The 57,671-nt window shown below is 59.6% G+C and carries 51 protein-coding genes, 2 pseudogenes and 1 other annotated feature (1 of these 54 running past the window's edge); of the genes and pseudogenes, 10 read left to right on the top strand and 43 right to left on the bottom strand.

Features of this window, described 5'->3' with window-relative positions; translation table 11 throughout:
- The 8 genes from MnOB_RS03010 to flgF form a co-directional block, all read right to left on the bottom strand.
- Positions 1-325: the beginning of a flagellin gene (locus tag MnOB_RS03010; protein ID WP_077521875.1), read on the bottom strand. The gene continues 1,193 nt to the left of window position 1, outside the view; only the first 325 of its 1,518 coding nucleotides appear in the window; its start codon is at positions 323-325; its stop codon lies beyond the left edge, outside the window.
- Between the two features lie 545 nt (positions 326-870).
- Positions 871-2,121 carry a flagellar hook-associated protein FlgL gene (flgL, locus tag MnOB_RS03005; RefSeq protein ID WP_077521872.1) on the bottom strand — a complete coding sequence of 417 codons (1,251 nt, stop codon included), beginning with the start codon at positions 2,119-2,121 and terminating at the stop codon, positions 871-873.
- An 11-nt stretch (positions 2,122-2,132) separates the two neighbouring features.
- Positions 2,133-4,184, bottom strand: a complete 2,052-nt coding sequence (flgK, locus tag MnOB_RS03000; RefSeq protein WP_077521870.1) for a flagellar hook-associated protein FlgK — start codon at positions 4,182-4,184, stop codon at positions 2,133-2,135.
- A gap of 10 nt (positions 4,185-4,194) precedes the next feature.
- Complete coding sequence (gene flgJ, locus MnOB_RS02995) at positions 4,195-5,361, bottom strand: flagellar assembly peptidoglycan hydrolase FlgJ (protein WP_077521868.1); 1,167 nt, start codon at positions 5,359-5,361, stop codon at positions 4,195-4,197.
- Between the two features lie 9 nt (positions 5,362-5,370).
- A complete protein-coding gene (locus MnOB_RS02990; protein WP_077521866.1) occupies positions 5,371-6,471 on the bottom strand; it encodes a flagellar basal body P-ring protein FlgI in 1,101 nt (366 codons plus the stop codon).
- An 11-nt stretch (positions 6,472-6,482) separates the two neighbouring features.
- The gene (flgH, locus tag MnOB_RS02985) at positions 6,483-7,196 is read right to left on the bottom strand and encodes a flagellar basal body L-ring protein FlgH (RefSeq protein WP_077521864.1); all 714 of its coding nucleotides are present in this window, start codon (positions 7,194-7,196) and stop codon (positions 6,483-6,485) included.
- 18 nt (positions 7,197-7,214) lie between these two features.
- Positions 7,215-8,000: a flagellar basal-body rod protein FlgG gene (flgG, locus tag MnOB_RS02980; protein ID WP_077521862.1), complete on the bottom strand. Its 786-nt coding sequence runs from the start codon at positions 7,998-8,000 to the stop codon at positions 7,215-7,217.
- Positions 8,001-8,045: 45 nt separating this feature from the next.
- Positions 8,046-8,789: a flagellar basal-body rod protein FlgF gene (flgF, locus tag MnOB_RS02975; protein WP_077522070.1), complete on the bottom strand. Its 744-nt coding sequence runs from the start codon at positions 8,787-8,789 to the stop codon at positions 8,046-8,048.
- Here flgF and MnOB_RS28745 point away from each other — a divergent pair.
- Positions 8,788-8,994: a hypothetical protein gene (locus MnOB_RS28745; RefSeq protein WP_158713764.1), complete on the top strand. Its 207-nt coding sequence runs from the start codon at positions 8,788-8,790 to the stop codon at positions 8,992-8,994. The two genes, flgF and MnOB_RS28745, sit on opposite strands and share 2 nt — an antisense overlap.
- Positions 8,995-9,147: 153 nt before the next feature.
- Here MnOB_RS28745 and flgE read toward each other — a convergent pair whose 3' ends face one another.
- From flgE to MnOB_RS02900, 15 genes are all read right to left on the bottom strand, one after another.
- Positions 9,148-10,485: a flagellar hook protein FlgE gene (gene flgE, locus MnOB_RS02970; protein WP_077521860.1), complete on the bottom strand. Its 1,338-nt coding sequence runs from the start codon at positions 10,483-10,485 to the stop codon at positions 9,148-9,150.
- 45 nt (positions 10,486-10,530) lie between these two features.
- Complete coding sequence (gene flgD, locus MnOB_RS02965; RefSeq protein WP_077521858.1) at positions 10,531-11,211, bottom strand: flagellar hook assembly protein FlgD; 681 nt, start codon at positions 11,209-11,211, stop codon at positions 10,531-10,533.
- Positions 11,212-11,230: 19 nt separating this feature from the next.
- Positions 11,231-11,677 carry a flagellar basal body rod protein FlgC gene (gene flgC, locus MnOB_RS02960; RefSeq protein ID WP_077521856.1) on the bottom strand — a complete coding sequence of 149 codons (447 nt, stop codon included), beginning with the start codon at positions 11,675-11,677 and terminating at the stop codon, positions 11,231-11,233.
- 14 nt (positions 11,678-11,691) lie between these two features.
- Complete coding sequence (flgB, locus tag MnOB_RS02955; protein ID WP_077521854.1) at positions 11,692-12,099, bottom strand: flagellar basal body rod protein FlgB; 408 nt, start codon at positions 12,097-12,099, stop codon at positions 11,692-11,694.
- Between the two features lie 438 nt (positions 12,100-12,537).
- Positions 12,538-13,242, bottom strand: a complete 705-nt coding sequence (locus tag MnOB_RS02950; RefSeq protein WP_077521852.1) for an NAD(P)H-dependent oxidoreductase — start codon at positions 13,240-13,242, stop codon at positions 12,538-12,540.
- An 86-nt stretch (positions 13,243-13,328) separates the two neighbouring features.
- Positions 13,329-14,519: a pyridoxal phosphate-dependent aminotransferase gene (locus MnOB_RS02945; protein WP_077521850.1), complete on the bottom strand. Its 1,191-nt coding sequence runs from the start codon at positions 14,517-14,519 to the stop codon at positions 13,329-13,331.
- 21 nt (positions 14,520-14,540) lie between these two features.
- Entirely contained in the window at positions 14,541-16,151 is a 1,611-nt protein-coding gene (locus MnOB_RS02940; RefSeq protein ID WP_077521848.1) for a 5-guanidino-2-oxopentanoate decarboxylase, read from the bottom strand.
- 102 nt (positions 16,152-16,253) lie between these two features.
- The gene (locus tag MnOB_RS02935) at positions 16,254-18,338 is read right to left on the bottom strand and encodes an acetate--CoA ligase family protein (RefSeq protein ID WP_077521846.1); all 2,085 of its coding nucleotides are present in this window, start codon (positions 18,336-18,338) and stop codon (positions 16,254-16,256) included.
- Between the two features lie 78 nt (positions 18,339-18,416).
- Positions 18,417-19,577 carry an acyl-CoA dehydrogenase family protein gene (locus MnOB_RS02930; protein ID WP_077521844.1) on the bottom strand — a complete coding sequence of 387 codons (1,161 nt, stop codon included), beginning with the start codon at positions 19,575-19,577 and terminating at the stop codon, positions 18,417-18,419.
- A 19-nt stretch (positions 19,578-19,596) separates the two neighbouring features.
- Entirely contained in the window at positions 19,597-20,379 is a 783-nt protein-coding gene (locus MnOB_RS02925) for an enoyl-CoA hydratase/isomerase family protein (protein ID WP_077521842.1), read from the bottom strand.
- Positions 20,380-20,827: 448 nt separating this feature from the next.
- Complete coding sequence (locus MnOB_RS02920) at positions 20,828-22,225, bottom strand: amino acid permease (protein ID WP_077521840.1); 1,398 nt, start codon at positions 22,223-22,225, stop codon at positions 20,828-20,830.
- 179 nt (positions 22,226-22,404) lie between these two features.
- A complete protein-coding gene (locus tag MnOB_RS02915; RefSeq protein WP_077521838.1) occupies positions 22,405-24,651 on the bottom strand; it encodes an ATP-binding protein in 2,247 nt (748 codons plus the stop codon).
- The gene (locus MnOB_RS02910) at positions 24,648-25,421 is read right to left on the bottom strand and encodes a substrate-binding periplasmic protein (RefSeq protein WP_077521836.1); all 774 of its coding nucleotides are present in this window, start codon (positions 25,419-25,421) and stop codon (positions 24,648-24,650) included. Before MnOB_RS02910 ends, MnOB_RS02915 begins: the two co-directional genes overlap by 4 nt.
- Before the next feature lie 4 nt (positions 25,422-25,425).
- Positions 25,426-26,142: a response regulator gene (locus tag MnOB_RS02905; RefSeq protein WP_077521834.1), complete on the bottom strand. Its 717-nt coding sequence runs from the start codon at positions 26,140-26,142 to the stop codon at positions 25,426-25,428.
- 83 nt (positions 26,143-26,225) lie between these two features.
- A complete protein-coding gene (locus tag MnOB_RS02900; RefSeq protein WP_077521832.1) occupies positions 26,226-26,876 on the bottom strand; it encodes a TetR family transcriptional regulator C-terminal domain-containing protein in 651 nt (216 codons plus the stop codon).
- 201 nt (positions 26,877-27,077) lie between these two features.
- Between MnOB_RS02900 and MnOB_RS02895 the strand changes: the two genes are divergently transcribed.
- The 4 genes from MnOB_RS02895 (at position 27,078) to MnOB_RS02880 (ending at position 31,035) form a co-directional block, all read left to right on the top strand.
- Positions 27,078-28,172 carry a polyamine ABC transporter substrate-binding protein gene (locus MnOB_RS02895; RefSeq protein WP_077521830.1) on the top strand — a complete coding sequence of 365 codons (1,095 nt, stop codon included), beginning with the start codon at positions 27,078-27,080 and terminating at the stop codon, positions 28,170-28,172.
- A gap of 39 nt (positions 28,173-28,211) precedes the next feature.
- Entirely contained in the window at positions 28,212-29,630 is a 1,419-nt protein-coding gene (locus MnOB_RS02890) for an aminotransferase (RefSeq protein WP_077521828.1), read from the top strand.
- A 43-nt stretch (positions 29,631-29,673) separates the two neighbouring features.
- The gene (locus tag MnOB_RS02885; protein WP_077522068.1) at positions 29,674-30,522 is read left to right on the top strand and encodes a helix-turn-helix transcriptional regulator; all 849 of its coding nucleotides are present in this window, start codon (positions 29,674-29,676) and stop codon (positions 30,520-30,522) included.
- 87 nt (positions 30,523-30,609) lie between these two features.
- The gene (locus tag MnOB_RS02880; RefSeq protein WP_077521826.1) at positions 30,610-31,035 is read left to right on the top strand and encodes an organic hydroperoxide resistance protein; all 426 of its coding nucleotides are present in this window, start codon (positions 30,610-30,612) and stop codon (positions 31,033-31,035) included.
- 113 nt (positions 31,036-31,148) lie between these two features.
- On the opposite strand, the gene cheR is transcribed toward MnOB_RS02880, so the two are convergent.
- Together cheR and MnOB_RS02870 are read right to left on the bottom strand one after the other, a co-directional pair.
- Entirely contained in the window at positions 31,149-31,976 is an 828-nt protein-coding gene (gene cheR / locus MnOB_RS02875; protein WP_077521824.1) for a protein-glutamate O-methyltransferase CheR, read from the bottom strand.
- 42 nt (positions 31,977-32,018) lie between these two features.
- Entirely contained in the window at positions 32,019-32,951 is a 933-nt protein-coding gene (locus MnOB_RS02870) for a chemotaxis protein CheV (RefSeq protein WP_077521822.1), read from the bottom strand.
- A gap of 109 nt (positions 32,952-33,060) precedes the next feature.
- Between MnOB_RS02870 and flgA the strand changes: the two genes are divergently transcribed.
- From flgA to MnOB_RS02850, 4 genes are all read left to right on the top strand, one after another.
- Complete coding sequence (flgA, locus tag MnOB_RS02865; RefSeq protein ID WP_371578866.1) at positions 33,061-33,789, top strand: flagellar basal body P-ring formation chaperone FlgA; 729 nt, start codon at positions 33,061-33,063, stop codon at positions 33,787-33,789.
- Positions 33,790-33,918: 129 nt separating this feature from the next.
- Positions 33,919-34,257, top strand: coding sequence for a flagellar biosynthesis anti-sigma factor FlgM (flgM, locus tag MnOB_RS02860; RefSeq protein ID WP_077521818.1), 339 nt, complete (start codon positions 33,919-33,921; stop codon positions 34,255-34,257).
- A gap of 48 nt (positions 34,258-34,305) precedes the next feature.
- The gene (locus tag MnOB_RS02855) at positions 34,306-34,773 is read left to right on the top strand and encodes a flagella synthesis protein FlgN (protein WP_077521816.1); all 468 of its coding nucleotides are present in this window, start codon (positions 34,306-34,308) and stop codon (positions 34,771-34,773) included.
- Between the two features lie 88 nt (positions 34,774-34,861).
- Complete coding sequence (locus MnOB_RS02850) at positions 34,862-35,611, top strand: flagellar brake protein (RefSeq protein ID WP_077521814.1); 750 nt, start codon at positions 34,862-34,864, stop codon at positions 35,609-35,611.
- A gap of 59 nt (positions 35,612-35,670) precedes the next feature.
- Here the strand turns inward: MnOB_RS02850 and MnOB_RS02845 are convergent, their stop codons facing one another.
- The 18 genes and pseudogenes from MnOB_RS02845 to MnOB_RS02765 form a co-directional block, all read right to left on the bottom strand.
- Positions 35,671-36,291 (bottom strand): TIGR04282 family arsenosugar biosynthesis glycosyltransferase, encoded by a 621-nt coding sequence (locus MnOB_RS02845; RefSeq protein WP_077521812.1) that lies wholly within the window; start codon positions 36,289-36,291, stop codon positions 35,671-35,673.
- A 98-nt stretch (positions 36,292-36,389) separates the two neighbouring features.
- Complete coding sequence (locus tag MnOB_RS02840; RefSeq protein WP_077521810.1) at positions 36,390-37,715, bottom strand: MFS transporter; 1,326 nt, start codon at positions 37,713-37,715, stop codon at positions 36,390-36,392.
- Between the two features lie 60 nt (positions 37,716-37,775).
- A complete protein-coding gene (locus MnOB_RS02835; RefSeq protein ID WP_077521808.1) occupies positions 37,776-39,119 on the bottom strand; it encodes a glutamine synthetase family protein in 1,344 nt (447 codons plus the stop codon).
- 547 nt (positions 39,120-39,666) lie between these two features.
- Positions 39,667-41,673: a nucleoside-diphosphate sugar epimerase/dehydratase gene (locus tag MnOB_RS02830; protein WP_077521806.1), complete on the bottom strand. Its 2,007-nt coding sequence runs from the start codon at positions 41,671-41,673 to the stop codon at positions 39,667-39,669.
- Between the two features lie 222 nt (positions 41,674-41,895).
- The gene (locus tag MnOB_RS02825) at positions 41,896-42,906 is read right to left on the bottom strand and encodes an MraY family glycosyltransferase (protein ID WP_077521804.1); all 1,011 of its coding nucleotides are present in this window, start codon (positions 42,904-42,906) and stop codon (positions 41,896-41,898) included.
- Positions 42,903-43,868 (bottom strand): UDP-glucose 4-epimerase family protein, encoded by a 966-nt coding sequence (locus MnOB_RS02820; RefSeq protein WP_077521802.1) that lies wholly within the window; start codon positions 43,866-43,868, stop codon positions 42,903-42,905. The genes MnOB_RS02825 and MnOB_RS02820 overlap by 4 nt, the downstream gene beginning before the upstream one ends.
- A gap of 19 nt (positions 43,869-43,887) precedes the next feature.
- The gene (wecB, locus tag MnOB_RS02815; RefSeq protein ID WP_077521800.1) at positions 43,888-45,015 is read right to left on the bottom strand and encodes a non-hydrolyzing UDP-N-acetylglucosamine 2-epimerase; all 1,128 of its coding nucleotides are present in this window, start codon (positions 45,013-45,015) and stop codon (positions 43,888-43,890) included.
- Complete coding sequence (locus MnOB_RS02810; RefSeq protein WP_077521798.1) at positions 45,008-46,018, bottom strand: polysaccharide biosynthesis protein; 1,011 nt, start codon at positions 46,016-46,018, stop codon at positions 45,008-45,010. Before MnOB_RS02810 ends, wecB begins: the two co-directional genes overlap by 8 nt.
- Positions 46,019-46,047: 29 nt before the next feature.
- Positions 46,048-46,905 (bottom strand): dTDP-4-dehydrorhamnose reductase family protein, encoded by an 858-nt coding sequence (locus tag MnOB_RS02805; protein WP_077521796.1) that lies wholly within the window; start codon positions 46,903-46,905, stop codon positions 46,048-46,050.
- The gene (locus MnOB_RS02800) at positions 46,902-48,155 is read right to left on the bottom strand and encodes a glycosyltransferase family 4 protein (RefSeq protein WP_077521794.1); all 1,254 of its coding nucleotides are present in this window, start codon (positions 48,153-48,155) and stop codon (positions 46,902-46,904) included. Before MnOB_RS02800 ends, MnOB_RS02805 begins: the two co-directional genes overlap by 4 nt.
- A 5-nt stretch (positions 48,156-48,160) precedes the next feature.
- On the bottom strand, positions 48,161-49,378 hold the full coding sequence (locus MnOB_RS02795) for a glycosyltransferase (protein ID WP_077521792.1): 1,218 nt from the start codon (positions 49,376-49,378) through the stop codon (positions 48,161-48,163).
- A gap of 18 nt (positions 49,379-49,396) precedes the next feature.
- The gene (locus MnOB_RS02790) at positions 49,397-50,503 is read right to left on the bottom strand and encodes an EpsG family protein (RefSeq protein WP_077521790.1); all 1,107 of its coding nucleotides are present in this window, start codon (positions 50,501-50,503) and stop codon (positions 49,397-49,399) included.
- Between the two features lie 38 nt (positions 50,504-50,541).
- Complete coding sequence (locus MnOB_RS02785) at positions 50,542-51,789, bottom strand: O-antigen translocase (RefSeq protein WP_077521788.1); 1,248 nt, start codon at positions 51,787-51,789, stop codon at positions 50,542-50,544.
- A gap of 12 nt (positions 51,790-51,801) precedes the next feature.
- The gene (rffA, locus tag MnOB_RS02780) at positions 51,802-52,926 is read right to left on the bottom strand and encodes a dTDP-4-amino-4,6-dideoxygalactose transaminase (protein WP_077521786.1); all 1,125 of its coding nucleotides are present in this window, start codon (positions 52,924-52,926) and stop codon (positions 51,802-51,804) included.
- A complete protein-coding gene (locus tag MnOB_RS02775; protein WP_077521784.1) occupies positions 52,923-53,486 on the bottom strand; it encodes an acyltransferase in 564 nt (187 codons plus the stop codon). The genes rffA and MnOB_RS02775 overlap by 4 nt, the downstream gene beginning before the upstream one ends.
- Before the next feature lie 33 nt (positions 53,487-53,519).
- Positions 53,520-54,562, bottom strand: a pseudogene (locus tag MnOB_RS29135) (sugar phosphate nucleotidyltransferase); the annotation flags it as partial.
- Positions 54,563-55,111: 549 nt separating this feature from the next.
- Positions 55,112-55,270, bottom strand: a complete 159-nt coding sequence (locus MnOB_RS28740) for a hypothetical protein (protein WP_158713763.1) — start codon at positions 55,268-55,270, stop codon at positions 55,112-55,114.
- Positions 55,271-55,363: 93 nt separating this feature from the next.
- Complete coding sequence (locus MnOB_RS02765) at positions 55,364-56,416, bottom strand: LPS O-antigen chain length determinant protein WzzB (protein ID WP_234358192.1); 1,053 nt, start codon at positions 56,414-56,416, stop codon at positions 55,364-55,366.
- 247 nt (positions 56,417-56,663) lie between these two features.
- Here MnOB_RS02765 and MnOB_RS29130 point away from each other — a divergent pair.
- A pseudogene (locus MnOB_RS29130) lies at positions 56,664-57,183 on the top strand (transposase family protein); the annotation flags it as partial.
- Positions 56,941-57,057, top strand: a sequence feature (AL1L pseudoknot). (Overlaps the previous pseudogene by 117 nt.)
- Positions 57,184-57,671: the final 488 nt, after the last annotated feature.

Below are 57,671 nucleotides of genomic sequence, written 5' to 3'. Positions count from 1 at the left end.
GCTCACTGGTCGAGTTGGAACCGTTGGCGGATTGCAGCGACAGGTCACGCATGCGCTGCAGGATATTAGTGGACTGCTGCAGGGCGCCTTCAGCCGTCTGCGCCAAAGAGATACCGTCGTTGGCGTTGCGCACAGCCACACCCAGGCCATTGATCTGGCTGCTGAGACGATTCGAAATCTGCAGGCCGGCAGCGTCGTCCTTGGCACTATTGATACGCAGACCGGTGGACAGACGCTGCATGGAGTTACTCAGCGCGTTGGACGAATTGTTCAAGTTGCGCTGGGTATTGAGGGACGCAATGTTGGTATTGACGGTCAAAGCCATGGTGGTGTCCTCCGAGGACTGCGTGTTTGCCTGAGCGTGCGACCTTGGGTGGGCAGTGCCCAGGCACCCTTAAAGTTCGCATTCGTAATTCGTATCGGCGGTGTCGGAGGAAGCTTTAGGGGTCGCGCTAAAAAAATCTTGACCCAGAGCCCACTTTGCCAACATCCACCTCCCAACAAGGCTTTCGGCGCGGTACTGGGAAACTTGAGTGTCGCTCTCCCCTGCCGTCAAAAGCAGCAAGGCCTAACACTGGGCGGAGCCTTGTCTGATGCATCGGCAGGATGTTTCAGCGACCGTCGGCGAGCCAGGAGGGTGGGAATGCGCCCGAGGTCGAGCGCACGGAAACATGTAGGCAGCGCGAATCATGCACTTGCCCCCGCTCGGCCGACAGCGAGATGAACTCCTCGTAGTCGCGGATGTAATCGTCCGCATCGTACTCATGAGAACGACGCGGCAGAATACCAGCCAACAACCGCTGAAAATGAGAAAAGCCCCGGTGTACGGGGCTATTCAGGATGGCGAAGCGGACCGACGGCGTGGTCGCCCTACCCCAGCTTGTTGAACAGACTGAGGCCTGCGATTTTCACGTAGCTCTGCTGAGAGGCCTCCAGGATGACCGACTGGAACGATAGCCGCGACAGCGCCTCGGCGTAATCCAGTTCCCGCAGGTCGGCCTGTATGGACTGGTTCACCAGGGTCACGTCTTCGTTGTCGGTCAGGGTGGATTCGACCACGTTCAGGCGAGCGCCGATGTCGCCACGCACCGAGTCGACCACGGTCATACCGTTGTCCAGGTTGGTCAGGGCTTCGGCAATAGAATCGCGGACAACATTGTTGCCAGCCGGTGTATCGGGAGCGTTCTCAAGCGCCATGCGCAGGTTCGCGATGGTGTCGAGGATGCCCTGCTTTTGCTGGTTCGGCTGGGCGGTCACCTCGACGGTCTCGCCGCCTACGGGAACGCCGTCGAACTTGATGCTGACGCCACGGAACACCACCTTATCGTCGGTGGTGCCATCCGTGTCGATGGCGCCGCTACCAAGCACCGGCGTGGTGGTGCCCTGCTCGAAGATCTCGTAGCTGTTGGCGTCGGGGTTGCCGAAGACGATCTGTACGCCGGCATCGGGGAAAGGCGGGTTGCCGGTAAAGGCCACTTCGTCCTGCACCAACGGCGCCGAGGGGCTCAGCGTGGAGCCGGCGGGGCTGTTGGTCACGGCGCTGTCCAGCCGCCCAGCATTGATGACGTTCTCGAAAATGCGCTTGCCGTTGTCGCTGATGGGAACCTGCAGGGAGCTCGCCACTTGCAACTTGCGCTGGCCTTCATCGCCCTCGTAGCTGTAGCTGCCGTCAGCGTTGCGCACGAAGGGCTGGGTCTTGCCTTGGAAGCCCGAGAAAATGTACTCGCCTCGCGCGTTGCGGGTGTTCATCAGGCCAAGCAGTTCGTCTTCGCGCTCACGCAGCTCGGCGGCGATGGACTTGCGATCTTCCGCGCTGAGGGCGCCGTTGCCCGCCTCTCCCGCCAGCTCGCGCACGCGCTGGAGCACGGTGTTGACCGAATTCAGCGTCACCTCTTCCTGGGTCAGGCTGTTCTTGGCCGCCGTCAGGTTGGAGGCGTACTGATCCAGTACACCCTGCTGCTGGTCCAGTTGCAGGAGTCGCACCGAGGCCACGGGGTCGTCCGCCGGCGTGAGGATGCGGTTGCCGGTACTGATCTGTTCCTGGGTGCGGGTGACGTTCGCGTAGTTCCGCTGCAGGCCCGACACGCCATTGTTGTATTGCTGGATGGTGGAAATGCGCATGGCGGGCTCCGTTAGCGGAAGGTGCTCATCAAGGTATCGAACAGGCTTCGGGCAACTTGAATGACTTGCGACGAGGCGTTGTAGTACTGCTCGAACTTGATCAGGTTGGCCGCCTCTTCATCCAGGCTCACTGCCGAGAGGGAGTCGCGGTTGTCCGTGGCCTGCTTGAGGATCGCCGTGCTGGCTTCGCTGTCCACCCGCGCCTGGGCGGTCAGGGTGCCTACCCGCTCCACGAGGTCACCGTAGCTGTCGGAGAAGCTGGAGCCGCTGCCACCCGCCAGGGCGTCCACGCCGACGGCAGCCTTGGTCTGCAAATCCACCAGTTTGAGCGCGTTACGGTTGTCGGAGACACCGTTGGTGCTCAGAGCGAGACTGAAAGTGTCGCCGGTTTCCGCGCGTCCACTGAAGCTCTGGGTGATCTGGTACTCCTGAGTCGTGGCCGGAGTACCGGTGGTGACCGACACGGTGTAGCTCAGCTGATTGGTCTGCCCCGGGGTCACGCTCAAGGTTCCCGACGGCGGCTGGCTGATGGTCACGCCAGGCGGCAGGCCGGAGAAGCTCAGACTTCCCGGCGTGCCAGCGGTGTAGTTCATGGTGATGGACGAGATCGCCGCCAGGTGCGCCTGGCTCATGGGGTTCAGCGTATTGGTGATGTTGGGCTGGCCGATGGCGCCGGTGCCCTTGTTCTGCACATTCGCTTCCGAATGCAGAGGGGCAGCGAAGGCCAACTGGTCGGCCTGGTCCAGCACCGCGCTGATGTCCTTGGCGCCGGTGCGCGTCGGCTGGAGCACGAACTTGTCACCCGTGGTAGGCGGCGGCACGCCGAGGGCGATCTGGAAGCCCTGGTTGCGGCCCGCGCTGTCCGTGATGGTCAGGGTGCCCGACGGGGTGCTGTCGCTGACCACCATCTGCTGGTTGTCGCTCAGGCGGCGCACCGTATAAGGCGGCGTCGCCGTGGCGTCGTACTCCATCTGGTAGTCGCTGGTGTTGAGCAGGCTGGTATTGGTGATGTTCAGCGCGGGCTGGGCATTGCTGTTGCCGGCGAACGCCTTGACCCGCAGTGCCGCCAGGGCCGGGTCGTTGTAGTTGCCGAACAGCGCCGCGCCGACTTTCCCCTTCAGGTCCAGGCCCTGGCCGAGCTGGGTGTTGACCTGGTCGCTGATGGACATGGCCAGGCGTCCCAGGGTGTTCAGGCTGGCGTCCAGGGTCTCGCTGCGGTAGCGGATCAGGCCGCCCAGTTCGCCACCGCTGAGCAGCGTGGTGACGCCCTGGCGGGAATCGCCGCTGACGAACTCCAGTTCGAATCGGCTGGGGTCGCCCTTGCCAGGCACCGCTTCCAGGCGGTTGGCGGAGCTACCCACCACCAGCGGCTGGCCGGTGCCGACGAAGATGCTCTGGGTGCCGTCGCTCTGCGGCACCACGCTGACGCCCACATAGGTGGAAAGCTGACGGATCGCTTCCTCGCGGGAGTCCAGCAGGTCGTTGGGCACCTGGCCGTTGGAAGAGGCGACGGCGATGGCGTCATTGAGGCTGGCGATGGAGCCGGCCAGGCGGTTCACCTGGTCCGCCACCGACGACATCTGCTTGTTCAGCGAGTCGTTCTGCGCGCTCAGCCGGTCGTATACGGTATTGAAGCGGCGCGCCAGCCCTTCGGCCTCGGACAGCACCAGCTGCCGCGCCGGCATATTGGCAGGGTCCTCGGCGGCAGTCTGCATGGCCGCGAAGAAGCTCTTCAGCGACGGCGTGATGCCGGTGGTGGTGCCGGACAACAGCGAGTCGAGCTGGTCGATCTGGCTCTTGTAGGCATCCACATCGCTGCTCAGCGAAGTGGTGTTGCGCAGCTGCGCAGTGAGGAATTCGCTGTAGCTGCGGCGGATATCCGTCAGGGTCACGCCGCTGCCGATATAACCCGAGCCGGAGAACTGCGGCAGGGTCGTGGACTGCGTCGCGCTCTGCCGGGTGAAGCCGGGCGTATTGACGTTGGAGATGTTGTGGCCGGTGACGGTGAGCTGTGTCTGGCTCACGCGCAGTCCCGACAGGCCAATGTTCAGTAAGTCAGCCATGACTCAAGCCTCATATCCTGGTGGTCGTGCTGTCGACTGCAGCAACGGCCTGGTAAACCTGCATACCGCGGGCGATCTGGGAAATCTTGCGGGCGTATTGGGGGTCGGTGGCGTAACCGGCCTTCTGCAGCTCGCGAACGAACTGCTCGGAGTTCTCGGAGGAATTCAGCGCCTTGTCGTAGCGGTCGTTGTTCTCCAGGAAGCTCACGTAGTCGTGGAAGCTCTGCTCGAAGGAGTTGTAGGAACGGAACGATGCCGCTTCCTTGACCGCCTTGCCGCCCTTGTACTCGGTGGTCATGACCCGCGCGGAATCGCCGTCCCAGCTCTTGTGGGCCTTGATGCCGAACAGGTTGTGACTGCTGGTGCCATCGCCTTCGCGGATGATCGACTTGCCCCAGCCGGTTTCCAGCGCTGCCTGGGCCACCAGGTAACGGGGGTCGACGCCGATTCGCTCGGCGGCCTTCTCGGCCATCGGCAGCAGGGTGTCGATGAACTCGTTGCGCGAAGCGAAGGCGCGCTTGCCCGTACCCTTGGCGCTTTCCGCTGCCTCGGCACCGACCACTTCGCGCTCAGGCGCGGCGTAGGCCTGCGCCGGGGACCAGTCCTTGCCGGCCAGCGAGGTGCCGGCCAGCTGTTCGGGCGACGGCACGATGCCCGCCGCCTGGCGATCGCTCAGCTTGCCGGGGAGTGCCAGGCGGCGCTGATTGAGCAGCTTGGAGTCGTCACGTTCCGCAAAGCCCGAGGATTCGGCCTTCGCCACCTGCTCGCTGCCCTGCGCCGGCCAGTTGGCCTGGACGCCGGATTGCACCTGGGCAAAGGGATTCGGCCCCGTCGACTTGTTGGTCTTGGACAACTGCCGGGTCAGCACATCGGCCAGGCCGACGCCGCCCTGCTTGGACAGGGTCACGGCCAGCTGCTGGTCGTGCATTTCCTGGTAGGTCTTGGTCTCGTTGCTGTTCAGGTAGTTGCCTTCGGCGAAGGCTTCACCCGCCTGGCGCATGGATTTCATCATCTCGTTGAGGAACAGAGACTCGAACTCCTGGGCCACCTTGCGGATATTGGCCTCGCTGTCGCGATCCTTGCCGGCCTTGAACTGGCTGAGCCGGTTCAGGTCGGTGTAGGCGCCGCTGTCCACCTTGGAACCGCTGGCGAGACCTGCGGAGAATTTCGCGTTCATCGCTTTCCCTTAAATCACGATCAGGTCGGCTTGCAGGGCGCCGGCCTGCTTCAGCGCTTCGAGGATGGCCATCAGGTCGGACGGCGCAGCGCCCACCTGGTTAACAGCACGCACGATTTCGTCGAGGGTGGTACCGGGACCGAACTTGAACATCGGCTTGGCTTCTTCGTCGGCATTGACCTTGGAGCGCGGTACTACCGCAGTCTGGCCACCGGAGAAGGCTTCCGGCTGGCTGACGATAGGGTCTTCGGTGATGGTCACGGTCAGGCTGCCGTGTGTTACGGCGGCTGGCTGCACCTTCACGTTCTGGCCAATGACGATGGTCCCGGTACGCGAGTTGATGATGACCTTGGCCACAGCCTGGCCCGCTTCGATCTCCAGGTTCTCGATCACCGACAGGTAATCCACGCGCTGGCCCGGGTCCAGCGGCGCACTGACCCGTACCGAACCACCATCGACCGCCTGGGCGACGCCCGGGCCGAGCAATTCATTGAGCTTGTCGACGATGTTCTTCGCCGTGGTGAAGTCCGGGCGGTTGAGGTTCAGGGTGAGGAAGCTGCCCTGCTCGAAGCCGCTCGGCACCGGGCGTTCCACGGTGGCGCCGGACGGAATGCGCCCGGAGGACGGAACGTTGACAGTGATCTTGGAACCGTCGCTGCCCTCGGCGTCGAATCCGCCCACCACCAGGTTGCCCTGGGCGATGGCGTAGACGTTGCCGTCGATACCTTTGAGCGGCGACATCAGCAGGCTGCCGCCGCGCAGGCTCTTGGCGTTGCCGATGGAGGAAACGGTCACGTCGATGGTCTGGCCCGGCTTGGCGAAGGGCGGCAGGTCGGCGTGGATGGACACGGCCGCGACGTTCTTCAGCTGCACGTTACCGACGTTGGCCGGCACCTTGATGCCGAACTGCGCCAGCATGTTGTTGAAGGTCTGCAGGGTGAACGGCGTCTGGGTGGTCTGGTCACCCGAGCCGTTCAGGCCGACTACCAGGCCGTAGCCGATCAGTTGGTTGGTCCGCACGCCCTGGATGCTCGCCAGGTCCTTCAGGCGCTCGGCCTGGGCCAGGCCGGCAACGAGCAGCAGGCAGAGGGCAGTGATCAGTCGCTTCATGGTCGGCCTCATCAGAACGGGAACAGCGGGCTCATGAAGAACCGGTCGAACCAGCCCGGCTGGCTGGCGTCGGCGAAGGCGCCGGTGCCGGAATAGGTGATGCGTGCATCGGCTACGCGAGTGGACGGCACGGTGTTATCGGTGCCGATGTCATCGGCGCGGACCATGCCGGCAATGCGCACCAGCTCATCGCCGGTGTTCAGGGTCAGCCACTTCTCGCCGCGGACCGCGAGGATGCCGTTGGGCAGCACTTCGGACACGGTGACGGTGACGGAACCGGACAGACTGTTGCTCTGCCCCGCCTTGGAATCACCCTTGGTATCGCGGGTCGCGTTGTATTCGGCGTCCAGGGACAGGCGCGCGGCATCCAGCGGATTGAGGCCGCCGTTCGGGTTGTTCACCGACACGCCGCCACCGAAGAGCGAGGTCAGGCCGATGTTGGCGTTGCTGTCCTTCTGGATCTGCGAGTTGGCGTTCTTGCTGGCCTGGGTACGCTCGTTGAGGGTGATGGTGATGATGTCACCCACGCGATAGGCCTTGCGGTCGTCGTAGAGGTTGGTCTCGAAACCGGCCTGGTAGATGGCGCCGTTGCTCTGTGCGGCAGGCAGCGGAGTGCGCGGCAGCACGGGCGCGTAGTAGGGATCGTTCGGTCGCGGCGCAGGTTGCACACAGCCCTGGATCAGGGTGATGCCGAGCAGCGGGAGGAGAATGATCAGCCGGTTCATGACAACTACCTCAGGGCGTTACAGGTTCTGCGTGACGAAAGCGAGCATCTGGTCAGCGGTGGAGATGACCTTGGAGTTCATCTCGTAGGCGCGCTGGGTGGTGATCATGTTCACCAGCTCCTCGACCACGCTGACGTTGGAGTTTTCCAGGGTGTTCTGCTGCACCACGCCCAGACCGGTCAGGCCCGGAGTACCGACCTGCGGCGCGCCACTGGCGGCGGTCTCCAGGTACAGGTTGTTGCCGATGGATTGCAGGCCGCCGTAGTTGACGAAGTCGGCGGTCTGGATATTGCCGATGATCTGGGCAGCGGGGTTGCCGGTGGTGGTCACGGAGACAGTGCCGTCTTCGCCCACGGTGAAGGTCTGCACTTCGGCGGGCAGGACGATGGCCGGCTCCAGGGCGAAGCCCTGAGAGGTGACGATCTGGCCGTCGGAGTTCAAGTGGAAGCTGCCGTCACGGGTGTAGGCGACGGTGCCATCGGGCATCAGCACCTGGAAGAAGCCGCGACCGTTGATGGCCATGTCCAGCGGCTGCTCGGTGGTTTGCAGGCTGCCCTGGGTGAAAATCTTCTGGGTGCCGGCGATGCGCACACCGGTACCCAGCTGCAGGCCGGTGGGCAGTTCGCTGTCCTGGCTGGTCTGGCCACCCGGCTGACGACGGATCTGGTACAGCAGGTCCTCGAACTCGGCGCGGTCGCGCTTGAAGCCCGTGGTCGAAACGTTCGCCAGGTTGTTGGAAATGGTGGTCAGGTTCATGTCCTGGGCGGACAGGCCGGTTTTGCTGACCCAGAGTGCCGGAAGCATTTTCTTCTCCTCGGGCGCCGGAAACATGGCGCCGCGTACTGGTGATTAGCTGAGCTGCAAGACCCGCGCCATTGCCGAAGAATTGTCTTCGGCGGTACGCATCATCTTCACGGAAAGCTCGAACTGGCGGGACAGCGACAGGATCGCGGTCATCTCTTCCACGGCGTTGACGTTGCTGGCTTCAATGAAGCCGGAAGTCACGCGGACATTGGCGTCGGCCTGCACCGGCTGCAGCGGGTCCTTGACGCGGATCAGGCCGTCGGCGCCCTTCTCCAGCTGCTTGGGATCTGGGTTGACCAGCTTGATGCGGTCCACCTCGGCCACCACGTTGGGCGCCTCGCCCAGGGCACGGATGCTGATGGTGCCGTCCTGGCCGATCTCGACTTTCTGCTCCGGCGGAATGGCAATGGGACCGGCATTGCCCATGACCGGCAAACCATTGCCGGTGCGGAGCTGGCCAAGGGCATCGATCTGCAGGCTGGCGGTGCGCACATAGGCTTCGCTGCCGTCGGGGGCCTGAACCGCAACCCAACCCTCCCCTTCCACGGCGACATCCAGGTCACGGCCGGTTTCCTGCAGGGCGCCGGGAGTGAAGTCAGTGCCGGGGCGCTCGGTCATGGCATAGACCCGCGACGGGAAGCTGTCGCCGAACACCGGCATGGAACGCGCTTGCTCGAAATCGCGGCGGAAACCGGAAGTCGAAATGTTCGCCAGGTTGTTGGCATGAGCACGCTGAGCCAGGCTGTTCTGGCTGGCTCCGCTCATTGCGACATAAAGCATCTTGTCCATGAATTTCTCCGAGTGGGCGTTGCCGCCCTTGGCGCTGTGCAAGCTATCCAGCAAGCCGCATGCCAACCTCGAAATTCACAAGCAAGCAATTGAAATAAAAGGATTTTTCAGAAAAGAAAAAGGCCCTTTGCAGGGCCTTGTCAAAGCGCTGGCGGCGAGGGGATGCCGCCAGCGGCAAGGGGATTTGCCGCATGGAGTCCGGTAATCGGGCTCCGCTGGCGGGGCGAGACCCACCCCACCGAGCTACCAGGCTACGCGGACTGTAGGGTGCGCCATGCGCACCGGGGCGAAGCAATGCCTTGGCAAAGACATTACCCCCAACGCCGGTATCGGTGCGCGCGGCGCACCCTACGAACTATCAGCGGAGATTGATGATGGTCTGGGTTACGGCGTCTTCTGTCTGGATGGTCTTGGCGTTCGCCTGGTAGTTGCGCTGGGCGACGATCAGGTTCACCAGTTGGTCCGACAGCTCGACGTTGGAGTCTTCGAGGGCGCCCGCCTGGAGAGCACCCAGGGTGCCGGAACGTGGCGTACCGACTATGGGCTCACCGGACTCGAACGATTGCACCCAGCCGGTCTTGCCGACCGGGGTCAGGCCCTGGACGTTCGCGAAACTGGCGAGGATCACCTGGCCCTGCACCTTGGACTGGCCGTTGGTGTAGCGCGCAAAGATCACACCGGTATCGTCGATTTCCAGGCCCGCCAACTGCCCGGTGGTGTAGCCGTCCTGGCTGATGCTGTTCACCGCGAAGGCGCTGGAGTACTGGGTGGAGCCGCGGATATCGACGCTGATGCCGCCGGCGTCGGCGGTGGCGCCGTTGGCCGACCAGTTGGCCGGCGTGCCGCCATCGGATACGGCGGGCACCCAGTCATCCAGATTCATCAGCCCGGTGGCCGGGTCGTAGTTCAGCTCGCCACCCGCCGCCATGCCGGCGGTGTTCAGGCTGCCGTCGGCATTGAACAACAGGTTGGTGGTGTGCGGGTCGGTGCTGGTCGGGTTGGACGGATTGCGGCCATCCACCAGCACGGCCATGGTCCAGTTGTTGGTCACCGGCGGTGTCGCGGCCGGGTCCGAGTTATTGATGAAGTACTGGGTCATGACGTGGGCATTGCCCTGGGAGTCATAGATGTTGACCGAGGTGGACGAGGTGTAGGTCGTCGGATCGCTCGGGTCGAACGGGGTGTTGGTCGGCGCCTTGGTGGTGGAGTTCAGGTTGAACTTCTGGGCGACCTCGGTGGTGGCCTTGGGTGCCTGGTTGGACGTCTGGACCTGCAGGTCGCTGACCACGCCATTCTGCACATTGCCGTTACCGTCGATGCCGTAGCCCTGCAGGCGGTAACCGAAGTTGTTGACGATGTAGCCGCTGCGGTCGGTCCCGAAGTAGCCGGCGCGGGTGTAGCTGACCTCGCCGTTGTTGCTGGTCTGGAAGAAACCGTTGCCGTTGATGGCCAGGTCCAGGGCGTTCTGCGTGTAGTTGATGTTGCCCTGGTTGAACAGCTGGGACACGTCGCCCAGCAGCACGCCGCTACCCTGCGGGTTCTTGCCGGTACCCAGCACCGAAGCGGCATAGACGTCGGCGAATTCCGCACGGGACTGCTTGAAGCCGGCGGTACCGGCGTTGGCAATGTTATTACCGGTGACGTTGAGGTCGCTGGTCGCTGCACGCAGGCCGCTGAGACCGATGTTGAACGCCATTTCTATCTCCTTTGCCGGTGCTTCCCGGCGCTCTGAACCGGGAAGTTACTGACCGATGACCTGGACCTTGGAGAGACCGACGCTGCCGATGCCCGCGAGGTTGAGCATCAGTTCGCCGCCGTTCTGGCCGAGGGTGACGCTGTCAACGTTGGCCGGCAGCATGGTGTAGAGGGCCTTGGTCTCACCGCCGTACTGGGCCTGAGCTTCGAACTTGTAGGTGCCGGGCGGCATGACCTTGCCGCTGGAGTCCTTGCCGTCCCACATGAAGCTCACGCTGCCCGCAGGCTGCTCGCCAAGGTTGACGCGGTTCACCAGGGTGCCGGCGCTGTCGTAGACGTTGACCCAGACGTTGCTGCTGGAAATGGGCAGGTTGGCGCTGGCCTTGAAGGTTTCACTGGTGTCCACCACCGCCTTCTCGCTCGGCACGATCACCTTGCGGCCCACCAAGGACGAGGCTTGCAGTGCCTGGGAAGATTGGTAGCCGGACAGCAGCGAACCCATGCTGGAGTTGAGCTTCTCAATGCCTTCCACCTGGCTGAACTGTGCCAGCTGGGCGATGAACTCGCCGTTCTCCTGGGGAGACAGCGGGTCCTGGTTGTTCAACTGGGCGACCAGCAGTTCCAGGAACTCGTTCTTGCCGAGGTCCTTGCTCTTGGCTTCGTTCTTGATGGCGTACTGGTCGAGAAACGACTGGCCATCGGTGGACGCTACGTTGCTGACACTCATGCTGTTCCCTCGCGCGCTATCACTGACCCAGGGTCAGCACTTTCTGCATCATCTGTTTGGCGGTGTTCATCATTTCCACGTTGGTCTGGAAGGACCGGCTGGCGGAAATCATGTCGGCCATCTCTTCGACCACGTTCACATTGGGGTAGTACACGTAGCCATCCGCGTTGGCCGCCGGGTGGTTCGGCTCGTAGCGCGGGGTCAGGGTGCTCTGGTCCTCGATCACGCCGAGTACCTGGACGCCGGCGCCGGACTGATCCTGGTCGGCGAACAGCGAGCCGCGGTCGCCATTGCCCAGGCTGTCCTGGAACATGGTGGCGAACACCGGGTGGCGGGCGCGGTAGGTCTGGTCGAGGCTGGAGGAAACGGTTTCGGCGTTGGCGATGTTGCTGGAGATGGTGTTGAGCCGAGTGTTCTGGGCACTCATGCCGGTGCCGGCGATATTGAAGATGCTGGACAGTGACATGGCTTGGCTCTCCGTTATTCGCCGCGCAGGGCGTTGATCAGCCCTTTGAACTTGCTGTTGAGGAAGGTGAAGCTGGCCTGGAACTGCATGGCGTTCTCGGTGTAGTTCGACTGTTCGAGCTGGGCGTCGACGGTGTTCTGGTCGACCGCCGCCTGGAACGGAATGCGGTACTTCAGCGAGGCATCAGCCATGTCGAAACCTTCGGCGACCATGTGGCGCTCATTGGTACGGGCGGCCTGGAAGCTGCCGTGGGCGGCTTTCTCCGACTGCTGAGCCAGCACGCTGGCGAAGTCCAGGTCACGAGCCTTGTAGTTCGGGGTATCGGCGTTGGCGATGTTGTTGGCCAGCACCTCGCCACGCTGAGCGCGGAAGCTGAGGGCTTGCTGATGGATGCCGAGGGCCTTTTCGAAGCTGATGCTCATGTCCGGAACCTTTGCCAGTGGCAATCTGGTTTGCTTGCCTGACATTCAGCAAAGGCCGTGCCAAAACTATTTTCCCTTTAGTTTCAGTAGCTTGGAGAAATTAAGGGCGGCAAAAAGCGGCAATGGCCGCTGGCCGGGCGGCAAAGCGGCAAGGGCTGGTTGCCGCTGGTTGCCGCTTTGGCGGGGGGGTACGAATTGAGGTACCCCTCGTGCACGAGGCCTTCCCCTTCCGCCGAGTTAGGCCCGTAGGGTGCGCTGCGCGCACCGATTCCGGGATCGGCTTCGGCACCACGTCCAACCGCCGGTGCGCACGGCGCACCCTACGGGATCGGCTTCATCCTGCTAGCCCGGTGATTCACAGGAGGTGGTTTCCCAAGTTCAAATGCATCGGCTCTCACCGGAAAACAAGAAGGCCGCCCTTGGGCGGCCTTGGTGCACTCATCGAGCCAGTGGATACAACCTGTCGTCGAACTGGTCCAGCCGTGGAAACGCTAGCGGTACGTCCTGAGCCAGCCCCTGCAATCGATCCTGATAGGCACGCAGGAAATCCTGGCGAGCGTCGTTGCTGATGTAGGGCACGTGCCACGCCACGAAGGGCGGCAGCACGTCCAGGCCGACATAGGCCAAAGTGCCACGCAGCAGCGGCCGCAGCATGTCTTCCAGCGGGCCATGAATGGCGCCTTCACCGAACATGTGCTCGCGGCCGCCCAGGGTCAGGGTGACCAGCGCCTTCTTGCCGGCCAGGCCGCCCTGGTCGTAGAAGCGCTTGCCGCCGTAGCAGACGCCGGATACCAGTACCCGGTCGATCCAGCCCTTGAGAATGGCCGGCACCGAGAACCAGTAGAGCGGGAAGTTGAGGATCAGCAGGTCGGCCCAGAGCAACTTGTCGAGTTCGCGCTGGATGTCCGGTGCAATCTTGCCGCCCTTCACGCCTTCGCGCTGCTCCAGGGCGTAGACCAGGTAATCCGGGTTCTGCCGCTCGCTGAAATCAGCGGCGCTGGCGACCGGGTTCCACTCCAATGCGTGGAGGTCGGACTGGCGGACTTCATGCCCCTGCCCTTGCAGGGTTTCCACTGCGAGATCGCGCAAGGCGCTGCAGAACGACTGCGACTCAGGATGGGCATGGACGATCAGAATCTTCATGGGTGTTCCTTATGGCACGGTCCGTAGGTCGCAGATGGCGGCGAGGCCCGATAGTCAGGGATTCGCCGCCTAACGCAAACCTTCATTCACGCAATTTCTGGTTGATCAATCAGTTCAGCTGCACAACGGGCGATGCGCCGACAGGCCTCTTGCAGCGGCTCACTGCCCAGCACCAGCCCCAGACGGATATGGCCGGCCGCGCTGGGGCCGAACGCTTCACCCGCCAGTACCGACACGCCATGGTTGTCCAGCAGCCGGTCGGCGAAGTCCTGGGCGGACAGGCCCGTCGGACGGATATCCACCATCACGAACATGCCGCCGTCCGGTTTCAGCGCACGCAAGCCGGGGCAGCCTTCCAGGCTCGCGCAGACCAGGTCGCGCCGCTGCCGATAGGCCTCGCGCATGGCTTCCAGCTCGGGCAGGCGAGCATCCAGTGCGACGCAGGCGGCGTCCTGTACGAAGTCAGGCGAGCCGTAGAGCATGCACAGGGCGAGGTTTTCCAGGTGCCCGGACAGCTCCTTCGAGCCTACGACCCAACCCACCCGCCAACCGGTCATGGCGTGGGACTTGGACAGGCTGTTGATGGTGGCGGTGCGCTCTGCCATCCCCGGCAGGCTCGCCGGACTGATGTGCTCGCCCTCGAAAAGCAGTTCGCTGTAGACCTCGTCGGAGATCATCCAGAGATCGTGGGCAATGCAGAGCTCAGCCAGCGCTTCCCAGGTGCGGCGCGGCAGGCTGGCACCGGATGGGTTGTGCGGGCTGTTCAAGGCCAGGGCACGGGTGCGCGGAGTGATCGCGGCAGCCACGTCCTCCGCCTGGATGCGGAAACCGTTCTCCGAACGTACCGGCACCGGGATCACTTTCGCGCCGCACGCGCCGAACACGGCTTCGTAGGTGACGTACATGGGCTCGGCGACGATGACCTCGTCACCCGGATTGAGCAGGCACTGCACAACGCAGAACAACGCGCACTGCGCCCCGGCCAATACCACCACTTCGTCCGTGCCGACGTTCTGCCCACTGCGTCGGTTGTGCCAGGCGGCGATGCGCTGGCGCAGGGTGGCCTTGCCGCGCACGTCGGAGTAGTGCGTGTTGCCGTTGAGCAGGCTGTCGATGGCGGCCTGCACGATGGGCTGCGGCGTGTCGAAGTCGGGATCGCCCACTGACAGCAGGAGAATGTCGTCACCGCGGGCCTGGCGGTCCAACGCACGGTAGTGAATGTTCCAGGCTGCCGCGCCGTCGCCGGCGATACGTTGGGTGAGGTCGGAAAAGCGCATGGTTATCTCCTCGGCCTGCGCTCAATGAGCGCAGGCGTGTTTCAGTTCGATCAGGGTGACGCCGGGGTGGTTGAAGCCTGCGCGCAGGTCGCCTTCCAGTTCGTCGAGGCTGCGGGGCTGCTTCACCGTGCAGCCGAAGGCTCGGGCCAGGCCGGCAAAATCCGGGTTGCGCGGCAGCACGCCCACCGGCTCGATATCCAGGGCCAGCATGTCGTCACGGATCTGGCCCAGGGCGTCGTTGTTCCACAGCAGCACCACCAGCGGGCTGTCGAGCTCCTCCGTGGCGGTCGCCAGCTCCTGCGCGGTGTAGAGGAAACCGCCATCCCCAACCAGCACCAGGCCGGGCCGCGACGGTGCGCCGAACTTGGCGCCGATGCCGGCCGGCAGGCCATAGCCGAGGGTGCCGTAGCCCGTCGGGTGCAGCCAGCTGCGTGGCGCCCGGCTGGCGAAGGCGTAGTTGCCGGTGTAGGCCAGCTGGGTCATGTCGGTGCTGATGAACGCATCGGCCGGCAGCGTGGCGGCAATGCGGTCGAGAATCGCTTGGTGAATGGTCTGCAGCGGCGCATGGCCGTTGCGGATGTCCCCACGCAGCCGGGCGACACGGGCGGCGGATGCCTCCCCTGCCCTGCTCGTTTCCGGCAGGTGCTGCAGCAGCACCTCAAGGGTCTGGCGGGCATCGCCCTTGAGCGCCACAGAGCAGGGGTAGAAATCGTTGAACTTGCGCGGGTCGACATCGATTCGGATCAGCTCGCCGGTCAGCGGCAGTCGTTCACGCCAGAAGTCCGTATCAGCCATTTCGGTACCCACGGCCAGCACCAGGTCGGCCTCGGCGATCATCTCCCAACCCGGCGCCACGCAGAGACTGGCTCCGGCGTTGAGCGGAGCGTCCGGCGGCAACAGCCCCTTGCCGGCCACGCTGGTGAACACGGGAGCAGCCAGCCGCTCACTGAGTGCCTGCAGGACATCCGCAGCCCCCAAGGCGCCACCGCCCGCGAGGATCATCGGCCGCTTGGCCGTGGCCAGACGTTTGGCGGCTGCATCCAGTGACCCGACATCCGGCAGGCCACGGCTTGGGCGGCGTACCACCTCGGCGGTCCAGTCCCGCGCGACCGGGGCGGCCAGCACATCGAGCGGAACCGAGATATGCACCGGACGCGGACGCTCGCCATCGAACACGGCATAGGCGCGCGCCACCAGCTCAGGCAGATCTTCCGGGGTCAGGGCCACGGCGGAGAACGCGGTGATGGGGGCGGTAATGGCGCGCTGGTCCTGAGTTTCGTGCAGGCAGCCCCAGCCTTTGCCGAGGCTCGCCGTGTGGTTGACGCTGGAGATGACCAGCATCGGGATCGAATCGGCGTAGGCCTGGCCGATGGGGGTAGCCGCGTTGGTCACGCCCGGGCCGGTGATGATGAAACAGACGCCGGGCTTGCCGCTGACCCGTGCATAGCCATCAGCCATGAAGCCGGCGCCCTGCTCGTGGCGGGTCAGCACATGCCGGATTCCGCTGCCGGGGAGGCCGCGATACAACTCCAGGGTGTGCACGCCGGGAATGCCGAACACGGTGTCCACGCCGTAATTGGCCAGAAGGCGAACCAGGGCCTGGCCGCCGGTGAGAGTGTTCTGGTGTTGCATGAGGTGTCTCCTCGAATCGATGCCAAGACCTGTAGGAGCGAGCTCTGCTCGCGAACGGTCGTGTGCCGGACTTTCGCCAGCAAGCTGGCTCCTACAAGAGCGTCATTTACCCAACCGAATCAGCGCATCCACCGCCACGGCACCGTCGGCACCGACCAGCAGTGGGTTCACGTCCAGCTCCAACAAGCGTCCGGCGTTCTCGCAGGCGTAATCCGCCACAGCGCGAATGGCTACCACCAGCGCGTCCAGGTCGGCCGTCGGTCGGCCGCGGAAACCGGTGAGCAGCGGCGCGCTGCGCAGGCTTAGCAGGGCGTCGCGAATCGCCGCATCGTTGGTGGGCAGCAGCAGGCTGCGGCTGTCCTTGAGCAGCTCGACGAGAATGCCGCCGGCGCCAATCACCAGGGCCAGACCAAAACCTTCCTCACGCTTTACTCCCACGATCAGCTCCGCAAGTGGCGGTGTGGCCATGCGTTCGAGCAGTACCTGGTCGAACGCCACGCCGGGCGCATAGGCGGCAATGCGTTGCCGCATTTCGCCCAGGGCCCGTTGCAGCGCTTCGGCATCACGCAGGTTGAGGGCCACAGCGCCGGCCTCGGTCTTGTGTGGCAACTGGGCGCTGACGGCCTTGAGCACCAGCGGGTAGCCAAGCTGGCCGGCATCCTCCACGGCACGCTCCGGCGTACTGAGCAGTGCTTGCGGAACCGGCAGACCAAAGGTGCGCAGGGCCTGTTTGGATTGCCACTCGTCGAGCAGTTCTCCCTCTTGCACCGGAGCTGGGCTCAGGGGCACCAGGGCCGATTCGCCGCGGGCCAGCAATTGTTCGCGGCGCTGCCGGTAACTGGCGATGCGGCCCCAGGCTGCCAGACCATCTTCCACCCCTTGCAGGGCGGCTACGCCACGGGCATGCAGGTATTCACGGGCATGGGGCGGGAGCAGTTCGGGCAAGGCCGAAGCGATGAAACCAGTCTTGCCGTGGCGTGCCAGTGCGTCGCAGTAAAGCTCCAGCAGCAGGTCGCACTGCGGGCGCTCACCGGTGGCTTCACCTGGGTAGTCGAGCACCAGCAGCGCGGCGTCGGCGGGGCTGCCCATGGCGCTATCGAGCATGCGCGCGAGGGCGTCAGAATCACCCCAGATGGCGGTGGTGAAATCCAGCGGGTTGGCGATATTGGCGTAGCCCGGCAGGACCTGCGCCAGCTCGTGGCGTTGGCCGTCGTCGAGCTTCGGCAGTTGCAGGCGGTTGGCTTCGGCGTAGTCGGCGATCAGACCCGCATCGCCGCCGGAGCAGGCCAGGGCGATCAGGCCGGGGCCGGTTGGCAATTTGCCGCAGGCAGCGGCCTTGAGGGTCTCCATGAAGCTCACCGGGCCGCTGACACGGATCACCCCAAGGCGCTCGAAGAGGCTGTCGTACAGGGCATCGGAGCCGGCCAGGGAGCTGGTATGGCTGAGGGCGAGTTCTGCGCCGATCTGCGATACGCCGGTCTTCAGGGCGATGATCGGGATGCCCTTCTCCAACGCCTTGTGCGCCGCACGGGCGAAGCCCGGTACGTTTTTCAATCCTTCAAGGTGCAGGCCGATGGCGGTGACACGGGGTTCGTCCAGCAGCACATCCATCAGCTCGGCCACGCCCAGTTGAGCCTGGTTGCCTACCGAGGCCATGTAGGCCACCGGCAGGGAGCGGTCGCTCATGGACAGGTTGTAGGCGAAGTTGCCGCTCTGGGTCAGCACCGCCACGCCCCTCTCCACCAGCTGGCCGCCGTGGGCCACCGGCCAGAGGGCGGCGCCGTGGAGGTAGTCCAGCAGGCCGTAGCAGTTGGGTCCGAGCAGCGCCATGTCACCAGCCGCCGCCAGCAACTGCGCCTGCAGGGTCTGGCCCTCGGCGCCGGTTTCAGCGAAGCCGGAGGCGTAGCAAATGGCGCCGCCAGCGCCCTTGGCGGCCAGGGCAGCGACGCTGTCCAGCGTCTGTTCACGGTTGGTGGCAATGAACACCGCGTCCGGCCCACACGGCAGGTCGGCGACGCTGGCCACACAGGGCACGCCTTCCAGTTCAGCGTGCTGTGGATTGACCAGCCACATCTGGCCGGCGAAGCCGCCTTCGGCGCAGCGCTTGAGCGCACGGGCCATGCTGCGACCACCGATGAAGGCGAGGTGCTTGGGCGCCAGCAGGCGCTTGAGGTTATCTCGATTCATGTTGGATCTCGGAATAGGATTTGCCGGGATTTCCCTCACCCCTAGCCCCTCTCCCCGAGGGAGAGGGGAACGAAAGCGTCAGCGCAGCAGCGGCCGCAGCAGTTCGCGGGAAATGATGTGACGCTGGATTTCCGAAGTGCCTTCCCAGATGCGCTCGATCCGCGCGTTGCGCCAAATGCGCTCCACCGGGCCTTCGTCCATCAACCCCATGCCGCCGAAGATCTGCACCGTCTCATCGGCCACCTTGCCCAGCACTTCGCTGGCGAAGAGCTTGGCCATGCCGGCTTCGCCGTCGGTCATGCTGCCCTGGTCCATCTTCCAGGCGGTGTGCAGGGTCATCAGCTCGGCCGCGCGAATCTGCGTGGCCATGTCAGCGAGCTTGAAAGAGATGCCCTGGTAGGTGCCGATGGGTTGGCCGAACTGCTTGCGGTCGGCGGCCCATTGCAGCGACAGATCGAGTGCGCGCTGCGCCTGTCCGACGCAGTTGGCCGCGACCATCACGCGGCCGGCGGTGAGCCAGGCGTTGGCCACTTCCCAGCCCTTGTCCACCTCCCCAAGGACCTTGGAGGCAGGCACGCGGCAGTCATCGAAGAAGATTTCGTAGGTGTGGTAGCCCTTGTTGCTGACACAGCGGGGGCCACGGCGCACGGTCATGCCGGCGGTGCCTTTGTCCACCAGGAAAGCGGTGACGGCATTGCGCTTCTTGCCGTTGTGTTCGTAGGTGTCGGTGACGGCGAAGACGATGGCGAAGTCGGCGTGGCCGGCATGGCTGATGAAGTGCTTGGCACCGTTCAGGACGAAATCATCGCCATCGCGCACCGCGCGGGTCTTGATGGAGTTGGCGTCGGAGCCGGCGCCCGGTTCGGTCAGGGCGAAACAATCGATCTTCTCGCCCTGGATGCTGGGCAGCAGGTACCGCTCGATCTGCTCACCCTTGCAGGCCATGAGGATTTTCGAGGGACGCGCAACGAACACGTGCAGCGCCCAGGACACCTTGGACAGCTCGCGCTCGACCAGCGCCTGGGACAGGTAGTCGAGCCCGCCGCCACCGACTTCTTCCGGCATGTTGAAGGCATAGAAACCAGCAGCCAGCGCCTTGCCGCGAATTTGCGCGGCCAGCTCCGGGGACACGGCGTCGGCGCGGTCCACTTCCTCTTCATAGGGCAGCAGTTCCTTCTCGACGAAGCTCTTTACCGCCTCGACGAGCATTTCCTGTTCCTGGGTCAGTTTGAAATCCATGGGAGTCACCTGCCCGCGCTTAGCGGCCTTTGAATTGAGGGGAACGTTTCTCGGCCACGGCGCGCAGCGCTTCGGCGGCGTCTTCGCTGCGGCCACAGAGCAACCCGGCGGCCTGTTCGGCTTCCAGTTGCTGGGCGAGGCTGCGGCTGGCGCCATCGCGAATCAGCGCCTTGGCCTGGGCAAAGGCGAAGGTGGGACCAACAGCCAGGCGCGCAGCCAACTCACCTGCGGCGGCCTGCAGTTGCTCGTCAGCGCAGACTTCACCCACCAGTCCTGCGGAGAGGGCCCGTTCGGCATTCCAGAGTTCGTCGAGGAACAGCAAACGCTTGGCCTGCTCGCCACCGATCAGGCGTGGCAGATGCCAACTGGCCCCCGCGTCCGGCGAGTAGGCCATGCCGGTGTAACCGGCCTTGAAGCGCGCCGAGGCGCCGGCAATGCGGAAATCGCAGCACAGCGCCAGGTCCATTCCCGCACCGACAGCAGTGCCATTGATGACGGCGATGGTGGGTTTGGCCAAGCCATGCAGCCGCGACATCAGGGCGTGGGCGGCTTCGGTCCAGCCATAGGTTTCCAGTTCGCCCCGGGCTTCGGCTTCGGCCCATTCGGCGAGGTCCGCACCGGCACAGAAACTGCGACCTTCGCCGGTCAGCAGCACAACACGCACGGCCGAATCGGCCTCATGGGCCGCTAGTAGTTCGAGCAGGGCGTTCAGGGTGGGAATATCCAGCGCATTGCGCTGTTGGGGGCGGTTCAGGGTGATCCGGGCGACACCGGCTTCGACCTGGCTGAGCAAGGTGGTCATCGCAACCCTCGTCTTGTTGTGATTGGTGATGAGGAATTCGGAATGATCCTAAACGAGTGTTCAGGAAGGCGGCAATCCTGCCCAAATGGGGTATGTAACGCCGCGACACATACTTAAGTGTTTGTTTTTAATGCAATTTATTCGAATGAAAGCGGAGTTGAAACGCCGCTTGTTACATCTTTGAACAACTCGGAACCGACGCAAGCCGGGCAAGAATCTCGAGCGGAGGATTGGCCGCCCTCACCCCAACCCCGCTCTGCGCCCCGGCCAGATCGCTTCGCGATCTGGCGCTCATCGGCACCGAAAGCAGTGCTTCCGAAGGCGTGCCTCTTCGCCCCAAAGGGAGAGGGGGCAGTCAGTGTGGAGTTGAAGACTTGCACGCTTTCTGTAGGGGCGAATTCATTCGCCAATCAGGCCGCAGGCCTGACCCCGGACGTTCGCGCTGGTGTTACACCGCAGGTGCGACCATCGCCTGGCGTTGACGCTTGAACTGCAGGAAGAAGTAGACGGCGTAGCAGACACCGACGAAGCCGAAGCCCCAGTAGAGCGACGGGCGCTGCGTCGGGTCCAGTGCCAGGAAGACGAACAGCGAGCTGCACAGCAGGATGCAGGCCAGCGGCAGGATGGGATACAGCGGCGCCGCGTACTTGAGGTCCTGGACGGTACCGCCCGCCTTGTAGTGCTCGCGACGGAAGCGGTACTGGGCCAGGGCGATGACGATCCAGGTCACGGTGCCAGCCATGCCGCTGATGGCCATCAGCACCATGAACAGCGTGTCGGCAGCCACCACGCTGGTCAGCAGCGACAGCAGCGCGAAGCACAAGGTGATGCTCAGGGCACGCAGCGGTACACCGCGCTTGCTGAGTGTTGTCAGGCTGCGCGGTGCCATCCCGGTCTTGGACATGGCCCAGAGAATGCGGGTGGAAGCGTAGAGACCCGAGTTGCCCACCGAGAGGATGGCGGTGAGGATGACGAAGTTCATCAGGTCGGCGGCAAAGGGAATGCCGACCATGTCGAACACCTGAACGAAGGGGCTTTCCATCAGGCCTGCTTCCTGCCACGGCACGATGGCCGAAAGCACGACGATGGCCAGCACGTAGAAGATCAGTACGCGAAACACCACGTTGCGCACCGCGCGCGGGATGCTCTTTTCCGGCTGATCCGTCTCACCGGCGGCCACGCCCATGATTTCGCAACCCTGGAAGGCATAGACCACCGCCATCATCACGGCGAACACCGCGGAAAGGCCGTTGGGGAACAGGCTGTCGCCGACCAGGTTGGAGAACATCGGGGCCGGTTCGCCGCTCGCCAGCGGCAGGCCGCCGAAGATTGCCAGGAGGCCAACGATGATGAAGCCGAGGATGGCCGCCACCTTGATTCCGGAGAACCAGTACTCCGCCTCGCCGAAGGCGCGAGTAGCCAGGGCGTTGAGGGAGAACAGCACCACCACGAACAGCGCCGACCAGTACCAGATGGGCACCTCGGGGAACCAGCGCGTCATGAGCATGCCGGCGGCGGTGAATTCCAGGCCGACGGTGGTGGCCCAGCTCATCCAGTAGACCCAGCCGATCATGAAGCCGGTACCGGGACCGATGTAACGGGTGGCATGAGCCTGGAAGGAGCCGGATACCGGCATCTGCACCGAGAGTTCGCCCAGGCAGACCATCACCAGGTACATCAGCACGCCGGCCACCAGATAGGCCAGCACGGCGCCGGCCGGGCCACCCTGGTTGATGGTGACGCCCGAGCCCATGAACAGGCCGGTGCCGATCACGCCACCCAGGGACAGCATGAAGATGTGGCGGCTTTTCAGCGCGCGGGTGAGCTGGATGCGCTCTTCAGACATGACGCACCTCCAGATGGAGGTGACGGGACAGGTGGGCTTTGCGGGTCATTATTCTTGTCTCCAATAGGCCACGAGGACCGCGTTGGACGCGGTTCGGACCGATTATTGGAAGGACTTGTAAGACCCCGTTGTACGTGGGGATCGAAGTTGTAAAAAGTCGTAAGGAATTTGTTCGATTCTTACGAAGCGCCTTGCAGCTGCGCGTCCAGCACCGCCGTCGAACGCACCAGCAGCTCTTCGAGGCGCGGCTTCAGCGCCTGCAAAGCGTTGGCATCCCCGGCCAGCGCCACGCTTTCCAGCTCCCTCAAACACGCGGCCAGGGCCCGCAGGCCAAGGGATTCGCTGCTGCCCGCGAGCCGGTGGGAAAGGTGCCCGACTTCGGCGCAGTCCTGGGCGGCCAGGGCTTCCAGCAGGCCCGCGCGATGTTCATCGAGCATGCGCCGCAACATGACCAGCAGCCCCTGGACCTTCTGCTCGCCGAGCAAGCCACGATGGGTATCCAGCAGTTGCCGGTCCAACAATTCGGCCGCGCCATCGCCTTCCTGCGTCGCCCCCTGCCCGGCCAGTGCCCGGCGCAGGTCATCGAGCTTCAGCGGTTTGGCCAGCGCGCCTTGCATGCCAGCGTCCAGGCAACTGCGCACCAGTGCCGGCTGCAGGCTGGCGGTGAAGGCAAGGATGCGGCTACTGCGGTTGGCGCCTTGCTCGTCGGCACGGATCAGCCGGCACAGGTCGGTGCCGGACATGCCGGGAAGGTGCAGGTCGAGCAGGATCAGGTCGAAGCGCCGCTGCCGGCACAGCTGCAGTGCCGGTTCGGCGTCTTCGGCCAGGGTGACCCGATGGCCGTCGCGCTCCAGTAACCCGGACACCACCTCGCGGTTGAGTGCTACGTCCTCCACCACCAGCACATCCAGCGGCTCTTCCAGAGGAACGACATTCGGGACGGAAGGCTCGTTTCGCGCAGCCCCCAGTTCGAGTTCGAACCAGAAGCAACTGCCCTCGCCTTCCACGCTCTCGACGCCGATCCGCCCGCCCATCAACTCCACCAGACGCTTGCTGATGGCCAGTCCCAGGCCGGTTCCACCGTAGCGTTGAGCCACGGCTTCGCTGGCCTGGGTGAAGCGTTCGAAGATCTTCGCCTGCAGTTCCGGGGCGATGCCGATCCCATCGTCGGTGACGCTGATGCGCAGGCGCTGCCCCGCCTCCCGAGCCTCCAGCAATTGCACCTCGACGAGAATCTCCCCTTCTTCGGTGAACTTCACCGCGTTGGCCAGCAGGTTGCTCAGCACCTGACGCAGGAATTGCTCGGCACCGTGGCAGCGGCCCTGTACCCGCGAGTCGATACGCGTACGCAGGATGGTGCCGTTGGCACTGGCCCGCGGTTCCAGCAGGGTCAGTACCTGATCCACCAGCGCCGGCAGGGAGAAGTCGACCAGTTCCGGCCGACCCTCCCCTTCTTCCAGACGGGCGAAATAGAGCACCTCGTTAAGGATCGCCAGCAAGCCTTCAGCGGCCTTGTGCAGGGCTTCCAGGCGCTTGCCGTCGCGCTCGTCCAGCGAAGCACCCCGCAACAGTTCAGCCATGCCGAGGATGCCGTTGAGCGGCGTGCGGATTTCATGGCTCATGGTGGCGAGGAAACGCGACTTGGCCAGGTTGGCGGATTCGGCGTCTTCCTTGGCCCGCTGCAGGCTGGCGGTGCGTCGCTCCACCATGCCTTGCAGGGCAGCGCGGTCTTCCTCGCGGCGCTGGATGTCGTCGAGGATCGCCTGGCGCATGTCATCCAGGGCCTGCGCGACCGTGTCGATTTCATCGGCGCCACGGCCGGGCCGCCGATCGAGGCGCAACGCCTCGTACCAGTCGCCGGCGCCGACTCGGCGGGCGAAGTCGGCCATCACCTGCAGGTGACGGGTGACCAAGCGGTGGAACAACCAGGAAAGCGCCACGGCGAGGCCGCAGAGGAAGATCCCCATCCACAGAAGGCTGGTAAGACCGGTGGCATAGAGGCGCTGGTAGACAGCACCGAGGTCGACTACGACTTCCAGTTCGCCGAGTTGGCGCCGCTCACCGCTGGGCGGCTGGTAGGACAGTGGAAAGCTCGCGCGACGCTGCGGGCCGGCGGGCTCACTGACACCTTCCTGCAGGTCGAAATCGGCACTGGTCAGGCGCACCCGGGAGATGTCGGGGAAGTCCGCCAGGCCGCGGAGCTGCATCTTCAGCTGCTCCTGGTTGAGGTCCCAGAGGCTGCGCTCGAAGCTAGCCAGGTAGCCGACACGGATCAGCTCCAGGCGCGCTTCGATGTCGCGCATTTCGCGGCGGTATTCCAGGTGCAGCTGCACCGCGCTGGCGACGAGGGTGAAGCACAGGCTGAACAGCAGGATGAACAGCAACAGCCGGCGCAGCAGGCCGCTGGCAGGTTTCGATGCGGTCATGGCCTGGACTCCGGCTGGACGATCATGTCGCGGTAGGCGGCTTCGCTCTCGGCCAGCCAGCGCTCGATCTCGCCGCCGTCCGCCAGGCGCTGCAACTCGGCGTCGATCTCCGCCATGCGCGCGGCGAGGGGCGAATGCCGGGACACCGCCAGGCGCAGGTGGTCGACGGCCAGGGTCAGGGGCAGCGCACGGAGGTCGTCACCGCCGGGCAGGTGTTCGATGTACAGCAGGCCAGTGCGCCGCTCGTAGGGGATGAAATCGATGCGCCCGCGGATCAGCTTGCCGAAGTTCTGGCTGCTGTCGGAAACCCACTCGATATTGCCGGCGCGGGCGACGATCTGGTCGAAGGCGTCGCCGTAGCTTTCACCGAACAACAGGCCGCCGCGATAACCCTTGAGGTCCTCCAGCCTGTCCACCTGGAGCGGGTGCTGGCGGTTGTAGAACACCGCCACCTCCTCGCGCAGCACCGGCACTTCGGCGAAAGCCAGCGTGGCCTCGCGTTCGGGCGTGCGATAGGCCAGCACCACGTCTACCCGCCCTTGCGCGGCATCCATCAGGCAGCGTTTCCAGTTGCCAAGCACCACCACTTCCACGTCCAGGCCGAGCCTGGCGAACACTGCCTTGACCACGGTCGGCGCCAGGCCGCGTACCTGCTTGCCGTCACTCCAGGAAATCGGCGGATAGACCGGGTAATCGCAGTAGCGCACCGCAGGTGAGGCCTGGACGGTGCTGCAGAGGATGATCAGCGCCAGCAGAACGACACGTACCATGGATTCAAGCGGTGCTGGCCGTGGCGGTGAACAGGTAGCCCGCGCCGTGGATGGTGATGATCAGCTGAGGCTCGGCAGGATCATCGCGCAGCTTTCGCCGCAGCCGCCCTACCAGCACATCGATGGAACGGTCGTTGGGCAGCCATTCGCGGTTGCGGATCTGGTCCATCAACTGGTCGCGGCTGAGGGTGTGCCCGGCATTGCGCAGGAAGACGCTGAGCAACTGGAATTCGCCATGGGTGAGCAGGGTTTCGCTGCCGTCCTGGTCGATCAGGCGGCGGCGGTCATTGTCCAGCATCCAGCCGGCGAAACGTTTGAGCTGAGCGGCAGGGGCGACGGCGGCCGGTTGCTGGGCATGACGTACCCGGCGCACCAGGTTCTTGGCGCGGGACACGAGCTCACGGGGATTCAGGGGTTTGACCACATAGTCGTCGGCGCCGCACTCAAGGCCAACGATGCGATCGACTTCGTCGTTGCGGCCGGTGATGAGGATGATGCCGACCTCGGAGCGCACGCGCAGCTCGCGGGTGAGGGTCAGGCCATCCTTGCCGGGCAGGCGGATGTCGAGCATCACCAGATCGACCGGGCTTTCCGCCAGCGAGGCTTCGGCCTGTTCGGCGGTGCTGGCGCAACGCACCTGGTAGCCCTCCTGGGCGAGGTAGGACTGGAGCAGTTCACGGATCAGCGGATCGTCGTCGACGATCAGCACACTGGGAGCCATTGCAAATGCCCTCCGCCGCCGCTGCTTGGCGGGGCGCTTTTATTGTTGGAGTGGCTGGAGGTTATCGCCCGCTGAACGATCGATCAACAGGCGCCGACGGGACGCAGGAAACGCTGCATGCCGCCAGCCTGGAGACCGTCTACCCAGGCTTCGCAGATCTGCGCACCTTGTGCGGGCGTGAAGGTCTGCGGGTTCAATCCGGATTCCAGCCAAAGCCCATCGAGCAAGGCGCTGAGGCTGATCGCGGCGAGCTCGGCGTCGAAACCCTGCCAGCCTTCCTCAAGCGCCAGTTCGGTGAGCACCTTGGCCAGGATGGCCCGGTACTCGCCGTAGGACTGATCGTGCGCCAGGTTGATGGCCTGGGCGGTCTTCACCGCTCCCCAGAAGGCGAGCCAGGCTTCCAGCAGTTGGGGGTCCAGCAGTTCTGCGCTGAAGGACGCCTGGAAGAATGCCGACAGTCGCGGCCGTGGGCTGGACGGAGCATCGTCGATGGCGTCGCGCAGGAGCTTCATCACCCGCCCGGTGACGGCCAGGTACGCCTCGGCGACCAGTTCATCCTTGCTTGCGTAGTGATGGTTGATCAGCCCCACCGACACGCCAGCCTCGGCGCAGATCTTGCGAATGGATGCGCCTTGGAAACCATGGCGTTTGAGGCAAATGAGGGTCGCTTCGATCAGGTGCGCCTTGCGCAACTCGGGGTCCAGGCGGGAGTAGCGCACATCCTGGGTTGTCATGCCGAAAACTCCTTTGATGGTCCGGCGATTAGTAGAGCCTGTTCATGCTCTCGCGATGCGCAGCAGATCATGGACAGGTTCTGAACGACTGTACAGGAGGGCGCCGCCCCCACCTACCCGTTCGGGTTATGGCCGCTATCGCCCAAGGGGCACACAGTAGGTAGCGAGGCGATTCGATAACAACAATAGAGGTGAACCGATATGCGCAAGACCCTGGTCGCAGCACTCGGCACGACGCTCATCCTGTTACCGGCCCTGAGCCCGGCGGACGACAGCAACACCCTGCGCCTGTACAACTGGTCGGACTACATGGGCGAGCACACCCTCGCCGAGTTCGAAAAGGCCACCGGGATCAAGGTCGTCTACGACACCTTCGACTCCTACGAGACCGTGCAAGGCAAGTTGCTGCCCGGCCGCTCCGGCTACGACCTGGTGGTGCTCAACGCCGCCCTGGTGCCGCCACTGCTCAAGGCGGGTGTTTTCCAGCCGCTGGACAAGAGCCGCCTGCCCAGCTGGGGCAACCTCGACCCGCAGGTCCTGGCCAGCCTGGAACACTTCGATCCGGGCGTGACCTACTCGGCGCCCTACACCTGGGGCAGCAACGGGATCACCTACAACGTCGACATGATCAAGGCGCGCATGCCCGATGCCCCGATCGGCTCCCTGGCGATGGTCTTCGACCCCGAAATCGTGTCGCGCTTCGCCGACTGCGGCGTGACCCTGATCGACTCCCCCACTGATGTGCTCCCGCTGGCGCTGGCATACCTGGGTCGTGACCCGAATAGCGCGGAGCCCGAGGACCTCAAGGCCGCCCAGGACCTGCTGATGAAGGTGCGTCCCTACATTCGCAAGTTCGACTCCATGAGCTACCTCAACGGTCTGGCCAACGGCGATCAGTGCATCGCCATGACCTGGTCCGGCGATTACGCCACGGCCCAGACTCGTGCCACGGAAGCCGGCGCCAAGGTGAAGCTGGACTACTTCATTCCCAAGGAGGGCTCGCTGATCTGGTTCGATGACTTCTACATCCCCAAGGACGCGCCCCATGTGGAGAACGCGCACAAGTTCATCGAATACATGCTGCAGCCGAAGGTGATCGCCCAGGTCACCGACTACATCCGCTACGCCAATAGCAACAAGGCTGCCACACCGCTGGTAGCGGCCGAGGTGCGCAACGACCCGGCGATCTACCCCGACGACGCGACCCGCGCCCGGCTCTTCACCCAGAAAACCCAGCCGCAGAAGGCCATGCGCCTGATCACCCGCACCTGGAATGCGGTCAAGACCGGCAAATGAATTGAACTGCCCAGTAGAGATGGACCCGAGGTAAAGACCATGAACACCCCAAACACCGACTTCTTCGCCCAGTTCGACGATGAGCGCCTGGTGGCCGCCGACAAGGCGCATTACATGCACGGTTACCACGTCTTCGACGACCACCGGGAAAATGGCGCGTTGAACATCGCGGCCGGCAGTGGTGCCTATATCTACGACACCGCTGGCAACCGCTACCTGGACGCTGTGGGCGGCATGTGGTGCACCAACATCGGCCTCGGCCGTGAAGAAATGGCCGAAGCCATCGCCGAGCAGGTGCGCCAACTGGCCTACTCCAACCCCTTCTGCGACATGGCTAACGTCAAGGCCATCGAGCTGTGCGAAAAGCTGGCCGAACTGGCGCCGGGCGACCTCAATCATGTGTTCCTCACCACCGGCGGCTCCACGGCCGTGGATACCGCTTACCGCCTGGTGCAGTACTACCAGAACTGCCGCGGCAAGCCGGAAAAGAAACACGTCATCACCCGCATCAACGCCTACCACGGCTCCACCTTCCTCACCATGTCCCTGGGCGGCAAGGCGGCGGATCGTCCGGCGGAGTTCGACTTCCTCAAGGACCGCATCCACCACATCTCCTGCCCCAACCCCTACCGGGCGCCAGCGGGCATGGATGAGGCGCAGTTCCTGGAGTTCCTGGTCAACGAGTTCGAGGACAAGATCCTCACCCTGGGCGCGGACCGGGTGGGTGCATTCTTCGCCGAGCCGATCATGGGTTCGGGTGGCGTGATCATCCCGCCGGCCGGCTACCACAAGCGCATGTGGGAGGTCTGCCAGCGCCATGACGTGCTCTACATCTCCGACGAGGTGGTGACCTCCTTCGGCCGCCTGGGCGCTTTCTTCGCCTCGGAAGAGGTGTTCGGCGTGGTGCCGGACATCATCACCACCGCCAAGGGCCTGACGTCCGGCTACCTGCCGCTGGGCGCCTGCATCTTCTCCGAGCGCATCTGGCAAGTAATCGGCGAGCCGGGCAAGGGTCGCTGTTTCAGCCATGGTTTCACCTACAGCGGGCACCCGGTGAGCTGCGTCAGCGCGCTGAAGAACATCGAGATCATCCAGCGGGAAAACCTGCTGGCGCATGTGGACGAGGTGGGTGCTTACCTGGAGGAACGCCTGCATACGCTCGCGGACCTGCCGCTGGTGGGCAGCGTGCGCTGCAAGAAGTTGATGGCCTGCGTCGAGTTCGTCGCCGACAAGGCCAGCAAGACCCTGTTCCCCGATGAGCTGAACATCGGCGAACAGATCCACCTGCGGGCGCAGAAGCGCGGATTGCTGGTACGGCCCATCGTGCACCTGAACGTGATGTCGCCGCCGCTGACCATCACCCGCGCCCAGGTGGACGAGATCGTCGACACGCTGCGCGAGGCCATCCTCGAAACCGCCGCTGACCTCAAACGAAGTGGCGACTATGCGGGCAGTTGAGGGAGTCTGTTCGCTATTGGACGGCACCAGTAGACTGCTGGACATGACCAACGCGACTCCCGACAGCACCACCCCGGCCACCCTGCATGCCTGGCATGCGGGGCTGGCTCGCGCCATGGCCAGCGTCGCGGAGCCTTCGTTCTGCGAGCACCTGATCGATGCACTGCGAAGCCTGGTGCCCATCGAATCGGTGCTGCTGGGCCTGGAGTGCAAGGGGTTGGCGCCGCGACCGCTCTACCAGTGCGGTATTCCCACCGAATATCGCGAGGCGCTGATCGAGCGCTACTACGCTCGCGGCTACCTGCTGGACCCCTTCTGTCTCGCCATGGAGAACGGCTTGGCCGAAGGCTTCTACCACCTCTCGGAAATCGCTCCGGACGACTTCTTCAGCAGCGAGTACTACCGCACCAACTACCTCAAATGCGGCTCGGTGGAAGACGCCCATTTCATCGTCGACTTAGGTGGCCAACGCAAGGTGTCCCTCTGCGTGTACCAGGGCCGCAGTGGGGCACGCTTCAGCCAGGAAGAACTTGCGCTGTTACGGACGGCGCACCCGCTGGTGCGCGAACTGATGCGTCAGTTCGACGAGCGCGGCGGACTGGTGCGCTGCCTCGATGGCCATGGACCTGCCCCCATGCACACGGCACCGGCTGCGGCGCTGAACCAGCAGATACGCGAGGCCTTCATGAACTTCGGCAGCGATCGCCTGACCGAACGCGAACGGGAAATCGCCCACCTGCTGCTGCGCGGACACTCGGCCAAATCCAGCGCCAAGGTGCTGGAAATCTCCCCGGAAACCGTGCGCATGCACCGCAAGAATCTCTATACCAAGCTGGAAATCAGCTCCCAGGCCGAACTGTTCGCCCTGTTCATCGACTGGCTGACAACCTGACGCACGACCTTTTCGGTCAAACGGCAGTGGGCAGGTCGCATCCTTTGACTAGGCTTGCTTGTCTCTTCCCCCAACCGGAGACGCGCCATGCCCATCGAGAAAGCCCTGTATACCGCCCACGCCGAAGCCTACGGTGGTCGTGAAGGCCGTGCCGTGTCCTCGGATGGCGTGCTGGATGTGAAGCTGACGACTCCCAAGGAACTGGGCGGCCCTGGCGGCGACGGCACCAACCCCGAGCAGCTTTTCGCGGCGGGTTATTCGGCGTGCTTCCTTGGCGCCATCAAGTTCGTCGCCGGCAAGGAAAAGATCACGCTGAGCGAGGACACCTCCATAGAAGGCGCCGTGGGCATCGGCACCCTGCCGACAGGTTTCGGCATCGAAGTCGAACTGAAGATTTCCCTGCCCGGGCTGGACAAGCAGGTCGCCAAGGAGCTGGTGGACGAGGCGCATATCGTCTGCCCTTACTCCAACGCCACGCGCGGCAATATCAACGTGAAACTGACCCTGGTGTAGGAGCGAGGGGGACGCCTAGTTCTTGCTCGCGAATGCCGTATGCAAGGACTGTTCGCCAGCAAGCTGGCTCCTACATGAGTGACTGAAGAAGGGAGGCCATTGGCCTCCCTTCTTCATTTCACCTTGTAGATGATCCCCGGACTGCATTGGACCATCTGGTAGAGGTCAGGCAGGCCGTTCAGCGCCTCGGACGCGCCGAGGAACAGGTAGCCGCCCGGTTTCAGGGTGGCGTGGATGCGGGTGAGGATGTCCTTCTTCACTTCGGCGGAGAAGTAGATCAGCACGTTGCGGCAGAAGACGATGTCGAACTTGCCGAGCGCGGCATAGCTGTCCAGCAGGTTCAGCGGACGAAACTCCACGCGGCTGCGGATGGCCGGCTTGACCGCCCAACGCCCCGGCCCTTTCGGGTCGAAGTAACGTACCAGGCGGTCCTGCGAGAGGCCTCGCCCCATGGCCAGGCTGTCGTACTCGCCGGAACGGCAGGCCGTGAGCATCGAGCTGGACAGGTCCGTGGCGACGATTCGCGCGCCGGCCTTGAGCTGGCCGAGGTTGACCTTCTCGTACTCGTCGAGCGTCATGGAAATGGAGAAAGGCTCCTGTCCCGACGAGCTGGCCGCCGACCAGATGCGCAGCGGCTGGTTCGGATTGGCCTTGATCAGCTCGGGCAGGACCCGGTTTTTCAGCACTTCGAAGGGATAGGTATCCCGAAACCACAGGGTTTCGTTGGTGGTCATGGCATCGATGACCTGCTCGCGCAGGCCGCCACGGGAAAAACCCTGGATGCGCTGGGTGAGCTCACCCAACGTCTTGATGCCGTTCTGCTCCATCAGCTTGTTCAGCCGACTGGAGACCAGATACTGCTTGTTGCTGCCCAGCAGGATGCCGCAGGTCTTTTCCAGGAACACCCGGAACTGCTCGAACTCCACATTGCCTGAAGACACTAAGGGCGCCTCACCGATCTGTTTCCGTGTCAGGGGGCCGAATCAGCCCCCGTCCGTTACCTTGATGCGTTCCACGACTCGCGCGGCCAGGTCATCCGGCTTGAACTTGGCGAGGAAGTCATCCGCCCCGACCTTCTTCACCATCGCCTGGTTGAACACACCCGAAAGCGAAGTATGCAGGAGGATATGTAATTTCTGCATGCGCGGATCGTTGCGGATCTCAGCCGTCAGGGTATAGCCGTCCATCTCCGGCATCTCGATGTCGGAAACGATCATCAGCAGTTCCTGTTCCGGCGCCTTGCCCTCCTCCACCAACTCGCGCAGGTAGTTGTAGGCCTCGCGTCCGTCGTTCAACGCCTTGACCTCGACGCCAACGGTTTCCAGGCAGCGGATCACCTGTTTGCGCGCGACGGAAGAGTCGTCGACGATCAGGACCCGCTTGCTGACGGCTTTGCTCTGGGTGTCGATGTCGATCACGCCTTCGGACACCACTTCGGAGGTTGGCGCCACTTCAGCGAGGATCTTCTCGACGTCGATGATCTCCACCAACTGCTTGTCGACCCGAGTGACCGCCGTCAGGTAATGGTCACGACCGGTGCCCTTGGGTGGCGGATGGATCTCCTCCCAGTTCATGTTGACGATGCGTTCCACCGAGCGCACCAGGAAACCCTGCACCTTGGTGTTGTATTCCGTGATGATGACGAAGCTGTTCTTCAGGTCATCGAGGCCTCTGCGCCCGGTCGCCATGGACAGGTCGAGAATTGGAATGGTACCCCCACGGATATTGGCGACCCCGCGTACGACCGGACTGGACTTGGGCATCAGGGTGAGGCGGGGGCACTGCAGCACCTCCTTCACCTTGAACACGTTGATCCCGTACAGCTGCGGCCCGTCGAGACGGAACAACAGCAGCTCCAGGCGGTTCTGCCCGACCAGTTGAGTACGCTGGTTAACCGAATCCAAAACACCGGCCATGACCAGACTCCTATTACAAGTCGATGAGCGCCCGCTTCAGCCTAGCAGGCGGCACGAGCCTTGCTTCTAAGTTTGCATGAACACCATGATGACGCTTTTCCGACGCCTGATGGCAAAACGCCGCATTACACTTGCGGCTGTTTTACCCGCTTTGTGTTGTCTCGGCTACAGTCCGGCGTCGAGTGCGACTGTGACGTCGCCTGAGATACTTATCGGCACGGCCGAAGGCTTTCTTGAGTTCACCGTCGAAGAATATCTGCAGCGCGGCAATATCCAGGGTCGCAGTGAAATCCAGGTCAACCGGCTCGATCCCCGCCTGCGACTGGCTGAATGCGACAGGGATTTGACGGCCAAGCTGGAAAGCCCTGCCCAGCCGTTGGGACGTGTCACGGTGCGCGTCAGTTGTGAAGGCAGCTCGCCCTGGACGGTGTTCGTTCCCGCCCAGGTGAAGCTCTATCGCGAAGTGGTGGTGGTTACGCGGGCACTGCGTCGCGGCGTCCCTATCACTCATCAGGATGTGGCCCTGGCCGAACGTGATGTCGGCACATTGAATCAGGGTTTTCTGAGCGATCCGGGGCAGATCATCGGCCAGAAGACCACACGTTCGCTGGTTTCCGATCAGGTGCTGGCGCCCTTGCACCTGGAACAGGCCGAGGTGGTGAGCAAGGGCGACCAGGTCGTGATCAGCGCCGTCGGCTCGACCATCAATGTACGAATGCCCGGCGAAGCCATGAGCAAGGGCGCGCCGGGTGAGCAGATACGGGTACGCAACCTGAGTTCCGGCCGCGTGATCAAGGCCCGTGTAAAGGGACCAGGCCAGGTTCAGGTCGATATGTAGGCATGATTCCGCTGGCGCCGGACAGGGCTGATTTCCTAAACTCAGCCGGTACGAAAGAATTTTCTAAAGTTATCCCGGACAGGGCCGATAAAACGGTAAGCGTCCAAATAGCGTCCGAGGTTCAGCATCATGGTTATCGACTTCAACCGGCTCAATAACGGTCCCACGCCCGCCAGTTCAGGGCGTACCGGCAGCACCCAGGCCGGCAAGAGCGAAACCGTCACCTGCGGCCAGACTGCTTCGACCCAGAACACCGGCGAGCAGGCTCCAGCTGCCAAAAGCGGCGAATCCGTGCAACTGAGCAGCGAAGCTCAAGTGCTGCAGAAAGCCGGCGAACAACTGCGCGACCTGCCCGTTGTGGACAAGGAGCGCGTGGAAAAGCTCAAGCAGGCCATTGCCGACGGCTCTTATCAAGTCGACAGCAAGCGCGTGGCCAGCAAGCTGCTGAACTTCGAATCCCAGCGCTAGTCCACGGGCGGCGCTGGGGAACTTGGACGCTAAAGCCCCAGAGCGCGTATGCACGACACCAACCTGCTTCAGCTGTTCTCCGACGATATCGGCCACGCCAAGCGTTTGCTTGAGCTGATGGACGAAGAATTCCAGGTTCTGGGTGAGCGCGACCTCGTCCGCCTCGAGAAACTGCTCGCCGACAAGCAGCCCCTCCTTGCCCAACTCGACCAGCATGGCCGCCAGCGCAGCCAGTTGCTGGCCAGCCTGCAACTGAGCGCCGATCGCGCCGGCTTGCAGCAACTCGCCGAGCGCTCCCCTCTGGGCCAGGAACTGCTTGATCGCAGTGACGAACTGGGTGAGCTGCTGGAGCGCTGCAGGACGACCAACGAGCGCAATGGCCGACTGATCCGCGCCAATCGGGCGACGATCGGCAGTATGCTCGGCATCCTCCGTGGCGGCGACACGCCCAGCCTCTATGACAGCCGCGGTGCGGCCGCTAGAATCGGCCAGCAGCGCCCGCTCAGCCAGGCCTGACAAGCCATTACAAGAAAGGCACAAAGATAGAGGCATGATGCCACTACTCTTTGTGTAACCCGCGTTTGTGTTCGGAGAGACCTGGACTGTGTCCAACCCATTCCACGAAGTCAACGGCCCTCAACCCCCCAAGGTGCTCAAGGCACCGGTAGAGATCCTGGCCAACCTTCGTCTGTTGCAGCAGCATCACGATCCGCTGATCGTCACCTTCCACGACCGGAACCAGCGCTTCCAGAGTTACCTGATTGAAGTGGACCGCGACCGTGGCCTGATCGCCCTCGACGAATTGATCCCGAATGACGGCGAACGCTTCCTGAAGAATGGCGAAACCTTCCGTGTCGAAGGCTTCCACGAGGGCGTGCGAATCGCCTGGGATGCCCAGCAAGCAGCCACGATCGGCGAGTTCGAGGGAGGTCGCTGCTACTGGTGCCCGCTGCCTGATGAGGTGACCTACCACCAGCGCCGCAATGCCTTTCGCGCCCCCCTTAAGCAGAGTCAGTTAGTCCCCATCGAACTGGACGGTGACAAGCTGTCGTCAGCGATCAAGGGCGTGATGCTGGATATCTCGGCCACCGGCTGCAAACTGCGCTTCGAAGGAGACCTCAGCGGTCGCCTGCAAGCCGGACAGGTCTATGAGCGCTTCAGCGCCAGGATGCCCATCGGCCCCATTACCACTCCCGTGGAGCTGCGCCATCTGCATTTCGACGAGAAGCTCGGCATGAGCTTCGCCGGCATTCGCTTCCACAACATGAGTGGGATGGTGCAGCGCAACGTCGAACGCTTCGTCTACCAACTGCAGCGTGAAGCGCGTCGCTTCGAGAAGGACGAACTCTTCTAGCATTCGGTTCGGAACGCACAATCGCCGGTCGCTGTTTTCCACGTCCGGCCTTTTCTGTCTCAGACGACCCCGAGCTTGAATCCCAGCCGCCCCAGGCGCGGCAAATGCTCGGGACTGTCCATCACCCAGAGCGACGGCAGCAGCCCATGCTGCCAATCCAGTTGTTGCAGTCGCTCACAGGTCAAGGCCAGCACCTGGTCACTGCCCCAAGGCATGGCTTCGAATAGGCGCGGATCGACACGTCGCAGACCGAGCAGGCCATAGCGGCCATCTTCAGTCGGCCCCAGAACTGCCTGATGCTCATGCAGTGCCTCGCAGGCCGCGGACAGGTAATCGGCATCCAGCATCGGACAATGCTGACCGATGAGTACCACTGCATCGTTTTCGGAAAGTCCCAAGGCAGCGATACGCCGCATTCGCTCCCCCAGGTCACCCACTGGCTGGCCGACGACCATCCAGTCGTTGTCCTCGGCCAGAGCTTCAAGGGCCTCGTCCGGCCCATCCTCGATCCAGAAGATCCGCTCACTGAAGCCCAGTGGCGGTAGGTTGAGTACGCGTGCCACCAATTGCCGATGCAACTGGCTGACCCCCTCCTCGCCCAACTCCGGAACCAGGCGGGGGTGGTGCTTGCCGGCCTGCGGAGCGCTGGCCAGCAGATGCAGGGATATGCTCAACGACATCACCAGATCCTCCTTGAAGTCCCAAGGCAGGCTTGGGCTTGAAGCTCGGGTAGGCGCACTCGTCGATAATTGGGCAAAAGGTGTGTGGCGTTGGGCCACTACTTATCGGGCTGCGGTTGCTCCGGCATCTCCTCGGGCGACGGCTCGGGCGGCGGAACTTCGCCGTTCTGCATCTGGTCGTGCACCGCTTTTTCATCGACGCGGGGGTCGAGGGCCGCCACCAAGGGAGAACTGATCATGTTGTCTGGCGTCGGCACATGGTGCAGCGGCGCCTCGTCGACCCGGTGCAACCCGGTGACCGCATCCGGTCGAACCCGAAGGACCAACACCGTGGCGCAGAAGCACACGAACGCGTAGAGCATGTTCGGCCCCAACAGCTTCATCAGGGCGCCGGTCAACAGCGGACCGATGCTCGCCCCTACACCGAAGGTGATCAGCAGCATGGCGGTCAGAGACACCCTTCGCTCGGCTTCTATATGGTCATTGGAGAAAGCCACTGCGAGTGGGTAGAGGCTGAACTGCAGCAGGCAGACCAGGAAGCCGACCGGGAACAGCACCTCCAGCGGTGCTGCGGGCATGATCGCCAGGGGCAGGGCCGACACCGCGAGCAAGCCCGCCGTGCTGCGAATCAGCACCGCGCGATCATGGCGGTCCGACAACCAGCCCAACGGCCACTGCACGAGAAGCCCGGCCAGGATGCAGCTCCCCATGAACAGGCCCACCTGGTTGATCGGCAGCCCCTGGGCCGTGGCATAGAGCGGCGCCAGACCGTAGAAGGAACCGATCACCAGGCCGGAAACCAGCACAGTGGTCATGGACTGCGGCACACGATTGATGAAGAAACGCGGTTCCAGCGGTGCCGGATGCAGCGGCGCCGGGTGCAACTTGCGGGTCAACGCCACCGGCACCAGGCACAGCGCGAAACACATGGCCACGAGCATCAGCAGCTCCGGTCCGAGGCCCGGGTGCAGCACCAGCACCAGTTGCCCAAGCACCAGGCCCAGGTAGGAGGCGACCATGTAACCGGCGAACACCTGCCCGCGCTGGCTCGCGTCGGCCTGCTCGGTGAGCCAGCTCTCGATCACCATGTACTGGCACATCATCCCCAGCCCCACCAGCATCCGCATGAACAGCCAGGCCGGCAGGAAGTCGATCAGACCATGCCCGAGCACGGCCGCCGTCACCACGCCGGCGCAGGCCACGTAGGCGCGGATATGCCCGACCCGGGCAATCAGCCGGTGCCCCAGCTTGCCGCCAAGGATCAGGCCGAAATAGTTGGCCGCCATCAGGGCGCCGACCCAGAGCCCATCGACCTTGTCCGCAGCCAGGCGAAGGCCGAGGTAGGTACTGAGTAGGCCGGAGCCGATCAGCATGAGCAGGGTGGCGAAATACAGTGCGCGAAACGACTTCCAGATCCGATGCATCGACGCTCCAGGCGGCTTCTTGTACAGGGAGGGCCACCCGGAAAGGCGGCCCTGGGGCGATCAGACCTGGGCCGCGAGGACGCGCCGTTCCCAAGGGGTGATCTCATCGAAGAAGCTGCAGAGCTCCATCGTCTTCGTAGCAATGTAGCCTTCGATGAACTCGTTGCCGAACAGTTCACGTGCCAGATCGCTGCGTTTCAGACGCTCGATAGCGGCATGCAGGGTACAGGGCAACAACAACTCGTCGGGAGCTTCGAACTCGCCCTGAATGGGAGCGCTCGGTTGCAGCTGTCGTTCCACTCCGTAAAGCCCGGCCGCCAGGCTGGCAGCGATGGCCAGATAGGGATTCGCATCGGCGCCGGGCAAACGGTTCTCCACCCTCCTCGCCACTGGCGCGCTGGCCGGAATGCGCAGGCCCGCTGCACGGTTGTCATGGGACCAGCAGGCGTTGTTGGGCGAGGCATAGGGGTGACAGAGGCGCTGATAGGAGTTCACGTTGGGCGCGAACAGCGCGGTGAAATCTCCCACGGCCGCCTGCTGCCCGCCGATGAAGTGAGTAAAGGCCGGGGTCGCCTCGCCATTGGCGTCAGTGAAGATGTTCTGTTCGCCGTCGAGCGTCACCACGCTCTGATGGATATGCATCGAACTACCCGGCGTGCGCGCCAACGGCTTGGCCATGCACACCACCTGGATACCGTGCTTGAGCGCGACTTCCTTGAGCAGATGCTTGAACAGGAATGTCTGGTCTGCCAGGAGCAGCGGATCGCCATGCAGGAAATTGATCTCGAATTGGCTGACGCCCATTTCGTGCATGAAGGTGTCGCGAGGCATGCCGAAGGCTTCCATGCCGCGATAAACCTCTTCGAAGAACGGCCGCAATCCGTTGTTGGACGACACACTGAAAGCCGAGCAGCCATCCTCGCGACGACCATCCAGGCCTATCGGCGGCAGGAAGGCCTGGGTCGGATCGGGGTTGGGAGCAAAGACGAAGAACTCCAGCTCGGTCGCCACCACGGGCTTCCAGCCGTAGCTCGCATAACGCTCCACCACCTTTCGCAGCAGCCCCCGGGTCGACAGCCCGGACGGGCGGCCATCCAACTCCTGGGCGTCGCAGATCGCCAAGGCGCGCGAACGCTCGCTCCAGGGCAGGCAATGCACCTGGCTCGGCTCCGCGACCAGGGCCAGGTCACCATCGTCGCTGCCATAGAAGCGGGCAGGCGGATAGCCGCCCATGATGCATTGCAGCAACACGCCTCGCGCCAGTTGCAGACGCCGCCCCGAGAGGAAGCCCTCCCCCGTCATCACCTTGCCGCGCATCACACCGTTCAGGTCGGGGGTGACGCACTCGATTTCTTCAACCCCGGCCAGGCGCTCGGCGAGCGGACTGCGGACTTTGGTAGTCATGATTGTTGTCCTTGTGCACTACGGCCGCTCTGGATGGCGGCTTGTACAAAATACGCACCGGCTGTTTGAAATATCAAGCGCCGCAACAACCCACCTGGGGTCGAAGGATTCTCCGGGTTTTTATCGCAGTAGGGCTAGGCAGGAGGGGTGGGAGGGGGGGAGGAAGATGATGCATCTCTGTATATAGGCAGAATTCTTGCCATCCAAGCAAGCTCCGAAAACAACGGCAACGGGATAAAGCCTATTCAGGGCGGGGCATCCATTTCGGAGTATCAGGCGCAAGTTCAAATACGTAAAGGCACGGTTCCACAGCGTGGTCAAGCAAACTGCGCAACTGATCACCTTGCTCGATTTTTTGAATCGATGAATTTCGCATTGAAAACTGCTGGCTGATTCGAGTCCGGTACATATACAAAAAACCAGGGCAAGAGCCCTGGCTTTCGGTAAACCTGTCGCAAAAGACTGGGCTAACCAAGCGATTTGGTTAGCAGTCGCCGCTGATTCATGATCTGTTCGGAGTTACATCAACCTTCTAAACGTCCAAAAATCATGGCTCAGTCCGACGCTGTTGATGTATCCAGTCGACAATTTCCCCTTCCGGGGTATAACCACTAACGGTCTCCCGTAGCAGTTGACGCACTTTAGCGTAATCGTCCTGCTGAACAGCTTCGAGCAATGCTGTCAGCACTGCCTTAAGTGAGTCCCAGCTTAAATGCTCCTCGTTGGCCCGCATAATCATTGGGTGATTGGTTGGGCTAACGTTATCGCCGATCAACAACTCTTCATACAGTTTCTCGCCAGGGCGCAGGCCACTGAACTCGATTGCAATATCACCGTGCGGACTCTTCTCCGTTCTCACACTGAGGCCCGAAAGATGAATCATTTTCTCCGCCAACTCGAGAATTTTCACCGGCTCACCCATATCGAGCACGAACACATCCCCTCCCTGCCCCATCGAGCCGGCTTGAATCACCAACTGTGCGGCCTCGGGAATGGTCATGAAGTAGCGTGTGATATTGGGATGCGTAACCGTAACCGGACCGCCGCGACGAATTTGTGCATAGAACCTTGGAATCACCGATCCAGAAGAGCCCAGCACGTTTCCAAATCGCACCATGGTGAAGCGAGTCTTGTTAACGTGATGGACTGCATCCTTGTCTGCAAACAATACCGGTCCCGACTCTCGGCTCAACGCCTGCAAAATCATCTCTGCCAGACGTTTGGTACTGCCCATCACGTTGGTCGGCCGCACCGCTTTGTCGGTAGAAATCAACACGAAGTGCTGGACGCCGGCCCTTACTGCAGACTGAGCAGTGTGGAGAGTGCCCATGACGTTATTAAGCACGCCTTCGGCAATGTTGTGCTCCACCATTGGCACATGCTTGTACGCAGCAGCATGGTAGACCGTGTCTACCTGCCATGTCTTCATGATGTCCTGCAGTCGATCTGGATTGCGGATGGAGCCGAGAATCGGAACCAGCCGTAGCGGCAAAGACTCGCGCTCGATTCTTTGCTCAAGTTCGGCATGAATGCTGTACAAATTGAATTCGCTGTGCTCGAACAACAGCAGAGTTGTGGGCTCACTCGCCATGATCTGCCGACACAACTCAGACCCGATCGAGCCTCCAGCGCCGGTCACCATAACAGTCTGACCACGAATACAACGCTCGAACAACTCCTGTTGCGGAGGAACCGAATCACGTCCGAGCAAGTCAGTGATATCCACTTCCTGGATGTCATCGACCTTCACTCGCCCGCTAGCCAAATCCATAAAGCCCGGCACACTGCGTACATGCAGTGGGAACTGCTCAAGATGCACTAACACCTCACGTCGGCGTCCGCGAGAAGCGGAGGGGATTGCCAACAATATTTCCTGTGCCCCTGTTTCTTCGATCATCTGCTGAATATGCTTAGGCTTGAACACCCGTAGCCCGGCAATAACCCGATTAGCAATGTTGCTGTCATCGTCTATGAAAGCCACCGGACGCATCGCACGCCCCATACGCAGGGCTCCCACTAACTGATTTCCAGCAGCCCCAGCACCATAGATGGCCACCTTAGGTAAACCGTCGTCGCGGCCCATAAACGGTATCGCGTGGCTGGCTGAAAACCAATCACCCATAAAGTACTGGCGCATTCCCAAACGTAAACCGCCGATTATCACCAAGCTCAGCCACCAGTAATTGAATACCAGCGAGCGAGGCACAACGACTGTTGCATCGCGGTACCAATATACCGCCAGGGAGAGAAACAAGGCTGACAGCGTGACAGCCTTGGCAATAGCGAGCAACGCATCATTGCCAAAGTAGCGCATTACCGCCCGGTACATACCGAATCGCACGAATAGTGGGATAGCAATCAGCGGGGCGGCCACGAACAGCCAGAGGTGCCCTCCCCAAGGATGAATCAGATTGTCAGTGCCCAGGCGCACGACAAACGCCAGCCACAAAGCGCCCCACACCAGCACCACATCAGTGATCACCTGCAACAAGCGCTTGTAGCGACGCGGTAGCCGTAACAAACCTTTGCGTAACCTATCAGCAGCCCTTAACACTAGTGCGTCCTCGAAGTCTTCAACAACCCAATAAGCGGACCTGCCGCAACGCAGTTAATACTCAGCGCCAAACACCCGGCCAACCCGACCTGGAATCAACGCAGAGTAAAATTGTGCCCCTTTAACGAAGCCATCCTACTCACTATTGACATTCGTAGTGCGCGGCAACGAACGCCACCTTTCACTGCTAGTCTGAAGAGGAGCGCAAGGTGAGGGGTGACTCTACTCCCGTTCACCAGCCTTGAACTTTACCGCCAACCACACCAATGGTAGGTAAGCCAATAGCAATCCCAGCGCGCCATCCACTCCACCTAACCCGACCCAAAGCGCAATCGGCAGCAGCCAGAAAAGATTCAGCACAGCCACCGCCAGCGTCACCGGCAAGTGTTTGCCAAATTGACGCGATGCGTACTGGTAAGCATGGCTGCGGTGTGCCTCGTACACCTTTTCGCCCCGCTGCAAGCGGCGAAGCAGTGTCCACGTGGCATCGACGATAAACACCCCCAGAAGAATCAACCAACCCCATAGCAACTGGGGCGCTACCCAGGCCGCTTGCAGCGAGAGCACACCTAGTGCAATACCGAGAAAGCCACTACCGGCATCACCCATGAAGATGCGCGCCGGCGGGAAGTTCCAGAACAGGAAGCCCACCACCGCCACTGCCAGCGACAAAGGCGCCAGTGCCATGACTCCCTTGCCTAGCAGCAGATAAAGCAGCGCGCCACCCAGGCATACGCAAATTGCCTCCACACTGGCGATACCATCAATGCCATCCATGAAGTTGTACAAATTGAGCAGCCAAACAAGGTAAAACGCCGCGAGGCCATAGCCTAGCCATCCCAACTCCAGACCGAAGCCGAAAATCACCAGCGGTGGAAAACCTTCCAGCCATCCCAAAGCCCAACCAGCTCCGATGAAATGCGCTAATAAGCGCCAGCGTGCCGCGATATGCCCGTGGTCATCGAGAAACCCCACCAAAGCGATCCAGGCACCCGCCCCTATCAGCGCCCACATCACTGACCAGTCCAACACACCGCCTAACGCTAACAGCGGAAGCACCGCCAGAAAGCTGACCACAATGGCCACCCCTCCGCCGCGTGGCGTGGGCACCGAGTGCGAACTGCGTCCGTTGGGGATATCCATCAAACTGCGCGCCAAGGCATAACGGCGCAGGGCACCCGTCAGGAAAAGAGAAACGCCGGCCATGGCCGGTAGTAGCCACCAGATACTCATTGAGCTTGATGTTCCAGAAAGTTCTCCGCCGTTTTACGCAGCGCTACATCGACACTGATTGGCGGCACCCAACCCAACAACTCTCGTGTCTTGCTGATATCAACTTGTAGCGAGCCACACAACCGCTGGGATAGAGCCCGCTTGCCCAGCATCGCCGCTCCCACTTCCAGCACCCAACTTGGCACTGGCAACAAACGGGCCGGTTTGCCAAGAGCGGCACCCATTCTACGCAACAACTCGGTAGTCGAGATATCCTCGCCATCGCTAACCAGAAAGGTTTGGTTCACTGCGGCGGGGTGATCGATGCAGGTCATGATCAGATCGACCAAATTGTCCAAGGCAACCAAGCTGCGCCGGTTATGAATAGCCCCCAAAGGCAAAGGCACGCCCTTGTGCAACCAGCGCATCATGCTCAAGAAATTGGCTTTCACACCCGGCCCATACACCAGCGTGGGACGGATAATCACGATCTCCAGCTCGGTTTCGGCTGCAATAGCACGTAAACCCTGCTCAGCTTCCATCTTGGAAATGCCGTAATGGTCCACCGGCGCCGGTTGAGCATCTGCGATATAGGGCATGCCAACTGGCGTGCCTTCGCCGTTGACCTTGATCGAGCTAATGAAAATGAAGCGACGTACGCCCGCCTTTTCGGCTTGGCGAGCAAGGCTCAATGTGCCTTCTACGTTGACGTTGCGAAACGCGGCAAGTGGATCAGACGCCGCATCATGCATAACGTGAACACGAGCGGCACTGTGAATGACCACTTCGACTCCATCCAATGCCTTTCGCCAGTCGGTATCAGCGTCAAGCCCTGCAATTTGCAGGGTCTCAACATGCTCGGGAAGCCCTGGTACTGGCCTACCACGCACCGCCGCGACCAGCTCCAGATTGACCTGAGCCGACATCCGTTCCAGCAATCCCCGGCCGACAAAGCCGGTGGCACCGGTCAACAAAACACGCATCTCTTTACCTCGGGAACACTTAGTCTTTTGACCAGACAGTGCGATTGATGTAGTCGGTGTAGCTGAGCACTACCCTGACGACCTGCTTCGATACCGGGCCTGCCTGGTAATCCCGCACCACTGGCATCACCCGACGAGCACGATCATGCTGACTGGTCACCACACGCACCGCATCCAGGACACCCTCTACCTTCAAACCGCTCATAATCAGCGTGCCTTCATCCATCCCCTCTGGGCGTTCGTGGGCATTACGAATGGTGATCGCCGGCAGGTTCAACAGCGAAGCCTCTTCTGTGATGGTGCCACTGTCGGACAGAACACAGAAGGCCGACATTTGCAGCTTGATGTAATCCAACAAACCGAAGGGTTTGACGAAGCGAATGAGCGGATGCTCAAGCGACTCCCCCAAGGCCTCAAGACGCTTACGCGTGCGTGGGTGAGTCGAAACGATGATCGGGTACTGATAGGTGCTGGCCAGCGCGCGCAGGGTTGCCAACAAATCCCGCAGGTTATCCGGTGTGTCGACGTTCTCTTCTCGATGAGCGCTGACGATGAAGAACTTATCCTCCTCCAGCTCTTCCCGTACCACCACATCAGACGCTCGGATTCGCGGCATGTAGTAGTCCAGCACCTCCTCCATATGCGAGCCCGTCTTGATGATGGTTTCCGGGCGGATACCCTCGGCGATCAAATATCGGCGTGCATGCTCGGTCAGGACCATATTGATGTCACTCAAATGGTCGAGCACCTTCCGGTTCAGCTCCTCCGGCACACGCTGGTCAAAGCATCTGTTTCCCGCCTCCATATGGAACACCGGAATCTTGCGCCGTTTGGCAGCAATTACCGCTAGACAGGTGTTGGTATCGCCATACAGCAAAAGCGCGTCCGGCTTTTCCAGCTCGAAGACTTCGTCAGCTTTGGAAATCACTTCGGCAATGGTCTTAGCCGCTGTTTCACCAGCCGCCCCCAGAAAATGATCTGGTTTGCGGATTTCCAGATCATCGAAAAATACTTGATTCAGCTCGTAATCGTAGTTCTGACCAGAGTGCACAAGTATATGCTGCACCTGCTTGTCCAGCTCCGCGATTACACGGCTCATCTTGATCAGTTCCGGGCGGGTACCGACCAGCGTCATTACCTTAAGCATTGAGCTCCTCCCGGATGTAATCCAACTTCAACAGAACGTCCTTAACGCCCTGAGTATCCAGGCGCTCCGTATTATGCGAAGTGTAGTCATCCAACTCGGAAATATGCTGCTCTCCTTCAACGAAGAACTTTTTGTAGTTGAGGTCCCGGTTATCCGCTGGAATCCGATAATAACGCCCCATATCTTCTGCCTTGGCCATTTCCTCGCGAGAAATCAGTGACTCATAAAGCTTCTCACCATGGCGTGTGCCAATCACCTTCACAGGGTTTTCGCGGGAAAACAGCTCTTTGAGCGCCTGGGCCAAGTCCGCCACCGTAGAAGCCGGAGCCTTTTGTACAAAGATGTCCCCCTGCTCAGCATGCTCGAACGCATGCAGCACGAGATCGACCGAGTCTTCTAGAGACATAAGGAAGCGCGTCATGTTCGGATCAGTGACGGTAAGGGCCTCGCCGGCTTTAAGTTGGCCAATGAACAGCGGAATCACCGAGCCGCGTGAAGCCATTACGTTACCGTAACGGGTCGCGCAGATAACTGGCCCCGTCTCTGGAATCATTCGCGATTTAGCCACCATGAGCTTTTCCGCCATCGCCTTGGAAATACCCATGGCATTGATCGGGTACACAGCCTTGTCCGTACTGAGCACCACCACGCGCTTCACACCCGTAGCAATAGCGGCGTTAAGCACGTTTTCCGTACCGATCACGTTGGTCCTCACAGCTTCCATAGGGTAAAACTCACAGGAAGGCACCTGCTTCAATGCTGCGGCATGGAAAATGTAGTCAACACCGACCATGGCCTGCGAAACGCTGTCATAGTCACGAACATCACCGATGAAGAACTTCACCTTGTCATTTGACAAAGCGATACGCATATCTTCCTGCTTTTTTTCATCCCGGCTAAATACCCGAATTTCCTTGACGTTGGTATCGAGAAAGCGCTTCAGCACCGTGTTGCCGAACGAACCAGTGCCACCGGTAATCATCAAAATTTTTTCATCAAACATAAGCACTCACCAAATCCAAAAATAAAAGATTAGCGCTGATCGTGCATCATTTTGACCAACTCCGGCCACGCTGGCGGCACATAACCAGTTGCATGGCGGAATCGAGACGAGTCAAGCGACCGGTCAATCCGCACCTCCTCATCAGCAATTATATCAATCTTCTTTCCATACACGTCGGCCACTAGCTTAAGTAAAGAAAACTTGTCAATTGGATCAACCGACACATTATAAAGCCCATGCAGCCCACTAGCGGGAATCACATAGTCACTCATCACCCGAGCCAGTTCAGCAGTAGGTAAGCCAGAAAAAATGGCCTTTTTATATCCCTTGATCGCTCCGCTCTGACCAAGAAACCAATCGATTAGCGAACTGTTTCTGCCCATTTCGTGGCCAATAATTGAAGTACGCAGCGTGATCGCATGGGGATGATCATACAGTTCGCCAATAAATTTGGACTTACCATAGAGATCCTCTGCGTCAGAAACATCTGTTTCTGTATACATACCCGTACGCCCCGAAAATACGCAATCCGTACTAATATGAATCAAGCGTGCTCTTGCCAGTGCACACAACTTTGCCAAGCGGTGCGGTAACATCGCGTTAATCGGCAGAGCAGAAAGAGGATCTTTGGAATCAGCTAGCTGCTTGATGAGCCCAACACAGTTGATAACCACATCCGGCCTGGCTCGCTCGAATGCAGTTACCAGTGAGTCCTGATCAAGCACATCAATGTTTGGCAGCAAACAGTCACGAGCCTGCGAGGAGAAATATCGCAAACTCTCGGCACTACGTAATGTACCCCATACCCTATAACTAGGAACAGCCGAGAACCGTTTGAAAACGGCCCTTCCCAACATACCGGTTACGCCTAATATTAAAATATTCATTTTGATTGCCCTCTACTCTCGCTGACCCTTGCCTTGAGGATTTCTCCCAAACGCTGGCATTGCCTGTTCATTTCAAAGTGCTCAAGGAAATACTCACGCCCCGCTCGCCCAAGTCGCTCACGCTCAGTAAATGGCATACGATAGAGTCTCTCAATACAGCGTGACATTCCCTCAGCATCCTCCGCTCGACAGGAAAACCCTGCACCGGCTTCCTCAATGATCCGAGCACCCTCGCCATCAAGGGAAGCAATTATTGGGCGGCCAGAAGCAAGATAAGCCTGCACCTTGCTTGGAATTGTGTAGCTGAAGATCTCATCGGCCTTAAGGGTAACCAACAGGCCTGCTGCCCGACTAAAAAACTGCGGCATCTCCGCAGGTGGAAAACGTCCAGCAAGAACAAGATTGTCTAGCCCTTTCAGCGCTTTTTGCTCTTCAAGCCAGCCAAGCATGCTACCACTACCCACCAATATCAGCTTGCAGTCTGGTAGATGCTGGAGTCGTACAGCCACCTGCAAAAGAGTCTCCACCGATTGCGCCGTACCCAGATTACCGGCAAAAACCAGACAAAAACCGCGCTCCAATTCGGTAAGTAATTCCTTGGGAACTTGCGTAGTCTCCGCAGGGTGGAGGGGAACATCTTGGTGCGAATTGGGATAATAAATAACTTTGTCCGCCCGGGCATAGCGCGCAACCGGCGCACGGAAGGCCCTAGACTGCACCAGCAAGCTATCTGTGCATGCATAAATCCCACGCACAACCCAGCCAACAACTCTCAACAAGAAAGGATTGTGTATAAAACCCGTGGCGCTAAGACTTTCGGGCCAAAGATCTTGCACCCACACAGCAAGGTGCGCCTTAAGCCGCCACTTCAGATAAATGGCAGGAATGACGGAGGTAATGGGAGAAGGTGCGAAAACAAATACCACGTCAAACGAACGGTCCTTCAGCGTTCGCGGAAAGAACAACAGACCACTCAGCACAAATGACAAATAATTCAACAATAAATTTTTAGCGCCACCACTCCCGCGAGGACGGAGCGGCACACGATGTACCACAACCCCCGGTCCAAAAGACTCAGCTGCGCAACCTTCCGCAGCATAACCCTCATAAACTTGACCATCAGGATAATTGGGTTTACCTGTAAAGACCTCTACATAGTGACCTTGCGCAACCAGAATCTTGACCATATCATTTATAAGGAATGATTCAGGCCAGAAATACTGGGAGACCAAAGCTATTCTTAAACTCATATTTTCTATTTCACGCTATCAAATCTTGATTTGAGCGCCCCCGGACCAAAACGGAGAATAGCGGCGACGAATGAAATCAGTGCCCGCCACCGATTGAATGAATAGCTGAAATCCGGCAGCCGATTCGACTTTTCCAAGAAACCCGTGGCTGTATTTTTAATATCGAAACAGGATGACTTTAGGCGATGAGCCCTTTCAACATCCGCATACTCAGCCTCGCTCAACTGGAAAAGCTCATTAAATGCATTAAAAATCGAAATCCTCTTAGTCGTAGCGGATTCTTCATTATAAGAATATCCATCCACATCAGAAAATAATCCGCACGTCATGGGCATCTTGATCGATTCAATTCCCACAATCGACGGAATCCCTGCAGCAGCGGCCTCAATAATAGTTGTCCCGGAACCTACGAAGCAGAATGCACCATTCAAGACATTCGGCAAATCGTCATACTTAACCTCGCCCATGAAGTGCACATGCTCCGCAACATTACACTCAACCGCATGCGCCTCGAGAGATGCCCGCTCCGGACCCTCGCCATATATATAGTACTCAAACTCCGCAAGCTCACGAATCGCTGGAAGCTGAGAAATCATATGCCTGTTATAAACCTTAAAATCAACCAGCCTACCTATAGAAACAATTTTCCTTGAAGTTTTGGACGGCGCCATTCCGCTATATTTAGAAAGATCAATTCCAAGCGGCACAATATCCAGCCGATCAAAATCAGTGCCCGTCAACTGAGCAGCCCTGAACGCGATACTCTCGCTGGGAAACAAAGTCAAATCGACATTCTTGTCATACAATTCAAGCAGTTTCTGCCTAAAATAGGCACCCCGTTCCCGCCACCAAGACATTTCCATCGAGTGGTAGATACCAATACTAAGCGCCCCAAATCTGATTACATCTCTATTCAAGTAGACATAGCCAAGTGTCAACAAGTCAACCACATGAACAACATCATAGTAGGCCCTGTTATTCTCCCATCTCAAAGGGAGGAAGGCGTTGATCCAGTTTGAAGCCTTAAAAAAAGGAGCCTTCTCGTACACAAATACATTGGCGCATTTTGAAAGTTCAGACATCAGCCCAGCATCATATTGGCTTGAGAGAATTAAAACATCAACCTGCTCTTCCCTAGCACTCAACTCTTTGGCCAACCGGACAATATAGGTCTCAACTCCACCTATTGCCAAACCTCCAAGAACGAATAGAACTCTTTTCACAAAATACCTCAGAGAAAATCATACAAGATCATAAAAAAACTCAACGCCACCACTCCAGCCAGAATTAATCGTCAGATTAAGCCAAAGGGTTAAAAGTGCATACAAACAAACGATGAGATACGCCACCCTGCACCCCAGCAAACCGAATACAAGGAAAGGAATGAGGACATACTCAAACATCGATATAGTAGAGTAGCCACGCCCAGCAAGAATAGCAAAATCACCGCAAACAATCCGAAAGAATGTCGCACTATAAAAGAAGTAAAATGAAACATTGAACCACTCATAGCGAGATGACAATCTATCCCAATACAGAAGACCAGTAAAAACAATTAATAAATTCCGAGAATTTACAATATCAAAAACCGGCAACGCATAGCTATATGCTTCAGCGCTCAAATAAAGCTGAATCTTATCACCAACAAAACCTAGATCGGAAAAATGATTGAAGAACACCTTTAAGTCGAAAAACCATGAAAACAACAAAAGAAAAAATGCTGAAGAAACAAGAACTAACCTACCAGGTGCAATTAAGTAAACTGCCACAGGGATGAGAAAGAAAATCGAGGAAATATGAATCGAACCAGCCATCAAAAATAAAAGAAAAGCAAAAAAATAACGACGCCGCGTCAAGAGAAAGGCTGCATAAAAAAGTATAGCCGAAGCGAGGCCAACACGAATAGCATTCATCTCCTTCGCCAGAAAGAAATGACTGAAGTAAATTAGAGAAGAAGCCCCAACATATGGCGAGAACGACCGAATACTTTTCAGATTTAAATAAACCGACAGAAAGGCTATTGGAGCAAACAGCCAATACTGAGCAGTACCAAAAACCGAAAGCAGGGACAACAACCAGAAAAAACCGAACTCTACATTATATTCTGAGTACTTATAACCACAAAAAACACCCTCGCACTCAAGAAGCGAAGGGACACTCGAAAAAATTGCCATATATGCCTGATCATCACTTCCGACCCCAACACTCCTAAAAGAAGCGAGCAAAACAAGAAACAAAACCATAAACCAAAAGCAAAAAATCTTATATGCTCGCAGGCCAGCCGCAAAGTCGAATAAGCTAAGAACGGAGATACACGCAAAGGTCAGGTAGAACGGCAGCATACTCATCAATAGATCTTCTTCATCTCACCTAAGCGAATCACAATCTACTTCCGCACCCAAGAAACAAAAAAGCAAACGCACACAATAAAATAGAAAGCGTAGGCCAACATATAACCAATGAAAACCCCTTTCGCTCCACCCAGGGAGGAGCCAAGCAGCACGGCCAATCCTAAAAACAAGATGCTTTGAAGAATTTCGGCACCAACATAAACCTTAGTCGCCGCCTTTGCCACTCCAACGAACCCGATGACGTAAGCTGATATCTTGAAGAAATCTCCAATGAGCTGATAGATGATCAAACTTTCAAGCGGGATAAACTCCTTCGACAATAGCAAGGGAACAATGAAGCTTCGCCCTCCATAGAGAGTTACCGCGCCAATAAAAAACAGCCCCATTATCAGCAGCATAAATCGCATCACATGATGCCTGATCACCTGCTTGTCTTTCTCGGCCGATATCAAAGGCATGAAGTAATATGCCAAGAACACGCCAAAAAAACCCAGATACGCACTAGAAAGCTTTATCGCACCTTGCCATATACCAGCTTCGGCATAGCCGCTTTGACGTATCAAAAACTCGCGCACGATTATCTCGACGATGGGAAAAGCAAGAGCGCTGGTCGCCAACATCAATGTGAACGACGAAAGTTTTTTGAAATCATCTCCATTTATCGCCGCAAAGGATATCCGCCCAAAAAAAGGAGAAACACGGAAAAAATACCACGCAGGAAATACACCAATAAAGAAAACGGAAACTATCGCAATTGCAGCGCCTGCAACCCCATAGTTCGCCACTAAGATCCAAGCCACCGGTAGCGCAGCAAGATTGCCAATCATCTGTATCTTGGCGTACGTCTTAGTGTCTCTTAATCCATTGCAGACCCCTGTAACCATATTGGTAAAAGCAAATCCTAACTGTGCAACAGCCAAAAGCATAACTACCCAGTAAAAACCCGCCGAGCCGAACAGAAACCCTGAAATAGGCTTTGAAAAAGCCACGCCCCCAACGAGCACTATTACGGCAAATGAACACGAATAAGTAGTCGCTGCCGAAATAAAACCTAGCAACCTACGTGACTGGGTCCGATACTCCGACACATACTTTATGATGCCATTAACGACCCCTCCGCCAGCCAACAGGGTGACTATAGTCACCGCACTCATAAAGTGCCCCAGAGTGCCCAGCCCTTCAGCGCCCAAATATAGCGCGATGAATTTTAGAAGGATAAAGCCCACCAGTAATTTAGAAAGATGGGCAGAGCTAGTTAGTAACGCACTGCGAATGGCTTTCATCAGATCTCAAATTTATCTTATTGCATTCGAGACGGTTTCTATGATGCGTGATTCTTCTTGCTTACTCAAACCAAACCATAAGGGTAAACGAACCAGTCTCTCACTTTCCTTGGTCGTATACTGATCAGCGCCCGAAAACTTCCCTAGCGACTTTCCGAACGGTGATGAGTGAAGCGGTACATAATGGAATGCTGCCATCACCGATTCATTTTTTAATGTTTCAAGAAAACGAGTTCTGGCCTCGAGCCCGGAGAGCTTTATGTAATACATATGAGCGTTATGCTCGCAATCCGCAGGAATGGAAGGAGTTTCTATCTTTTCACTGAGAACGGAAAAAGCCTTTTGATAACTGTTCCAGATTACCAGCCGGTTGGCGTTTATATCTTTTGCACTCTGAAGCTGGCCGTAGAGATAGGCGGCTTGTATTTCGGAGGGTAAATAGCTACTTCCAATGTCTACCCATGTATATTTGTCAACCATACCGCGAAAAAACTGGCTGCGATTGGTTCCTTTTTCACGGATGATTTCCGCGCGAGCAACAAACCGCTCATCATTTATGATCAGGAGGCCACCTTCACCACCACTGGTGTAGTTTTTAGTTTCATGAAAACTATATGCGGCCATGTGGCCGATAGAGCCTAAAGGACGACCTTTGTAAGTGGACATCATCCCTTGTGCTGCGTCTTCAATCACAAACAAACCGTGACGGTTAGCGATGCTCATGATCATATCCATTTCACAACCGACGCCGGCATAGTGCACAGGAACAATTGCTTTGGTTTTCGCAGTAATAGCAGCTTCAATCAGGCTTTCATCAATATTCATTGTATCAGGACGAATATCTACAAAAACGATTTTGGCTCCGCGCAATACGAAAGCATTGGCAGTACTGACGAAGGTGTAACTTGGCATGATGACTTCGTCACCAGGCTGGATATCAAGCAGTATGGCTGCCATCTCCAATGCTTGAGTGCAGGATGGTGTCAGTAGTGCTTTTCGACAACCCAGCTGCTCTTCAAACCAATGTTGGCAGAGCCGAGTAAACTCGCCATCGCCTGACATCTTAGAGCTGCGCATGGCCGCAATAACATATTTATCTTCATTGCCCGTATAAGGAGGCTTGTTGAATGGAATCATTTGTAGAATTCTTCTAGAAATTTAGGTTCAAGTTCAAGCAAGTCTTTTTTGCGTTCTTTTATCCGCCGAGCCGGGTTTCCGGTATAAATCCCCCATGGTTGGGTGCTGCGGTTTATCAATGTCATTGCGCCAACAGCACAACCTTCCGCCAGCTTGACGCCGGGAAATACGATAGAGCCTGCTCCAACGATGACATGCTTACCGAGATATACGCTTTCAAATTTCTCTTTTTTATATTTTCTGTCCACCAACGAATTTGTCAAAGTTTCGCCACTGTAATCGTCTGACTGGGAGAACACCTTCACACCATAAGCAAGCGTACAAAAATCTTCGAAATAGACTCCCGGCTCACCACCTGCGACCAGACACATGGGAGTGATATGATTGAAGCTTCCGATTCTTATCTTTCCCGAGATAACACAGAAATCATCAATTCTCGAATTATCCCCAATTTCCATCTGATCAGAATTATAGATACTGGCTTTATCGCTGATATGAACATTCTTACCGAGGCGCTTGAAGCCCATTTGCTCAAGGATATCTCTAGATAAATATGCCATGAGAGAATCCTTCTACTCCCAATAAAAGATAAATTAGATCGACCATAACGCGTTACTAAAACAACGTCCCGCCCTCTCGAGAGTTGCCGAAGACAACCAACCATTATTGAATGCAATTTCCTCCTGGCAGGTTACCTTGCAGCCCTGGCGCCGCTCAATGGTTTCAATGAAATGTGAGGCTTCCAGCAGGCTTTCGTGGCTGCTAGTACACCAGGCAAAACCACAACCGAGTAGCTCGAAATGAAGGTCGTTGACGCTCCAGATAGGCCTGATTGGCTGCGGTAATTTCTAACTCGCCACGTGCGGAGGGTTTCACCTGTTTGATAATTTGCACTAAATCGTTGCCGTAGAAGTACAAGCCGGTGACGGCTTAATGGAATTTGGGCTTGAGCGGCATTTCCTCGATGGAGATGGCACGCTTGTCGGCTTGGTTGCCCCCCTGGATTGGCAGTGGCTTGCCTTCTAGGGTGTTGAGGATCATCAGTGGAATCAGCTTTTCGGGGAAGTGCTACAGGCCGTAGTTGTTCGAACAGTTTGTGACCAGCGTGGGCAGCCCGTACGTAATGACGACGAGCGCACACTAGATGGTCAGAACTGGCCTTACTGACTGAGTACGGCGAGCCGGGTACGTAAGGCGAGGTTTCTGCGAACAGATCTTCTGAGTTTTCCAGATCGCTATACACCTCGTCGGTGGAGATATGGCGGAAACGAAAGGCTTGGCCAGTTTCGTCCAAGCTTTGCCAGTACTGGCGGGTTACGCCCAACAAGGTGTCGGTGCCAACTAGATTGGTCTCGATGAACGCCGCAGGACCGTCGATGGAGCCGTCCACGTGGCTTTCCGCAGCCAGATGCACCGTATCCGGCTGGTACTCGCGGAACACCCGCTCGACTTCGATACGGTCACCGACCTGCTCGAAGACATAGCGCTCGCTGCCATTGACCGCGGCCTGTGACTCGAAGTTGCCAGCATAGGTAAGCTTGTCCAGATTGACCACGCTATCGCAGGTGTTGCGAATGATGTGACGAATGGCTGCGGATCCAATAAAATCAGCTCCACCTGCAACAAAAATTCTCATTTACTTTTTTCTTATCGTTGCTTGCTTATTCGGAATATCAACTGCCCTCTTACCTAGCTTGGGAGAACAGCATCTACGAACTTTTTCCTGCGCATGTCCTTACCACAATTCGCACGCCCGACGCCATTCGCGCAATAAAATTCACTAGGACCTTTCTCGTCCGCATGGAGCGAATAGCCGCCGAGGGATGGATTGAGCCCAGATGTCATAGCATTATTCGTCCAGCTCCACATAACCGCCGCTTGGGGCGTAGCCTAGGAGCCCAGGCCATGCTGCATGGCTTTCAGATGATTGACGATTCGACCGCTGCTGCGCAATTGGTTCCCCTCCAACAACGATGACCGGACGAGCAATTTCCGCCTGATGGAGAACCATCGTCACATGCGCTTGATGGCTGTCGCCGGTTAGCGACTGCTCGAAGCCCAGCGGGCCGGGGCGTCGCTTGACTTGCTTTAACGCCTTTTTATCCCAAAGGGCATAGGCCTGAAGTGGCCAATGCGGACAAGGGTGGCGATAAGTACCGTGACCGTATCCAGGGGAACGCGGTGGCTAGGCAATCGACACCGGATCTGCCGTGAGCGGAGGTTCCGCGTTCTGAAACAGACCAGAATCGATCAGCAGGCTCTGCTGGGCATCGATCAGGGGTTGATGGCAGGAGCCAATCACGTCGTCCTTGGCGCTATGTTGCAGGATGCCAGAATGTGGCATTGAGCCTGCTCCTTTACTGCTGATTCACTATCCACAACTCTAGCTGCGGGCTTTTTATCCTGATTTTCAGGGAAAGCCCTCTTGCTGGGGCGCCTAGACTGCGACTGAACGTTTTTTGAGCATCAGACGAATCAGAGCGATAAAAATACCAATCATGCCGCCAAGAACAGCACCGAGCACCAGAATCAATGCTCTCTTGGGCTTGATGGGGTCATCAGGAATTTCGATCTCACCATCTTGACGGAAAACGGTAACCTTTGCGGGATCTGCCTGCATGCTGGTAAATCGGTCGTATGCTTCCTCGAGATTACGCAGCTCGGGGATGAAGGGGTCATCCGAAGTACGCCCTTCCAGTCCCTTCAGCTCTGCCCGCAGCGCCTTAGCACCACGCATATATGTCAGACCACCCGCCATGAATGCGGAAATTTGTTCTGCGTCTTGTCCACTGATGACAGGCGGATTCTCCAGCCCTATCGCCTCAGCCACTTTCAGCGCCTCTTTCAGCTGAGTGATTCGGTCTTCTCGACGAGTCTTGGCAGCAATCCGCAAGGATTTGATTTGCTGCTGAAGGCCAGAGCCAATCACTTCGATCTCGCGACGGGCGTTCCCCAGAACCTCATCGCGCGATTGCTTGCTTACCTCATCGATATAGCGCCTGGCCCACTCGACAGCCAGAGCCGGGTCGTGGCTTTCCACCACCAGTGAATAACGATCTGGCTGAACCTTATCCTGTGCCCTGATGCTGAAAGCCTTACGAAAGCGCTCGTAAAGTCGATCCTGCGATCCTTGGCGATCTTCTTCATTTAGCGAGGGCAAATAGACCATCTTGAAGAAGCGACGGATGCTTTCTTCTGCCTGCAGGTTACGGGTAAATACCGCATAGACTCCATGCTCAGTGAATAGCTCAAGCCCGCTCTCTCTGCGCCCCAGATTAAGCCCTGCAATACTGCTCAGCGATGGCTGCAAAAAATAGGTTCGAGACTCGTACACAGGCTTGCTAAGAAAGGCATATCCGGCAGCGCATGTAGTTACCAGAATGGTCACCAGCGCAATCAACCACCGTTGCCCCCAGAGGCCGTGCAGAAGTTCGACCAGATCAATTTCATCATTTCTGTGCGCGCCGCGAAGGTAGGAATTATCAGTCACAAGTAGATCCATCTCTACAAATTCAAATGAATTGGCAACACAGCACAGCTGGCAGTCTGAAATCGCTACGTGATAGGGCAAAAGCTGCTACATTTTGCCAAGTCACCACGACATTACAAGCCTTGACAGTCGCAAGGCATGCGAGATCTTCTGCAGCTTCGCGATTGGTATTGGGCTAAAGCATCGCGATGCCGAGGTCGTTGAATTGCCCCAGGTTTCGTGGAGGCCTCACTCTTGAGATGAGGCCATCAGAAAGACCACGACCTACTCCGCCGAAGTCTTGGAACATACCGTACACAGGGTTCAGAAGCACCTGAAGGACGTCCTCTGAATGGGCGACCATCGAGGCCATTGCCCTTGCAAATCGGTTGCGCGGCACAAACGCTGCACGACTCGATTAGCCGCCATCAGACCGACAACCGTCAACGTCCAAGCCTAAATACCGAAGAGCGTGAGAGCATCAAGGTGCTGGAACGGGAGCATGGCGAGCTGCGCAAGGCGAACGAGATTCCGCGCCTGGCCAGCGCGTATCTTCCCAAGTGGCGCTCGACCGCCGCACCCAATCCTGCTGGTATTTATCGATCAGTACCGTGACCGTCTTGAGGTCGAGGCGATCTGCCGCAATCCTGCTGATCGACCCGTTCGCTTTCCGCGAGCACGACGGGGTAGTGAAGGCGTGAAAGCAGCTCAGGCGCGTGCGTTTCGACATCGCCAGTTGCACTGCGTCGCGCTTGGTGCGTCAGGCTGGCTTGCCGGGCATACGGCGACGCTAGTCCGTGCGCACCATGGTGCCGACCGCAGGTCGTCTGTCCCCTGGGTCGAGCACCTGACAGTTCTATGCATTTCGCCCCTACCACTCTCGTGCGTATCGGACGTGAGTATGTCGCAGCAAGCGACATAGGAGGCGAGGGCATGCCCCCTCGCCATCGGCTTGCAGGAGCGGGTCACAAACCACAATGGGTTGCTGGTATCAACACCGAGGATTGACTCGCCCCGCGATGTATGTGCCAGTTGCCTACTACTATCGCGATGGTTTGCTGGTGGTGCAGATGGAAGTTGGAGGGGGAAGGTCTTTCAGTGGTGATGACCTGCTCCGCGCAATAACTCAGTTCCACCTTCCGCTTGTCGCTCTCCTACTTCCGTTTGCCGACTCAAAAGGTGTAGGGCGACCGCCCCACACCTTTTGGACTACCAGCTCAGCGCAGTTTCGACTGCCTCCTCAGCCCGCCAGGACGAAGTCCGCCTGGGTAATGGC

This window comes from Metapseudomonas resinovorans, from assembly GCF_002003485.1.
In the GTDB taxonomy this organism is placed as follows: domain Bacteria; phylum Pseudomonadota; class Gammaproteobacteria; order Pseudomonadales; family Pseudomonadaceae; genus Metapseudomonas; species Metapseudomonas resinovorans_D.
The sequence above is the reverse complement of the archived record's forward strand: the minus strand, read 5'-3'. Positions and strand labels throughout refer to the sequence as shown.

Coding starts and splice junctions, on each gene's coding strand:
- MnOB_RS02935 (WP_077521846.1), bottom strand. CDS start 18,338: ATGAATCGAGATAACCTCAAGCGCCTGCTGGCGCCCAAGCACCTCGCC.
- flgG (WP_077521862.1), bottom strand. CDS start 8,000: ATGCTTCCGGCACTCTGGGTCAGCAAAACCGGCCTGTCCGCCCAGGAC.
- flgA (WP_371578866.1), top strand. CDS start 33,061: ATGGCAAAACGCCGCATTACACTTGCGGCTGTTTTACCCGCTTTGTGT.
- flgF (WP_077522070.1), bottom strand. CDS start 8,789: ATGGACAAGATGCTTTATGTCGCAATGAGCGGAGCCAGCCAGAACAGC.
- MnOB_RS02900 (WP_077521832.1), bottom strand. CDS start 26,876: ATGACAACCCAGGATGTGCGCTACTCCCGCCTGGACCCCGAGTTGCGC.
- MnOB_RS02940 (WP_077521848.1), bottom strand. CDS start 16,151: ATGCAACACCAGAACACTCTCACCGGCGGCCAGGCCCTGGTTCGCCTT.
- MnOB_RS28745 (WP_158713764.1), top strand. CDS start 8,788: ATGAATTTCTCCGAGTGGGCGTTGCCGCCCTTGGCGCTGTGCAAGCTA.
- flgC (WP_077521856.1), bottom strand. CDS start 11,677: ATGTCACTGTCCAGCATCTTCAATATCGCCGGCACCGGCATGAGTGCC.
- MnOB_RS02775 (WP_077521784.1), bottom strand. CDS start 53,486: ATGGCATATTTATCTAGAGATATCCTTGAGCAAATGGGCTTCAAGCGC.
- MnOB_RS02885 (WP_077522068.1), top strand. CDS start 29,674: ATGACCAACGCGACTCCCGACAGCACCACCCCGGCCACCCTGCATGCC.
- flgD (WP_077521858.1), bottom strand. CDS start 11,211: ATGAGTGTCAGCAACGTAGCGTCCACCGATGGCCAGTCGTTTCTCGAC.
- MnOB_RS02930 (WP_077521844.1), bottom strand. CDS start 19,577: ATGGATTTCAAACTGACCCAGGAACAGGAAATGCTCGTCGAGGCGGTA.
- MnOB_RS02845 (WP_077521812.1), bottom strand. CDS start 36,291: ATGTCGTTGAGCATATCCCTGCATCTGCTGGCCAGCGCTCCGCAGGCC.
- MnOB_RS28740 (WP_158713763.1), bottom strand. CDS start 55,270: ATGCCACATTCTGGCATCCTGCAACATAGCGCCAAGGACGACGTGATT.
- MnOB_RS02990 (WP_077521866.1), bottom strand. CDS start 6,471: ATGAAGCGACTGATCACTGCCCTCTGCCTGCTGCTCGTTGCCGGCCTG.
- MnOB_RS02840 (WP_077521810.1), bottom strand. CDS start 37,715: ATGCATCGGATCTGGAAGTCGTTTCGCGCACTGTATTTCGCCACCCTG.
- flgH (WP_077521864.1), bottom strand. CDS start 7,196: ATGAACCGGCTGATCATTCTCCTCCCGCTGCTCGGCATCACCCTGATC.
- MnOB_RS02790 (WP_077521790.1), bottom strand. CDS start 50,503: ATGAGTATGCTGCCGTTCTACCTGACCTTTGCGTGTATCTCCGTTCTT.
- flgJ (WP_077521868.1), bottom strand. CDS start 5,361: ATGAACGCGAAATTCTCCGCAGGTCTCGCCAGCGGTTCCAAGGTGGAC.
- MnOB_RS02895 (WP_077521830.1), top strand. CDS start 27,078: ATGCGCAAGACCCTGGTCGCAGCACTCGGCACGACGCTCATCCTGTTA.
- flgM (WP_077521818.1), top strand. CDS start 33,919: ATGGTTATCGACTTCAACCGGCTCAATAACGGTCCCACGCCCGCCAGT.
- MnOB_RS02785 (WP_077521788.1), bottom strand. CDS start 51,789: ATGAAAGCCATTCGCAGTGCGTTACTAACTAGCTCTGCCCATCTTTCT.
- MnOB_RS02825 (WP_077521804.1), bottom strand. CDS start 42,906: ATGAGTATCTGGTGGCTACTACCGGCCATGGCCGGCGTTTCTCTTTTC.
- MnOB_RS02835 (WP_077521808.1), bottom strand. CDS start 39,119: ATGACTACCAAAGTCCGCAGTCCGCTCGCCGAGCGCCTGGCCGGGGTT.
- MnOB_RS02945 (WP_077521850.1), bottom strand. CDS start 14,519: ATGCGCTTTTCCGACCTCACCCAACGTATCGCCGGCGACGGCGCGGCA.
- MnOB_RS02805 (WP_077521796.1), bottom strand. CDS start 46,905: ATGAATATTTTAATATTAGGCGTAACCGGTATGTTGGGAAGGGCCGTT.
- MnOB_RS02820 (WP_077521802.1), bottom strand. CDS start 43,868: ATGCGTGTTTTGTTGACCGGTGCCACCGGCTTTGTCGGCCGGGGATTG.
- MnOB_RS02920 (WP_077521840.1), bottom strand. CDS start 22,225: ATGTCTGAAGAGCGCATCCAGCTCACCCGCGCGCTGAAAAGCCGCCAC.
- MnOB_RS02950 (WP_077521852.1), bottom strand. CDS start 13,242: ATGAAGATTCTGATCGTCCATGCCCATCCTGAGTCGCAGTCGTTCTGC.
- MnOB_RS02915 (WP_077521838.1), bottom strand. CDS start 24,651: ATGACCGCATCGAAACCTGCCAGCGGCCTGCTGCGCCGGCTGTTGCTG.
- MnOB_RS02800 (WP_077521794.1), bottom strand. CDS start 48,155: ATGAGTTTAAGAATAGCTTTGGTCTCCCAGTATTTCTGGCCTGAATCA.
- wecB (WP_077521800.1), bottom strand. CDS start 45,015: ATGCTTAAGGTAATGACGCTGGTCGGTACCCGCCCGGAACTGATCAAG.
- flgE (WP_077521860.1), bottom strand. CDS start 10,485: ATGGCGTTCAACATCGGTCTCAGCGGCCTGCGTGCAGCGACCAGCGAC.
- MnOB_RS02810 (WP_077521798.1), bottom strand. CDS start 46,018: ATGTTTGATGAAAAAATTTTGATGATTACCGGTGGCACTGGTTCGTTC.
- MnOB_RS02925 (WP_077521842.1), bottom strand. CDS start 20,379: ATGACCACCTTGCTCAGCCAGGTCGAAGCCGGTGTCGCCCGGATCACC.
- MnOB_RS02910 (WP_077521836.1), bottom strand. CDS start 25,421: ATGGTACGTGTCGTTCTGCTGGCGCTGATCATCCTCTGCAGCACCGTC.
- MnOB_RS02880 (WP_077521826.1), top strand. CDS start 30,610: ATGCCCATCGAGAAAGCCCTGTATACCGCCCACGCCGAAGCCTACGGT.
- flgB (WP_077521854.1), bottom strand. CDS start 12,099: ATGAGCATCAGCTTCGAAAAGGCCCTCGGCATCCATCAGCAAGCCCTC.
- MnOB_RS02890 (WP_077521828.1), top strand. CDS start 28,212: ATGAACACCCCAAACACCGACTTCTTCGCCCAGTTCGACGATGAGCGC.
- MnOB_RS02870 (WP_077521822.1), bottom strand. CDS start 32,951: ATGGCCGGTGTTTTGGATTCGGTTAACCAGCGTACTCAACTGGTCGGG.
- MnOB_RS02855 (WP_077521816.1), top strand. CDS start 34,306: ATGCACGACACCAACCTGCTTCAGCTGTTCTCCGACGATATCGGCCAC.
- rffA (WP_077521786.1), bottom strand. CDS start 52,926: ATGATTCCATTCAACAAGCCTCCTTATACGGGCAATGAAGATAAATAT.
- flgK (WP_077521870.1), bottom strand. CDS start 4,184: ATGGCTGACTTACTGAACATTGGCCTGTCGGGACTGCGCGTGAGCCAG.
- MnOB_RS02905 (WP_077521834.1), bottom strand. CDS start 26,142: ATGGCTCCCAGTGTGCTGATCGTCGACGACGATCCGCTGATCCGTGAA.
- flgL (WP_077521872.1), bottom strand. CDS start 2,121: ATGCGCATTTCCACCATCCAGCAATACAACAATGGCGTGTCGGGCCTG.